49 protein-coding genes and 4 tRNA genes (2 of these 53 cut by a window edge) are annotated in these 57671 nt (G+C 48.0%); 19 read left to right on the plus strand and 34 right to left on the minus strand.

Features of this window, described 5'->3' with window-relative positions; all coding sequences use genetic code 11:
• The 17 genes from IEY09_RS08790 to recG form a co-directional block, all read right to left on the minus strand.
• On the minus strand, positions 1–468 hold the 5' end (the start) of the coding sequence (locus IEY09_RS08790; protein WP_188870688.1) for a beta-ketoacyl-[acyl-carrier-protein] synthase family protein. It extends 750 nt beyond the left edge of the window; 468 of the gene's 1218 nt are visible here — the first part of the coding sequence; the start codon lies at positions 466–468; the stop codon falls past the left edge of the window.
• Between the two features lie 102 nt (positions 469–570).
• A complete protein-coding gene (locus IEY09_RS08795; protein WP_188870690.1) occupies positions 571–1326 on the minus strand; it encodes a DUF3261 domain-containing protein in 756 nt (251 codons plus the stop codon).
• 4 nt (positions 1327–1330) lie between these two features.
• Positions 1331–2656 (minus strand): NAD(P)/FAD-dependent oxidoreductase, encoded by a 1326-nt coding sequence (locus IEY09_RS08800; protein ID WP_188870692.1) that lies wholly within the window; start codon positions 2654–2656, stop codon positions 1331–1333.
• Positions 2657–5161 carry an MMPL family transporter gene (locus IEY09_RS08805; protein WP_188870693.1) on the minus strand — a complete coding sequence of 835 codons (2505 nt, stop codon included), beginning with the start codon at positions 5159–5161 and terminating at the stop codon, positions 2657–2659.
• Between the two features lie 9 nt (positions 5162–5170).
• The gene (locus IEY09_RS08810; RefSeq protein ID WP_188870695.1) at positions 5171–5989 is read right to left on the minus strand and encodes an outer membrane lipoprotein carrier protein LolA; all 819 of its coding nucleotides are present in this window, start codon (positions 5987–5989) and stop codon (positions 5171–5173) included.
• Entirely contained in the window at positions 5986–6420 is a 435-nt protein-coding gene (locus IEY09_RS08815) for an acyl-CoA thioesterase (RefSeq protein WP_011621149.1), read from the minus strand. Before IEY09_RS08815 ends, IEY09_RS08810 begins: the two co-directional genes overlap by 4 nt.
• Positions 6417–7982 carry an HAL/PAL/TAL family ammonia-lyase gene (locus tag IEY09_RS08820; RefSeq protein WP_188870697.1) on the minus strand — a complete coding sequence of 522 codons (1566 nt, stop codon included), beginning with the start codon at positions 7980–7982 and terminating at the stop codon, positions 6417–6419. Before IEY09_RS08820 ends, IEY09_RS08815 begins: the two co-directional genes overlap by 4 nt.
• On the minus strand, positions 7979–9787 hold the full coding sequence (locus IEY09_RS08825) for a glycosyltransferase family 2 protein (RefSeq protein ID WP_188870744.1): 1809 nt from the start codon (positions 9785–9787) through the stop codon (positions 7979–7981). The genes IEY09_RS08820 and IEY09_RS08825 overlap by 4 nt, the downstream gene beginning before the upstream one ends.
• A gap of 20 nt (positions 9788–9807) precedes the next feature.
• Positions 9808–10182 (minus strand): ApeI family dehydratase, encoded by a 375-nt coding sequence (locus IEY09_RS08830; RefSeq protein WP_188870700.1) that lies wholly within the window; start codon positions 10180–10182, stop codon positions 9808–9810.
• Positions 10175–11539 carry an AMP-binding protein gene (locus IEY09_RS08835; RefSeq protein ID WP_188870702.1) on the minus strand — a complete coding sequence of 455 codons (1365 nt, stop codon included), beginning with the start codon at positions 11537–11539 and terminating at the stop codon, positions 10175–10177. Before IEY09_RS08835 ends, IEY09_RS08830 begins: the two co-directional genes overlap by 8 nt.
• The gene (locus IEY09_RS08840; RefSeq protein ID WP_109277615.1) at positions 11536–12084 is read right to left on the minus strand and encodes a COG4648 family protein; all 549 of its coding nucleotides are present in this window, start codon (positions 12082–12084) and stop codon (positions 11536–11538) included. Before IEY09_RS08840 ends, IEY09_RS08835 begins: the two co-directional genes overlap by 4 nt.
• Positions 12084–12332 (minus strand): acyl carrier protein, encoded by a 249-nt coding sequence (locus tag IEY09_RS08845; protein WP_011074023.1) that lies wholly within the window; start codon positions 12330–12332, stop codon positions 12084–12086. The genes IEY09_RS08840 and IEY09_RS08845 overlap by 1 nt, the downstream gene beginning before the upstream one ends.
• Positions 12333–12341: 9 nt before the next feature.
• On the minus strand, positions 12342–12596 hold the full coding sequence (locus tag IEY09_RS08850; protein ID WP_011074022.1) for a phosphopantetheine-binding protein: 255 nt from the start codon (positions 12594–12596) through the stop codon (positions 12342–12344).
• On the minus strand, positions 12574–13431 hold the full coding sequence (locus IEY09_RS08855; protein ID WP_188870704.1) for a lysophospholipid acyltransferase family protein: 858 nt from the start codon (positions 13429–13431) through the stop codon (positions 12574–12576). Before IEY09_RS08855 ends, IEY09_RS08850 begins: the two co-directional genes overlap by 23 nt.
• Positions 13424–14164 (minus strand): beta-ketoacyl synthase chain length factor, encoded by a 741-nt coding sequence (locus IEY09_RS08860; RefSeq protein WP_188870706.1) that lies wholly within the window; start codon positions 14162–14164, stop codon positions 13424–13426. Before IEY09_RS08860 ends, IEY09_RS08855 begins: the two co-directional genes overlap by 8 nt.
• A 366-nt stretch (positions 14165–14530) precedes the next feature.
• Positions 14531–15424, minus strand: a complete 894-nt coding sequence (locus IEY09_RS08865; RefSeq protein WP_188870708.1) for a DUF3014 domain-containing protein — start codon at positions 15422–15424, stop codon at positions 14531–14533.
• Positions 15425–15599: 175 nt separating this feature from the next.
• Positions 15600–17675: an ATP-dependent DNA helicase RecG gene (gene recG / locus IEY09_RS08870; protein ID WP_188870746.1), complete on the minus strand. Its 2076-nt coding sequence runs from the start codon at positions 17673–17675 to the stop codon at positions 15600–15602.
• 669 nt (positions 17676–18344) lie between these two features.
• On the opposite strand from recG, the gene IEY09_RS08875 reads away from it, so the two are divergent.
• From IEY09_RS08875 to IEY09_RS08885, 3 genes are all read left to right on the plus strand, one after another.
• Positions 18345–19370 carry an ABC transporter substrate-binding protein gene (locus tag IEY09_RS08875; protein WP_229777793.1) on the plus strand — a complete coding sequence of 342 codons (1026 nt, stop codon included), beginning with the start codon at positions 18345–18347 and terminating at the stop codon, positions 19368–19370.
• Between the two features lie 13 nt (positions 19371–19383).
• A complete protein-coding gene (locus tag IEY09_RS08880; RefSeq protein ID WP_229777795.1) occupies positions 19384–21222 on the plus strand; it encodes a sensor domain-containing diguanylate cyclase in 1839 nt (612 codons plus the stop codon).
• 103 nt (positions 21223–21325) lie between these two features.
• Complete coding sequence (locus IEY09_RS08885) at positions 21326–21739, plus strand: YkgJ family cysteine cluster protein (RefSeq protein WP_037423422.1); 414 nt, start codon at positions 21326–21328, stop codon at positions 21737–21739.
• Here IEY09_RS08885 and IEY09_RS08890 read toward each other — a convergent pair.
• Complete coding sequence (locus IEY09_RS08890; protein WP_169548246.1) at positions 21702–22541, minus strand: substrate-binding periplasmic protein; 840 nt, start codon at positions 22539–22541, stop codon at positions 21702–21704. The two genes, IEY09_RS08885 and IEY09_RS08890, sit on opposite strands and share 38 nt — an antisense overlap.
• A 167-nt stretch (positions 22542–22708) precedes the next feature.
• Between IEY09_RS08890 and paeA the strand changes: the two genes are divergently transcribed.
• On the plus strand, positions 22709–24025 hold the full coding sequence (gene paeA, locus IEY09_RS08895; RefSeq protein ID WP_037423329.1) for a polyamine export protein PaeA: 1317 nt from the start codon (positions 22709–22711) through the stop codon (positions 24023–24025).
• Positions 24026–24081: 56 nt separating this feature from the next.
• Here the strand turns inward: paeA and ilvY are convergent, their stop codons facing one another.
• Positions 24082–24954, minus strand: a complete 873-nt coding sequence (ilvY, locus tag IEY09_RS08900; RefSeq protein ID WP_069454085.1) for an HTH-type transcriptional activator IlvY — start codon at positions 24952–24954, stop codon at positions 24082–24084.
• Positions 24955–25150: 196 nt separating this feature from the next.
• Between ilvY and ilvC the strand changes: the two genes are divergently transcribed.
• The 7 genes from ilvC (at position 25151) to IEY09_RS08935 (ending at position 34311) form a co-directional block, all read left to right on the plus strand.
• A complete protein-coding gene (gene ilvC, locus IEY09_RS08905) occupies positions 25151–26629 on the plus strand; it encodes a ketol-acid reductoisomerase (protein ID WP_188870713.1) in 1479 nt (492 codons plus the stop codon).
• A gap of 579 nt (positions 26630–27208) precedes the next feature.
• A complete protein-coding gene (ilvG, locus tag IEY09_RS08910) occupies positions 27209–28882 on the plus strand; it encodes an acetolactate synthase 2 catalytic subunit (RefSeq protein WP_188870715.1) in 1674 nt (557 codons plus the stop codon).
• Positions 28879–29139, plus strand: a complete 261-nt coding sequence (gene ilvM / locus IEY09_RS08915; protein ID WP_037423344.1) for an acetolactate synthase 2 small subunit — start codon at positions 28879–28881, stop codon at positions 29137–29139. Before ilvG ends, ilvM begins: the two co-directional genes overlap by 4 nt.
• Positions 29140–29220: 81 nt before the next feature.
• Positions 29221–31080: a dihydroxy-acid dehydratase gene (gene ilvD / locus IEY09_RS08920; RefSeq protein ID WP_188870717.1), complete on the plus strand. Its 1860-nt coding sequence runs from the start codon at positions 29221–29223 to the stop codon at positions 31078–31080.
• 1 nt (position 31081) lies between these two features.
• Positions 31082–32740: a threonine ammonia-lyase, biosynthetic gene (gene ilvA, locus IEY09_RS08925; RefSeq protein WP_188870719.1), complete on the plus strand. Its 1659-nt coding sequence runs from the start codon at positions 31082–31084 to the stop codon at positions 32738–32740.
• Positions 32741–32882: 142 nt separating this feature from the next.
• A complete protein-coding gene (locus IEY09_RS08930; protein WP_188870748.1) occupies positions 32883–34016 on the plus strand; it encodes a pyridoxal-phosphate-dependent aminotransferase family protein in 1134 nt (377 codons plus the stop codon).
• Positions 34017–34050: 34 nt separating this feature from the next.
• The gene (locus IEY09_RS08935; protein WP_229777797.1) at positions 34051–34311 is read left to right on the plus strand and encodes a hypothetical protein; all 261 of its coding nucleotides are present in this window, start codon (positions 34051–34053) and stop codon (positions 34309–34311) included.
• 1 nt (position 34312) lies between these two features.
• Here the strand turns inward: IEY09_RS08935 and IEY09_RS08940 are convergent, their stop codons facing one another.
• Entirely contained in the window at positions 34313–34495 is a 183-nt protein-coding gene (locus IEY09_RS08940) for a hypothetical protein (RefSeq protein WP_088586559.1), read from the minus strand.
• Positions 34496–34882: 387 nt separating this feature from the next.
• On the opposite strand from IEY09_RS08940, the gene IEY09_RS08945 reads away from it, so the two are divergent.
• Positions 34883–35824 (plus strand): hypothetical protein, encoded by a 942-nt coding sequence (locus IEY09_RS08945; protein WP_188870721.1) that lies wholly within the window; start codon positions 34883–34885, stop codon positions 35822–35824.
• 599 nt (positions 35825–36423) lie between these two features.
• The gene (locus tag IEY09_RS08950) at positions 36424–37299 is read left to right on the plus strand and encodes a Tim44 domain-containing protein (RefSeq protein ID WP_188870723.1); all 876 of its coding nucleotides are present in this window, start codon (positions 36424–36426) and stop codon (positions 37297–37299) included.
• 229 nt (positions 37300–37528) lie between these two features.
• Here the strand turns inward: IEY09_RS08950 and IEY09_RS08955 are convergent, their stop codons facing one another.
• From IEY09_RS08955 to IEY09_RS08980, 6 genes are all read right to left on the minus strand, one after another.
• Entirely contained in the window at positions 37529–37867 is a 339-nt protein-coding gene (locus IEY09_RS08955; protein ID WP_037423361.1) for a hypothetical protein, read from the minus strand.
• Between the two features lie 241 nt (positions 37868–38108).
• Entirely contained in the window at positions 38109–39473 is a 1365-nt protein-coding gene (locus IEY09_RS08960) for a sodium-dependent transporter (protein ID WP_188870725.1), read from the minus strand.
• A gap of 336 nt (positions 39474–39809) precedes the next feature.
• Positions 39810–40310 carry an Lrp/AsnC family transcriptional regulator gene (locus tag IEY09_RS08965; protein WP_037427707.1) on the minus strand — a complete coding sequence of 167 codons (501 nt, stop codon included), beginning with the start codon at positions 40308–40310 and terminating at the stop codon, positions 39810–39812.
• A gap of 346 nt (positions 40311–40656) precedes the next feature.
• On the minus strand, positions 40657–41439 hold the full coding sequence (locus IEY09_RS08970) for a phosphatase PAP2 family protein (RefSeq protein WP_047535285.1): 783 nt from the start codon (positions 41437–41439) through the stop codon (positions 40657–40659).
• 116 nt (positions 41440–41555) lie between these two features.
• Positions 41556–43031, minus strand: coding sequence for a cell envelope integrity protein CreD (creD, locus tag IEY09_RS08975; protein WP_188870727.1), 1476 nt, complete (start codon positions 43029–43031; stop codon positions 41556–41558).
• 162 nt (positions 43032–43193) lie between these two features.
• The gene (locus IEY09_RS08980; RefSeq protein ID WP_188870728.1) at positions 43194–43721 is read right to left on the minus strand and encodes a hypothetical protein; all 528 of its coding nucleotides are present in this window, start codon (positions 43719–43721) and stop codon (positions 43194–43196) included.
• Positions 43722–43956: 235 nt separating this feature from the next.
• Here IEY09_RS08980 and IEY09_RS08985 point away from each other — a divergent pair, with 235 nt between their 5' ends.
• Positions 43957–45123 carry a winged helix-turn-helix domain-containing protein gene (locus IEY09_RS08985; RefSeq protein ID WP_188870730.1) on the plus strand — a complete coding sequence of 389 codons (1167 nt, stop codon included), beginning with the start codon at positions 43957–43959 and terminating at the stop codon, positions 45121–45123.
• Here the strand turns inward: IEY09_RS08985 and IEY09_RS08990 are convergent.
• The 6 genes from IEY09_RS08990 to IEY09_RS09015 all read right to left on the minus strand — a co-directional run bounded on the left by IEY09_RS08990 (position 45120) and on the right by IEY09_RS09015 (position 51156).
• Positions 45120–45485, minus strand: a complete 366-nt coding sequence (locus IEY09_RS08990) for a hypothetical protein (RefSeq protein ID WP_188870732.1) — start codon at positions 45483–45485, stop codon at positions 45120–45122. The two genes, IEY09_RS08985 and IEY09_RS08990, sit on opposite strands and share 4 nt — an antisense overlap.
• A 58-nt stretch (positions 45486–45543) precedes the next feature.
• A complete protein-coding gene (locus IEY09_RS08995) occupies positions 45544–45876 on the minus strand; it encodes a hypothetical protein (RefSeq protein WP_188870733.1) in 333 nt (110 codons plus the stop codon).
• A gap of 94 nt (positions 45877–45970) precedes the next feature.
• Positions 45971–46225 (minus strand): ubiquinone biosynthesis accessory factor UbiK, encoded by a 255-nt coding sequence (gene ubiK, locus IEY09_RS09000; RefSeq protein WP_023266071.1) that lies wholly within the window; start codon positions 46223–46225, stop codon positions 45971–45973.
• A gap of 116 nt (positions 46226–46341) precedes the next feature.
• Positions 46342–49431 (minus strand): multidrug efflux RND transporter permease subunit, encoded by a 3090-nt coding sequence (locus IEY09_RS09005; RefSeq protein WP_023266070.1) that lies wholly within the window; start codon positions 49429–49431, stop codon positions 46342–46344.
• Between the two features lie 13 nt (positions 49432–49444).
• The gene (locus IEY09_RS09010; RefSeq protein ID WP_037423385.1) at positions 49445–50563 is read right to left on the minus strand and encodes an efflux RND transporter periplasmic adaptor subunit; all 1119 of its coding nucleotides are present in this window, start codon (positions 50561–50563) and stop codon (positions 49445–49447) included.
• A 20-nt stretch (positions 50564–50583) separates the two neighbouring features.
• Complete coding sequence (locus IEY09_RS09015; RefSeq protein WP_188870735.1) at positions 50584–51156, minus strand: TetR/AcrR family transcriptional regulator; 573 nt, start codon at positions 51154–51156, stop codon at positions 50584–50586.
• A gap of 326 nt (positions 51157–51482) precedes the next feature.
• Between IEY09_RS09015 and rep the strand changes: the two genes are divergently transcribed.
• Positions 51483–53498, plus strand: coding sequence for a DNA helicase Rep (gene rep, locus IEY09_RS09020; RefSeq protein WP_037423389.1), 2016 nt, complete (start codon positions 51483–51485; stop codon positions 53496–53498).
• Positions 53499–53518: 20 nt separating this feature from the next.
• On the opposite strand, the gene IEY09_RS09025 is transcribed toward rep, so the two are convergent.
• Complete coding sequence (locus tag IEY09_RS09025; RefSeq protein ID WP_188870737.1) at positions 53519–56149, minus strand: sensor domain-containing diguanylate cyclase; 2631 nt, start codon at positions 56147–56149, stop codon at positions 53519–53521.
• Between the two features lie 207 nt (positions 56150–56356).
• Here IEY09_RS09025 and IEY09_RS09030 point away from each other — a divergent pair.
• The 4 genes from IEY09_RS09030 to IEY09_RS09045 all read left to right on the plus strand — a co-directional run bounded on the left by IEY09_RS09030 (position 56357) and on the right by IEY09_RS09045 (position 56783).
• A tRNA-Arg gene (locus IEY09_RS09030) sits at positions 56357–56433 on the plus strand.
• A 52-nt stretch (positions 56434–56485) separates the two neighbouring features.
• Positions 56486–56561, plus strand: a tRNA-His gene (locus tag IEY09_RS09035).
• Positions 56562–56576: 15 nt separating this feature from the next.
• Positions 56577–56653 (plus strand) — tRNA-Pro (locus IEY09_RS09040).
• Positions 56654–56706: 53 nt separating this feature from the next.
• Positions 56707–56783: transfer RNA gene (locus tag IEY09_RS09045), tRNA-Pro, on the plus strand.
• 192 nt (positions 56784–56975) lie between these two features.
• Here IEY09_RS09045 and IEY09_RS09050 read toward each other — a convergent pair.
• Positions 56976–57671, minus strand: the final stretch of a protein-coding gene (locus IEY09_RS09050) for a bifunctional diguanylate cyclase/phosphodiesterase (RefSeq protein WP_188870739.1). It continues 1224 nt past the right edge of the window; the window shows 696 of its 1920 coding nt (coding positions 1225–1920); its start codon lies off the right edge, out of view; it ends in the stop codon at positions 56976–56978.

Below are 57671 nucleotides of genomic sequence, written 5' to 3' on the forward strand. Positions count from 1 at the left end.
CGAAATGGTGTAGCAGGGACCTTGGAGCGTAAATAATTGGCGTAAAAAATCGCTGGTGCTGCCAAGTTCCTGCTGGAAGTAATGGTAATCGGCGGGGAAGTGGCCGTGTTGATTGCGATAGGCCAAGGCGGCTTCGCCCTTCGAAATCCCTGAGGTGCTAGTGCCTAACACCACGCCGATGCGGTCGGCGCCATATGTCTGTTTCGCCTGTTCGACCGTGTCGGTAATTTGCTGCGCGGCAGCAAGGAGTAACTGATTATTGCGACAATCGAATTGCGCCAGTGCGGCAGGTATTGTCGGTAATGGCTCAGTGACGGGCGCAACCAGTGTCGACTCCCCAAATAATAGGGTGTCATTGGTTTGCATGGCACTGGTATCGCCTGCAATTAAGCGGGCTAACACCTGCTCGGGCGTTTGCCCTAACGGGGTACACAATCCAATCTGTGTAATGGCGACTCTGTTATTCATTGTTGCTTGCTATACCTATTACCGAATCTGGGTGGTAAATATAAGTGGCTAATATGATTAGTTTTAAGTTTTATCTTTGATTGGCAGCCTATAACTTAACGCTTAAATGGGTTGTATCTCTAACTCAAACTTTGCCTGCGGCATGGTTAAATTAATATGTGCCTGCCAAAGGGAATCGTCGGTTTGGTGCTGATAACGAATTTGTATCACTTGGGTTTGGTTATCGTTGTAACTGATAAGCGTGTCTTGGCTATAAAACTGGCGGCAGGGGATGGCGTCACATAGCCCTGTCACTAAACTTCCACCTTCTAAATGACTACGAATACTCTGTTCTGGCCAATAGATAAGTTGCATCATCGCCATCAGATATTCGGCTTTAAACTCATTCCCGAGTAGCTGACTCTGCTCACTGCTGAGTGTATTTCCATCGTAAACCAAGGTAAACAACGCTTGCCCTAGCGGAGCGAGCCCAACCAGCGTCATGCGTTCCCCTTCAAGTTCAAGCTGGGTGAGCAGCTCATGGGTGTTATCGCCCACTTTTATGCTCACCTTCTGACTAAAAGATTGGGAGGATACCTTTGCTTTGCTGTCGCCTTGCTGACTTTGACTCTGGTTCGCAGAGTTTGTGCCAGCTGGGTTTGCTGCTGGCTGAGTTGTTGGCTTAGTGAGTGGTTTATCCGTTGCAGGGCCAAAATGCTGTGGCAGTGGCGCTAAGCAATAACGCATATCTTTTGTGAATCCGACGCAAGTTTGCCGATAGAGCAGCTCACTACAGCCCATCAAGCCGAGGCTTGAGAGCATTAGGGCAACTGTCACTATCGCTTTTGTGCGACCTTTGGCGTTAGGGCTTAGACGCATCGAATTACACCTCGGCTAATTCGTTGATTGTGAGTTCGCTGATTGCTGGTTCGGCGGTGATGAGTTCAGCATCCTGCCGACATAGCTCGACCACCATGTTTAGACGTCGCTCGGATTCTTTAACAAAGGGATTTTGCACATCCCAAGCATAGCCCGCCAAAATCGAGCAAATCATTTGCTTGATTTTAGGATTCGGATCTTCATAAAAAATCACATCCTGGAAGCGCCCATCGTACCAAGCCTGCACATAGGTGCGGAAGGTGTTCACCCCTTGCATTAACGGCGCTGAGTACTCGGTAGGCCAATCCACTGTGTCACCATTAAGTTGTTTGGTCACGCATTTTGCTGCCATGGATGCCGACTGCATCGCGATAGTTACGCCCGATGAAAACACCGGATCGAGGAACTCGCCGGCATTGCCCAGCAACGCAAACTTATCGGTAGCGAGGCGCGAGACGTTGGCGGAGTAGCCTTTGAGTGTCGCACAGGGCTGGGCGACTTTGGCATTGGCAAGCAGTGCGTTAAGGCCGGGCTCTTCGTTGACTATGGTCATTAACTGCTGCTCTAAATCGCCTTCGAGGCGCGCGAGCAATTGCGGTTCGGCTACCACACCAAGTGAGCAGCGGCCGTTGCTGAAGGGAATTAACCAGTACCAAATATCCTGATGCTGCGGGTGCACGCTAATTAAAATCTTATTCCGGTCAAAGTTGGGATCGCTGATGTTATCTTCCACATGGGTGAAGATGGCGCTGCGAGTCGGCAGTGAGGACGGCGTTTCGAGGTCGAGCAGCCGTGGTAATACGCGGCCAAAACCGCTGGCATCGAGCACATATTTGGCCTCGACTTGGTAAAGTTCGCCCTGCTCGTTACGCACAGTTAAACGAGGTGCGGCAGTTAACTCTATCGCCTCAACGGTTTCACCGTAACGGATCTCCACCCCAAAACTTGCCGCAGTATCGGCGAGTAATTTATCGAAGTTTCCCCGTTGTACTTGGAAGGTTGTTCCCGGCCCTGGGGTAAATTTGTCGGTAAAGTCGAAGGTGGTATACACCCCGTTACGGCGGAAGGCTGCACCGTTTTTATATTGGAATCCCGCGGCATTCAGCGCCTCTAACATGCCCGCTTCTTCAATAAATTGCATACAGCAGGGCAGTAGACTCTCGCCGATAGAAAAACGTGGAAAGTGTTGTTTTTCTAGCACTAATACGCGTTTGCCTTGCTTATGTAGCAGGCTTGCTGCAATCGAGCCGGAAGGGCCTGCGCCGATAATGGCGACATCGACGCAAAGGGAGTGAGACGGTGTGGATCTAGCCGCGGTAGAGGTAGACATTTAAATAACATTCCTTGTAGGTATCGAGACCTTGTTGGTGGTTAAAACCTGGCGAGTGGTCAAAATCAATGGCGAAAGTACAAAGGTAAAGCCTATGCCGAGGGATAGGGTTAATCCAAAGTAATGAATAGCTTGGGTTTGGCTAAAGGCGAGTAAGCCAAAGGCCAATAGGGTCGAGCAGGCGGACATAAACACCGCCATCATCACCGCCCTGCCATGTTGCGCTGCGGCGGCAAAAAACAAGCTGTAATCTATCCCAATCCCGAAGACTAAAATCAGCGCCAGCGCATGGAATAAGCTTAAGGGTGAGCCGACTAAGCCTAAAATGGCTAAGGTAAGTACCGCGGCGAGTGCCGGCACGGCGACAACCACAGTGGCCTTTTTGAGCCCAAAACTTAGGCTAAATAGCAAGAGCGCGATAACCAGTGCTAGCCCCAATAATTTAAGGGTGAGCAGGCGATAATGCCCCATCACGGTGGAGATATCCGCGACTTTATCGATAAGTTGCACTTGCGGATCTTTGGCAAAGCGCGCTTTGAGAGCTGCAATATCTTCAATACCACCGAGCAACACTATAGCGCCATGGCTGTCGCTTCCTCGCTGTGTATTATCTGGATTGGCCGTTGGCTCCGTTGAGTGTTCAAGCGGCGCTAATCCCAGTGGTGCAAGCCAAAGTGGCGCTAGCTGTTTACCAAAGCCCAGTTCGAAAAAATCCGCCGGGGTGATATAGCTATCCTTGGCGCCAAGATAGGCGGCAGAAAGGTTTGGCGCTAGGCTCTCATCAAGGCCAATGTGGCTTAGTACTGTGGTTAATTGCGACTGGTAAATCTCGCTCTGTAATTGATACGCCGCATCTTGCTTTTGCTTGCTCGGCAGGTAACGGCTGAGGCTGACATAATTGCCCAGCTCTTGCTGTTTTATGGCAGCATCGAGCTGTGGGCTAAGGGCTTCGAGCCGTTGCAGTAAGGCTTCTTCACTCGATGCGCGCACCAATAAAAACTGGTTATCCGTACCACCACTGAGGAGTTTTCTGAGCTTATCTTCAGGCTCAGTCACGCTCGCAGGGCTTTGTTGTAAATGGCGAATATCATCATCCACCTTAAGTTGGCTGATACCCAGCAGACAAACACCTACGAACACTAAGGTGAATAGACTCAATCCCCATGGCGACACCAGTTTGTTTGAGAATCCGGTGAGTTTCGTAAGATAGGCCTGTGCAAGATTTAGCGGACGCTCTCCCGAAGGTAACTTGCTGCCCGCTAAGAGTGGGTAAGCCAGCACTAACGTCAGGTAAGCACCGAGTAAGCCAGAGGCGCAGAAAATCGCCACCTGCTGCATGCCGGGAAACGGCGCGAGGCCAATGCCGACATAGGCCAAGGCGCTGGTGATAAAGGCGAGCGACACAGTGGGGAAAATATAGGCCACGGTCGCCTGCGCGCTACGCTGATGATCGCTTAACCGCTCGCAGTAAAAGTGGAAACTGTAGTCGATAGCAATCCCAATCAGGCTGGTGCCAAAGACGAGGGTGAGCAAATGCAGCTCCCCGAACACGCTTAGGGTAAAGGTCACCGCCAGCAGTAAACCACTGGATATTGTCACTATTGCAAGCAATAGCGGCATGACGGAGCGAAACGCCAGCCAAACTAATAACACCACCCCAAGCAGAGAGGCGAGGCCAAGGACAGAGATTTCACTCTTAGCGGTATTCGTTGCTTCTATAGCATGAAATAGCGCGCCCGCCTGTAACACTTGTATGCCGGCATATTGCTCAGTGACTGTAGTAAGTGCTTGTGTTAACGCTGCTTGCTGAATGAGTTGGGCATTAGGATTAAAGGCGCTGTCTTTACCCTTTGCCATCACAATAGCGGCCACGCCCTTACTGTTATCAACACCTTGGTTGGGGTGAGCAAGTAAAATCCCTTGCTTGGCGCTCAGTTTCGAGCTGGGTGCGAGGGCGAGCAAATTGGCGGGAAATAACAGCAAAGGATCTTGAGTGAGCAGTTGGCTATTGGCGTAACTAAAGGCGTTGTAGAGCTGTTGTGTGGCCGAGGCAACTAAGCTATCGAGGCCATTATGGGTTAACGCATCGGCTTGCTCTGAGGTTAATAGCTTAAATCGATGGGGAAAATAATATTGGCCTAGGGCTTCACCCATTTGCATGTCGGCACTGCGAATATCGGTAAAGGCGGTATTTTGAGTCTTAAGCTGCTCCATCAGGAGCGTTGCCGCCGCAATTGCTTGCGTTTCATCCTTGGCAATCAGGGCAAGATACACTTGATCGGCGAGTGTTGACTCCACTTGCTCGAGGGCGCGCGCTGTGAGCGCATCCTGCTGCAGATGGGGCAACATGGCGAGAATATCGCTTTGAACCTTAGCCCCATTTTGCCACAGTTGCAGCGTCCATAGGCTTGCCGCCAGCATCAAACACAGCCAAATAGCGAAGCGCCATTTAGTCGAGGTTTGCATCAGGCTATGGCCAATACGTGTGGCAATCTTGGGCGCCATGATTCTGCCTTACTCCCTTGAACCCGCGTCTTTAGAACTCGTCTGGCTGATGGCATATTGGGCTAACTCAGCCTCACTCAGTGGACCTTGGCGCAGCTCGCTAAAATCGATACGGGTAATATCCTGCGGGCTCACACTCGGATTGGCGCTGAGTAGCACTAAGGCATGTAGAGTATCACTGCCTTCGAGCACCATGTGGGCGATGGCCTTCTTCATCAGCGGATCTTTAGGGGTTAATCCCAACTGCCAGTTTGCGCTGCCTGAACTTGAGCTTTCTTGTGACGACTTGTCTTGCGCCAAGGGTTCTTGGGCTAAAAAGTGCAGTTCGAAGTTTGCACTTAAGCCCGACATATCGCCGCCCAGCATGGCATTCACTAGAGTCGGTAACAAATCCCCCATGGCCGCCGCGCTTGCCGAAGTATCGGCTTGGCTGATTTGCACTCGCCCTTGGCTATCTTTTTGGATCAGTTGCTTATCTTTTAAAATCAGCAAGGACTCAAAGGGGCTAAGTTGTTGCCAGATCAGCCCTTGTGCCTTGTCGAATACAAACTGGCCTTGGCTCTCGAGGGGCTTTTTTAACACTTTAAGTTGGCGCGATTGCACAAAGTGGCCGCGAACCGTCTCGCCAAGATTGAGCTTTTGGCTAAGGGCGAGCAATGCGCCGTTATCTGCGCCTTGGGCAAATAGCGTTTGATATTGGCTCGAACTTGTGAGGTTCGAATCGGCGAGGCTCTGCGCCTGTACCGAGCCAAACAGCAGTGTGCAGATTATTAGTAGGCTTTGGCAGAACCCTTGCCACCACTTAGTTCGTGCGAGGAAGGCAATCATTCGCTATCCGCCTTTGCAAGCAGCGGGGCGATTTTGCTGCGGAATATCTCTGGCGTCACAAAGCACATTTCTTGGCTCGTCATATCCACCGCCGCCTGAATGGTATAGCCCTTGGTAATTCGCTCACCGGTTGCCGTATCACGGATTTGATAATTGATTTTTAGACGATTTTCCCACTCGACCAACTCGGCGCGCACGGTAATGTTTTGCTCGAAGGTGCTGGCTTTAACGTATTTGATCTGCAAATCAATAATCGGCCAAGCGTAGTTCGAGGCCTGCATTTGGCGATAGTTGTAGCCTAACTCGTCGAGTAATTTGCAGCGGGCAATCTCGAAATAACGCAGGTAATTACCATGCCAAGTGATCCCCATAGAATCCACATCGTGGAAGGGGATCTGCATGTCCATTTCTATGCTGAGCAAGGCTTTCATCGGCACACTTCCCATTCGCCCGCTTGGATTTTCGCAACGGTTTGGCGCAGCACGGCTTCGAGCGGTCTGTCTTCGACTAATGGCTCAAAATCGGCGCGCACTTGGGCGAGCGTGGTCGCCAGCGAAGGCGTCAGCGAGGCTTCGTCTAACTCATTCTGTTTGATACGCAGACCAATGCCTTGAGTCATGGCGAGTAGGGCTGCTGCGGCGACTTGCTCTGTTAGTTGCAATACGCGCACACAGTCACGGGCGGCGATAGTGCCCATGCTGACTTTGTCCTGGTTATGACATTCGGTTGAGCGAGAGAAAACACTCGCGGGCATAGTGTGCTTGAGCGCCTCTGCCGTCCAAGCTGAAACGCCGATTTGCACCGCCTTAAAGCCATGGTTGATGGCGCGGCGTGGCCCAGTTGAACCCGAAAGGTTAGCGGGTAAACCGTTGTTAAACTTAGGGTCCATCACTAATGCCATTTGGCGGTCGATGAGATCGGCGATGTTGGCCACAGTGTTTTTCAAGGAGTCCATCGCAAAGGCAATGTGTCCACCGTAGAAATGGCCGCCGTGGAGAATATGCTCGCCTTCACCATCGACTATGGGGTTATCGTTGGCGCTGTTAACTTCGGTTTCGATAAATTGGCGCATAAAGGGCAGCGCATCCTGCAATACGCCAATGATGTGCGGCGCGCAGCGGATGGAATATCTGTCCTGCAGACGATCTGAATTGCGGGGATGAACATGGTGGTTCAAATCTTCCCTGATCCAAGTCGCGATTTGGTTTTGTCCCGGATGGGGTTTGGCGGCAAACAGAATATCGTCGAAATGGTTAGAGTTACCTTTGAGGGTTAACGACGCCATGGCGGTAATGCGGCTGGCTAAACGCGCTAAATATTGTGCGCGATCAAAGGCTAAACAGGCTAATGCCGTCATCACCGCCGTGCCATTCATCAGGGCTAAACCTTCCTTGGGGCGCAGCACATGGGGCGTGATGTTCAGCTCGCGGTAAACCTCTTGGGTGGCTCTGCGCTCACCCTTATAAATCACTTCGCGCTCGCCAACTAGCACGGCGGCCAAGTAAGACAATGGCGTTAAGTCACCGCTGGCACCAACCGAACCTTCCTCTGGGATCACTGGTACTATATTGAGATTAAGCAAGGTTTCGATGCGCTTTAATAACTCATATGTCACGCCGGATTTGCCAATCGCGAGGGAGTTTAAACGGCAAGCCATCACGGCGCGCGCCTGCATTACGCTTAAGACTTCGCCAAGGCCACAACCATGAAAACGGGATAAGTGCAGCGGCAACTCGTGGACTAAGTCAAGACTCACATTTACTGTGCAAGAGTCGCCATAGCCGGTGGTGACGCCATAGACCACACCTTCTTCGTGCAGCAAACTATCGATAAAGCGGGCGCCTTTTTGGATATATTCTTGATAATCGGCATCATCACAAAGTTTGACCTTGGCGCCCTTAGCCACGGCGACGACTTGCTCTAATGTGAGTGACTGACGGCCAAATTCGATTGGCTGCTCAGTGGTTGTCGTGTGAGTAACTGCGTGGCTCATAAATGCTCTGTCCTGTCTGTAGTGCGCTCCTGCTCCGGGAGTGCTGCTGTCGTTTTGTGGGCGGATGTCGCGCGGTTAACCTGGTTATCATTCCGCCAAAAATCAAAAAAGTTAAACCATTGCAAGGGCTCACGCCTTGCGTAGTGTTCGAGGCGTTCGCTGTAGCAATAAACGGCCTGTTGGAGTCGTTCCATTCTGCCCGCTCGTGGGCCTTTAAGTGTCTCGGCGAAGCGCTCTAAATGCACTCGATAACGCCCTTGCTCACGCAGGCAGAACATCAGATAAACCGGGCAATCTAAGAGTCCGGCCAGAATAAAGGGCCCCTGCGGGAAGGCAGCATCTTGACCCATAAATGGCGCGTACACGACTCGCCCTTGGGCGTGGGATGAGGTTCTATCCCCTGCAATCACCACTAACTCGCCGTCTTCAATTTTTTGCTGCAATAGCATGGAGGTGGCGGGATTTAGCTCGGTCACTTGGATCAAATTCAGCGAGCTATCGGGATTTAACTGTTTGAGTACATTATTAAAGTTTTCGGCATGGCTGGTTAACACCATGACATTCACTTTGACCTTACGCTGGTGGATTGAAATCGCGCGGCACAGCTCGAGATTGCCTAAGTGGGACACCAGCAGCACGGCACCTTGGCCGCTTTCTAGCTGATCGGCGAGCACTTGGCGGTCGGGAAAATCGACTTGGCTTAATTGAATGCGATCGCACCAAGCATCGATTCTATCGAGCGCCGCATTACCAAAGGCGATAAAGTGGCTTAAGCTGTCGCGCCAGCCAACGGGCTGATTTAACTGAGGATGCCGTGGCTCGAGGCGCTGCACGCGGCGCAGAAAATCCAATGAGGCTTCGCGGCTGACTTTGCCGGTCAGGAAGAAGTAGCAAATTACGGGATACATAATGGCGCGGCATAGCCAATGGCCACCAAAACGGTAGCTTTCGACTAATAGTTTGATGCCCCAATAACTGCCGCGCTCCTTCATGGCAGACCAATGGGTCGCAGTATGAGCAGATGACGTCGATTTCGCCGCTTGTTTACGGCGCAGCAACTGCGGCAGACGTTTTAGCATACCGAAAAATAGCCGCGTGTGCAGTTTAGTGATACGCACATTGTCGGCCACACCTTGAAAATGGCTGACGCCGTTTTCAGGGTAAATCACTTTGGTGGGGTGAAACAGAATTTCCACCCCTTGCCAGTAGAGTTTTACCAGAATTTCGATATCGAAATCCATCCGCTCTGTTAGTGCTTGTTGGCTGAAGAGACGCTCGGTGGCAGCTAATGGATACACCCTAAATCCGCACATAGAATCTTGAATATCAAAGCTTAAGGTTTCGACCCATACCCAAAAGTGGGTGAGATAACGGCCGTAGAGTCGCCCCTTGGGGACGGACTCATCGTACTCGGGCTTACCCGAGATCAGCGCATCCGGCTTAGCCTGCGCTTTGGCGAGCATCGCGGGGATATCGCTTAAATTATGCTGACCATCGGCATCGACCTGTAGCGCATGGGTAAAGCCATCGCGATAGGCGCGGCGAAGCCCTGTCATCACTGCCGCACCTTTCCCTCGGTTGTAGGGGTGTTGCAGCAAGGTCACCCAATCGTGTTGCTCCGCCAAGGATTGCAGCAGATAGCGGGTCTCATCATTACTGCCATCGTCAATCAAATAGCAGGGCAGATTAAGAGTGGCGAGATCGTCCAAGGTCTGGGCGATCGCGGCGCTGTGATTGTAATTGGGGATCACCAGTGCCAGCTTGATTGGGACTGGGCCCATTAAATCACTTGGCGGGGCTAACATTATGTCGTTCATACCGTCGCTCACTGCGCCGCTCCATCACCTTGCTTGCTGGCAAAGCTGATACGGCCTGAGGCATAGCGGTGGTCGCCATCGCTGTAGGCAAAGGTGAGTTTTTCCTTGGCGGCATTGTGACTGATGACTAAGGTCACTTCCTGCCCTGGTAGAATAAGCTGTTGAAACTTTAGTACTTCTAAATTAGCGACCGCAGCGTTGTAACCAAAATGCTCGCAACCTAAGCGCACGGCCCAATCGAGTTGGGTCACGCCGGGGAGTACGGCTTGCTCGGGGAAATGGCCGTTAAAATATTCGAGATCGGCGGCGACCAGCAGGCGTAATTCAATGCTATCAGGGCCGATCTCTGATGTGAGTATCGGCGGTAAACTCGACTTAATCATGGTCAAATAACTCAACTAGCTGGGCTGCGACACGCTTACCCTGAGTGTTTAACGGTAGGGTGTCGGGGTAACGCCAACGGCGCGGTAAGGTTACTCGTTCAAATTGGGTCAGTAGATGCGCTTTTAAGGCATTGTTGATACTGAGTTTTCCCTGCTCTTGATGCACGCTACGGCCCAATGGTGATAGCGTAATGACGGCTCCTAACTGGGATTTAAACTGGGGCAATACGACCAAGGCGGCCTGCTCGACATAGGCGTGGCTACAGAGCAATGTCTCCATTTGCGCCAGCGACAGGCGTTTTTCTTCAATCTTAACGATGCGATCGAGCCTGCCCTTGAGTCTAAATTGGCCATTGGCTGTCGGTTCGATTTTATCTTCGCAACGTAACCATTGATCGTCGGCCAAGTAGGGTGACTTCAGCAGCAGGGCGCCATCGTCAGCGTCTTGGTCTATGATAATTTGTTCAAACACTTGCCAAGGTTCATCGGCCTCATTTTGACGGCGATAGGCAATACCGCCGGTTTCGGTGCTACCAAAAATCTCTATGGGTAAATGGCCGTAACATTGGGCGACACCCTGGGCGGCGGTGAAACTTAAGGGGCCGCCGGAGCTGAAGACTAAGCTGGGTGAGCGCAGTTGGCGTTCATGCTCCAGCGCCTTAGGCAAACGGGATAATTGTGCCGGGCTACTGATCAAACACAGATTAGGCAACAGCGCAGTGTAGTAGCTTAAGGTCTCTGGATATTCAATTTGCTCGCTTAAAAAGGGGCGACTGGCGGCTAAGGGCCAGAGGATTTTAAACAGCAAGCCATAGATATGCTGATGGGAAACGGTTGAGACCACACTGCAATGGGGCAAATGTTCGGCGAAGGTATGCTCGAGCACAGTCACTTCGGCATCGAGCTGCCTTAAGCTCTTGCGAATGGCCTTAGGCTCGCCACTGCTGCCCGAGGTAAACAGCACCAGTTCACCAAAGGTGTCGCTCTTGGGCCAAGATTTTGTGGGCAGACTCAGCTCTTTATTCAATAGGATAAAGGCGTGACTCTCGCACAATGGCTTGTCGGACAATATGCCTTCAAATTGGTGTGTTAATTCGCTCAAGGTGCCGGTTTGGGTGTTGGGCGGCAAAATAATTTCTTTGCCTGCCAAGAGTGCGGCACATAGGCCAACGGCAAACAGATCGCTGGTATCACTCGCCAGTAGCCATTTTCGCTCAGGCGCTTGGCGCAGCTGCTCATAAAAATGGGCCACCTGATTGGTAAACAAGGTACCTGTGACTATGTCATGGTGGTTAAAGCTGATCAGTTGTTGGGCGAATGGCCCCTGGATTAACCAGTTTTTGAGTAGCTGTGTCATGTTTTCTTCAACCAAAAGCTGCGATATAACCATTCCCCACCGAGGAGCAGTCCCATGAGTACATATGCAATCAAACCGTTGTACAAGGTCCAAGTTGCTAAGCTGGTAAATGCGGCGGTATAGGCCGCCATTGAGCCATTTAGGATAAATAAGCCGCACCAAATTAGGGTGACTTTTTTAAGGTAGCCTATGGCTTCATCCGGCAAGTCGGGTTCTTTTAACCGCGCGAGCCGCTCTATCATGCTTGGGCCTTGGTATAGCGAGTAGCTAAACAGGGCTAACATGGTGAGATTAATCACCACCGGGTAATACAACAGCCAGTCGCTGCGTTTTGCCACAAAACTGCCAGCAGTGAGCGAGATCCCCACAAGCAAAGGCAAGACTAAGGTTTTAACCTTTTGCTTTTGCAGCATTAAACGCACTACTAACAACAGGCAAAGCACTAGGGCGATTGTGCCTGCGGGTAGATAGTTTAGCCCCAAATACACGGCAACTGGGTAGGCGATCAGCGCGAGTGCGGTGAGCACCTGTAGCAGGACGCGCATTAGTCTTTTACTAGGCCTTCAATGGCGTTGACCACATCATTGACGGTACGAACGGATTTAAATTCATCGGGTTGAATTTTTTTGCCTGTCAGTTGTTGCAGCTTAATCACCAGATCGACGGCATCAATACTGTCCAGATCTAACTCTTCGTAAAGATTGGCGTCAGGGGTAATCGCATCGGCATCTATTTCAAACTCATCCACTAAAATCGTGGTCAGCATAGCGAGGATTTGTTCACGGTTTTGCATTTTCCTCTCCTATGGGCGCTGTGATTCGATAAATTTAGCAAGGCTGGCCACACTGTAAAAATGCGCCTTAGTGCTATCCGAGTTGGCTTCGATTTTGACATCAAACTTTTTCTTGATGGCTAAACCTAACTCGAGGGCGTCGATAGAATCGAGTCCGAGTCCGTCACCAAATAGGGGGGCATCGGTTTCAATATCATCAATACTGACATCTTCTAGGTCGAGGCAGTCGATAATTAACTGTTTAATTTCGTTGTGTAAAGTCATAATTATTTTCGAGTTGTTGTTGATAATATTGTTCAAGGTCCCGAGTTAATTGTCGGGCCATTTTCGCATGCTCACCCAAAGGGGCTTGATAGGCTTGGTGAGGAATTGGATTGCCGATTTCGACGGCCATTCCCATGGTTTGCCTTGGGATCTCATACCAAGGCTGTTCCTTTGTCAAACCTCGCACATTGGTGCGCAAAACCACAGGTAAAATATCGGCTTGGGTACGAATAGCAATATTGGCGGCGCCCCGGGCAAATTCATTAATTATTGAGCCAAATACTGTGCGCGTACCTTCAGGGAAGATAATTAAATTAGTGCCTCTGGCGAGCACTTCGCGGCAATCTTCGAGCATCAACTCTGCGCCGCGATTCGGGATATAACCTGCGCAGGAAACCACACCACGTAAAAACGGATTACGCCAAAGGCCTTGTTTAACGATACAACCCGCATTGGGCATGAGGCTGATCAACACCACCACATCGACGAGACTCGGGTGATTGGCGATGACTATCACCCCTTTGGCGCTATGTAACTGCTCGGCATTATGGGTGCTAACGTTGATCACCCCAGCCCACGTCAACATAGCGACAAAGCCTTTAAACATAGTGTGCACCGCTTTTTGCACGCGGATAATCCTCGCCTCAGGTGTGCCGGGCCAAAAACGCAGTAACGGCAATATGGTGAGCGAACTTAACAGTCCACCTAAACCAAAGGCAATATAGCAACTGACGCCACCGAGCCAACGGGGAATATATTTGATTCCCGTGCGGCGTTTTTCGGGCAGCGTATAAGCGACATTGAACTGTGCCCCCTGTGGAGCGGGATTAGCCATGTTCTACGCTCCAGTGCCAATGGGATAAACAGCCAGCAATGTTTTGTGAGGTCGCTAGAGCATGGATCAACATGCCGTAGGACAGCGCAGGAGTAACTTGTTGCTGTGCTTGAGTCAGTTGGCTTAGCGTGAGCTTTACGGACGAGCTAGGACAAGCAGGCGCGAGGGTAAAACCTAAGGCTAAGGGGAGTTCATACTCTTGGGTAAACTCATCGTATACCGGCGGCACAGGATCATCGCCAAAGATCAGTAATAACGGCTCTGCTGATTGATGTAGCTGGGCGAAAGCTTCCACCATGGCTTGGGAAAGGGTTTCAGTGCCTGCGGCAATTGAGGTAGAAGGAGCGGTGTTATTGTGTAAAATGCCAAAAATACCACTGCCAGTGTTATGCACGGATTGACTAAAACCTAAGGGAGAAAGCGGTTGCTTAGCGATAATATCTTCGAGTAAGCCAATAGTGCGATGCAGTTCGCCGTGGCGGGAAGCAAATATCGAGCGGCAGTTTGGTGGCGTATCACATTGAAAACTGACATCCAGCATCATTTTTGTTAAACGGCTAAAGCGTCTACGCTGCATGGCTGGCACTAGGGGAAGTGCCGGAGATATGCTGTCAGTGGGTGAAGCCTCTTTGGTCGTTTCAGCCGAGTGCTTGCACCAAGTTTGCCAGTCATCATGCTGCTGATAGTTTGGAGCCCACGCCCCCCAAGAGAGGATGCTGAATCTGAGTTGCACTACTTTGCCTCGACACTATTTAAAGCTGTCTTAGTTATCCCTAACTAAGCGAAAACATTAATGAATTGACTGGCTTATCGCTATTTGCTCGTTGGATGAACGAACACAATTCCCCCATTTATTGAACGGCACATTCTACACTAAGTCCTTAGTTTTAATGAAGTCATTTGCATATGTAAGGTTAATAAAATGCAATGAGATTTTGCTTTGTCACTGTTGGCTAACATAGTTTTCAGAACGGGATAAAGACAGGGAGTGTAGACTAAGTGGCTTAACCTCAGTTGAACAGGCTCTGATATCAATAATAAACAGACGCTCGAGGCGCCTGTTTATTATTAATAATGCCACTATTGATTGAATATCAATCTATTGTGCGAGTTGGCTTTCCATTTTACGCAGTGCAGTTTTCACTTTACGAGTGTTCTCTGGTCCCATACGAACAAGCAGTTTTTGGGCACTAGGTAAGGCTTCCAAATTGGGATCAACGAAGCGATAGTTGACGCTAATTGAACTCAGCTCAATGGGCTCTTCAATAATTGGCGCTGCGAGCATTACCTTAATTGCTTGTAGCATTCTGTCATTGAATTTGGCGTTGCTATAACCCAGTTCAGCGAAGGCTTCATCAAATAGCGGCGTGAGTTGCTTGTAGGTGTGCATTAAGCTTTGCTCATCCATATTGGCAATGACGGTCGCGTAGGCATCGTATCTGTGGTAACTCTCTGGATTTAAATACACTTTGTTAGTGATTTCCGCCACGGTAAAGAGTTTTTCAGGGCCCTTAATTGGGCTGACTTTGCGGGTCAATTCGCCCTGCGCCAAGTTATCCACGAAGACTACAAACTGACGGATCAAATCTTGTGTGACTAAGGATGAACCTACGACATTATTGCTGATAAGTGCCAGTGCTTTTTGATGCACAAAAGCATCACTCTCAGGCAAGTTTGGCACCGTTTCTACGGGCGCTTGAGGCTCAACGGTGGTGGTTGAGTCAGTTTCCGTCGTGGTCGTTTGTGGTGTTACGTTTTCCACTGGAGTGGCTTCAGGCTCAGGGTTTGTTTCCAGAGTAAGCGGTTCTGACGATGGTGGCTCTGGTAGTACTATCGGTGCATTAGGAATGAGTTTGGGTGAGTCATCTTTACTATAGTAGTAATAACCTGCCGCAGAGAGCAGGATGACGAGCACAATCGCAATCAATGCAAAGCGATTACTGCTAGACGAGGTCTCTTGAGGTGTAATTCTATCATCTTGATTAACTTGCATTTTACATCCTTCGCTTCAGTGTCAAGGTAATGTGGTGAATATCATGCAGCTAACATTAAAGTGCAAGTGCCGCCTTTTAGGTTGCAAGTTCATTTTGCAAGTTTACACGCGCTTGTCCATAGCGGTTAGCTGAACAGGTTGAATTTATTTTACCTTGAAGGGGTTAGCTTAAGGTTTACGCTTGAACATATTGTTGCCTATGCCCAAGCCAACGATGAATAATGGCATCAACCGCATCGGGTGCTTGCGACATCACATGATTCGCAAGCTTTTGGATGTGTGGTATAAGCGCTTGATCTCTAACTAAATCAGCTATCTTAAGTTCGGCTAGCCCAGTCTGTTTAGTGCCTAACACTTCACCGGGACCACGTATCTCTAAGTCTTTCTGTGCGATAACAAAACCATCATTACTCTGCCGCAGGACATTCAACCGCTGACTTGCGGTTTGACTCAGTGGCGCCTTGTAGAGTAACACACAATGACTGGCTACGGCACCGCGCCCTACTCGTCCTCGCAGTTGATGCAACTGTGCAAGTCCCAATCGTTCGGGGTTTTCGATTATCATCAGGCTAGAGTTAGGGACATCGACGCCGACCTCAATTACTGTGGTTGCCACCAATAAGTTGATGGTTCCCGCTTTAAAGTCCGCCATAATTTGTTGCTTTTCAGCACTTTTCATCCTGCCGTGTACTAAACCTATGGTCAGCTCCGGCAGTGCTTGGCGCAATTCTTCAGCGGTATCTTCGGCGGCCTGGCACTCGAGGACTTCGGATTCTTCAATCAAGGTACAGACCCAATAGGCTTGGCGCTTGTCCGTGATCACGCTGTTGCGGACGCGCTCGAGTACTTCATTACGGCGCGAATCGGGTATGGCGACTGTGGTGACGGGTGTGCGCCCTGGGGGTAACTCATCGATAATCGAGGTGTCGAGATCGGCGTAGGCTGTCATGGCTAACGTCCGTGGGATCGGGGTTGCCGTCATAATCAACTGATGGGGATGAAACCCTTGATTGATACCTTTTTCCCTGAGTCCCATTCGCTGGTGGACACCAAATCGGTGCTGCTCGTCGATGATAATTAAGGCGAGCCTATGGAAGATAACCTGTTGCTGAAAAATGGCGTGGGTACCGATCACCATTTGCGCTGCGCCAGATTCAATATCCGCTAAAGATTGCGCCCGCGCCTTGCCTTTAAGCTTACCCGCAAGCCAACCGACTTTTAATCCTAGTGGTTCAAACCACGCGGCAAAGTTAGCTGCATGCTGCTCGGCGAGTAATTCGGTGGGCGCCATCATGGCCACTTGATAGCCGTTTTCAATCGCTTGAAGGGCGGCGAGGGCGGCGACTAAGGTTTTGCCTGAGCCGACATCCCCTTGTACTAAGCGCATCATGGGGTGCGGTTGTGCTAAATCTTTACCTATCTCGGCAACGACACGTTGCTGCGCGCCTGTGGGTTTAAAGGGCAGTGAGGCGAGAAAAGGGTTTAGTAATTGCCCCGTGGCATGCATGGTCACGGCGGCGTCGAGGTTACTGCGTTGTCTTAGGCGTAGCATACTCAGGTTGTGGGCGAGTAATTCTTCCTGCACCAGTCGCTGCTGCGCGGGGTGTTGACCAAGCTCTAAATCAAATTGTGAAATCCCCGCATGGGGGCGATGCAGGGTTTGCAGCGCCTGTTTTAGGCTCATGTTGTTTGGCTGCAAATGGGCGGGTAATAACTCGGTCAAGCCGCCATCTTCTAATAATTCAAGTGCCTGTTCGGTGAGCTTAATCCAACTCGCCTGTTTTAAGCCCTCGGTGGTGGGATAAATCGGCGTAAGTGTATCGCTTAGGTGAATATCCTCACCCGGATAGACGATTTTATATTCGGGATGCACGATTTCCGCTTGATGACTTCCGCGACGAATTTCGCCATAGGCACGGATCATTAATCCATTTTGCATCGCATTGCGCTGCGCCATTGAAAAGTTAAAAAAGCGTAGGCTCATGCTGCCAGTATCGTCACGCACATTGCAGACGAGCATGCGTTTACGGCCTTGAAGGATTTGAGTCGACTGGATTTCGGCCTCAATGGTGCCGTAATTTCCGGGCATGAGTGCGGCGATGGGATAGATTTGAGTGCGGTCTTCGTAGCGCAGGGGCAAGTGAAACAGCAGATCTTGTACTGTTGTGATGCCGAGTTTGGCGAGTTTTTCCGCGACTCTTTTGGCGACGCCCTTGAGTTCGGTGATCGGAACAAGATCCAATTGCTGCAAGTCGTTAGCACTCAATCACTGTTAATTTATACATATACTAACAGAGAATAAACGTAAGGCAATCTTGGGGGATAGACTGTGGTTAAGTGCGCTATGTAAAGAGGCTGAATGATTAGGGCGTGTTGACGTTTCAGGGTTATTTTTGCAGCAATTAGGCTGGCTTTTATGCAAGGCAAAGTCCGTGCCGTGTAGTTATTCTACATAAACGGACGATAACGCGGCAGAAAAGCCAGCCAAATGCTGCCAGAAGGGTTCGTCTGGCAAGCTCTTGCTCTTACTTTCAGTCATAAGAGCCGCTCGTCATTTGAGTAAAATAACTACACATCATTCCTCGTTTCGCGAGCACGAACTTGCCAGAACGAACAAAATCTAATCTCGAAACGTCAACACGGCCTAATATTGGAATTAAAAATGGCCTCTTATCTTATGCGTCGAGTTATCTTATTAATATTAAATGAATATTCTATAATTTCGAGCCTAAAACAGGAGCAAAAATTAATATTCTTTATTATAAAGTACACTTTTTGTTATTTTGTGGTTTAATCGAAGTGTTGGTTGCCATTGAGTTGTTTTGGTAATTATGCGGTAACAAGGTTGTGAATCGATAATAATAAAGTGACCTCTGTGATGGATCACATGCGGGGAAACACGGTCGAGGAGTACTCGCCTTTGCATCTATTATGTTTACGTTGTTTATGGATAGGCATACTGTGTTTTGCTTTGCCTGCGTGGGCTAAATTGGATGTGGTTTTTTTTAATCCAGGCGCGGTTACGGATAGCTTTTGGGGTGATGTCGATAAATTAATGCAGGTGGCTTCATCAAAGCTTGATATTAATTTGCAAATCATACATTCAGATCGCAATCACTTTAAAATGATTGCTCAATTAGAAACGTTATTAAAATCTCAGCCATCACTTCCTACTCATATTATTTTAGTGAATGAGAAGCAGTCTGCGATAAAAATGTTGCAGATGCTTTATCAATATCCCATATATGTTCAATTGATTTTAAATGATATTTCTGTCGCCGAGCGAGAACACTTATTGGCAGATCCACATTGGCAAACTTATTTATTACCAGCGATTATCCCAGATAACTATGCTATTGGTGCTGATACCGCTAAACATTTGCTAAGTCGTTTAGAAAATAAAAAGGCTAAGGTTTTATTAATCTCGGGCGATAAATCTACGCCCGCATCAGTGTTAAGAACTCAAGGCGCTAATGATTATTTCTTTATGCAACCCAATGTTATTGTTACTCAAACGGTATATGGTCAATGGCGTGAAGATATTGCTTATGATCAAACATTAACCTTGCTCAGCCGTTATCCGGATTTAACCTTAATCTGGACGGCGAACGATAAAATGGCTATCGGAGTGGTAAAAGCACTCCGCGAAAAGGGCCTTGAACCTGGACGTGATGTACTGGTCAGTTCGATTAATACTTCCCCTGAGATTTTGTCGCTCTGCCAAGAACGTAAAGTGAGTGCTCTGGGAGGTGGGCATTTTTTAGCGGGTGCTTTAGGGTTAATTCAGCTCAAACAATACCAAGAGACCCAACGTTATTCCTCCTATGAGGATATAGAACTCTTTAGGGTACTTAATCCCGATTCAGCTTTTTATCAGAAGTTAGTTGCAAGGGATTGGGCTGGGATTTTTAAGACACAAATAGTGGATAAGTTATCACAACAGTAATTAATAGGTATTCATGAAGCATCGTAATCATTCCATCAGTCATAGAATGACGCTCACTATTATTGGGGTGAGCTCGTTTTTTGCCGTCCTGACCATGCTGGTGCAGTTAGTCTGGAATTATCAAGAAAGCATTGATAATACAACTGCCGATATTCGTGAATATTCCGAATCGATCTTACCCACTATTGCTAAGTCACTTTGGGATGTGGACCATGGTCTGTTATCTGATTTGCTTTCAGGCTTGGGCATGATGCCGATGGTGTCGAGTGTCAATTTAGAGAGTATCGATGGCGTAGCCATGCAGTTGGGCAAGGCGATTCACGCTAAGGATTACCGACAAACCCTGTTTCGTTACCCGATTATGTATCAGGAACAACAGATTGGTATGCTGACCGTCGGGCTGGATACGGACAAACTCTATTACGAATTATGGCAACAATTGATCATTATTGTCTTAGGCAATGGGCTTAAAACCTTACTGATGATTTATCTTATCCTTACGCTGGTGCGTTTATTGGTGACCAATCGTTTATCGGAATTGGAGCGGTTTGCTAACCAGATAAATTTGAATGCATTACCTAAGTTAACCGTACCCGATAGTGTGGTGAGAAATCCTGATGAAATTGGTCATGTTGCTCAATCGCTTCAGGCTATGTATCAAAGAATTCGCAACGATCTCGCGGTTAATAAACGCCAAAAGCGTGCATTGCAGCAACAGCAAAGTCAGTTAGCACGTTTAGTTGATGAGCGGACTCAAGCGCTCAATTGGCAGTCCCAAGCTAGCCAACTGTTAGCTGAAATATCATTGCAATTTTTAACAGTGGAGACCCTTAACTTAGACAACAATCTCACTGAGGTTTGCCGTAAAATCGGGCGATTATTTGATGTCGAAAGGGTAAGCCTAATAGAGTTTAGCCAACGACAGGTAAATTACCGTTGCGTTTGGTCTAGTGAATCTAATGTATCTGAAATTATTAGTATTTCTGCGGATGTTGTTACTTTGTTGGCACAAAAATTTGAGCAGGAATCGACATTAGTTATCGAGAATGTCGACTCATTGAAGCAAACATCGCCTGAAGAATACGGGTTACTTCGAGGTATTGGTATTTGCTCTATTGCCGCATTTGCCATGAAAAATGCCGATGAAATTGTCGGGTTATTATCGCTCTCAATGGTTTCTCGACCACTAAATTGGACTAAACAAAAAAAAGTGATGTTGACTCAGTTTTCCGCAGCGCTGAACGAGTTATTGCTGCGTGAAGAAAAAGAGCGACAGATGCTTAACTTACAGCAAGCACTGGTAACGGTGAATACGCAACTCAGAGTTATGGCTGAAACCGATGAATTAACTGGGCTGAGCAATCGGCGCCCCTTTACACAAACACTCGACACATTACTCCATGGCAACACAGCAGTCGGTGTGTTGATGTTGGATATTGATTATTTTAAGAGTTACAACGACAACTACGGGCATATTGAAGGCGATGCTGTACTTAGGCGAGTGGCTCAGGATTTAAAAGGCTGTGAAATTTTACCACCCAATGCGCTGCTAGCGCGCATTGGTGGCGAAGAGTTTGCAGTTGTTTTAGCGAAAATCACACCAATCCAATTGGAAGCCATTGCTACCCAACTGTGCAATCAAGTCGATGCATTGAATATTCCGCACTTGGGTGCTCCTACCGGTAAGATTACTCTTAGTATTGGTGGAGTGTATTTACCGCCGGATGCATTAAATGAACTCACCATTTCGAATGTATTACGCCGTGCCGATATCTGCCTTTATCGCGCTAAAGAGCGTGGTCGCAATACAGTGGTGATGGAGTCGCCTCAAACAGCGCTAGCTCATTCTTGAGCTTGTATTAGTCAAGCCTTGGTTCCGTCTGTGACCACAGATTTATTTCTATTTGGGGCCTGTTATAATTGCCGCCCTTTATTGTTTATCTGAAGGTTTTGGTGTGTCAAAACGGAGCAAAAATACGGTAAATTCGGTATCGATTTTTAATATTGATGATTTATCAACTTGGCAAAAATATCGCAAAGGCCTGTGTGATACCTGCCATGCAACCTGTTGTACTTTGCCCGTTGAAGTGACCGTAAGTGACTTAGTGCGCATGGGTTTGGTGGATGACTTTGAAGCCGAAGGCGATCTTAAGGCGATTGCCAAGCGCCTGCAAAAAGCGCGTATTATTGACAACTATAACCATAAAACGGCGATTTTTACCCTTGCCCGTATGGCGAATGATGATTGCCTATATCTAGATGGTAAAACTCGCCGCTGTACTATTTATCACCAACGCCCTGAAACCTGTCGTAACCACCCACAAATTGGCCCTAAAGCGAATTACTGCCCTTATCGTCCCCGTGAGTAAGTTTTTGAATATGAAATTGATAGAGGGTTTCGAGTTGATGACTCTCCTGCATCGTTTTTACCTGCCGATTAAACTCATGAGCAATCAGCTCCTTATGGGCTGAATGTTTAGAAATCAGCATGTAAAACGCTTCTTGCTGAGCATTAGGAGAGATCTTTGATGCTAGTGCTTGAGGGAGTTGTGCAGCATGCGCCAAAGCTAGCGTGCCCGCCAGTATTTCTTTGCGGGCGAGAAAGAACTTACATCTTTGTTTTAGTAGCATTTCCGGTAAATGTCCTAGGGAATGTATTTCGCTAAGGGGAGTCTCTTTACGCCAGCCAAAATTATCGTAGTTGAATCCTTTAATACCGCAAACCTTGCCAAAGTGAGCTAATTGATTGATATCATCGATATGAAACAGCGGGTCCAATTCAGCTTTTAAATAAAAATAACTTGGAGTGAGGTAATAATAAGCGATAGATGGGATATAATCAGTCGCTCTTTGTCGGTTGAGCGATGCGCTCATCGCAGCATCTATGCTGCCATTTTGGACGTCTTTTAAACAGCGGAGCCAAGGCAAAGCCAGTACTTCATAATCAATTCCAATGGGCTTAAAGGTGCGCTCTAGCAGGTCAATGTCGTAGCCGCTAAGCGTGGAAGTCTTAATACCATCTTGTCGAACAAAGTAATTAAACGGTGGATATTCAGTCTCTTCGACACAAAAGCGTAACCTAAATGGGGAAAGCTCATCGGCGCCATAGGTAACAGGCGAGAGCAGAATCACGCATAGTAAAGCGATTAGCGGATATAATGAACGCATCATACTCTTTAAGCTCAATGGCGATTATTAAAGTGTAGCAAAGGGTTATTTGCTGTACTGGCTCTTTATCGCGACATTTCAACCCTGTATCTGGGTAATATTTAACTGGCACGCGAAAATCACTGCGCGGGTTGGTGCAAGTAAGTCAAGTGTGAAATAAAAGGTGTTACATGAGTCTCTTAGATAACGTGATGATTATATTGTGTTTAATTGGTGCAAGTTGTTTCTTTTCCATGTCGGAAATTGCTTTGGCCGCATCACGGAAAATCCGTTTACGTCAGTTAGCCGATGAGGGCGATGCCAGAGCTGAAAAAGTGCTGCATTTACAGTCGTATCCCGGCAGCTTTTTTACTGTGGTTCAAATAGGCTTGAATGCTGTTGCCATCATGGGTGGTATTGTGGGTGAATCAGCATTTCGCCCCTATTTTTATCAATTCCTTTCACCTTGGTTGGCAGATCCTTGGCTGAGTCAGGTGAGCTTTGTGATGTCATTTGTACTTGTTACCAGTGCTTTTATTTTGGTCGCGGATTTAATGCCTAAGCGTATCGCGATGGCGATGCCAGAGCAGGTTGCTTTGGCCGTTGTTGGCCCGATGAGTTTTTGTATTACCGTGTTAAGACCATTAGTTTGGTTTTTTAATGGTATGGCCAGCGCGATTTTTAAGCTGCTACAAATTCCAACGGCTCGAAATGATGAAATCACCTCCGATGATATTTATGCGGTAATGAACGCTGGTGCTGAAGCGGGGGTGCTCGACAAGGGCGAGCAACAAATGATGGAAAATGTGTTTGAAATGCAGACCGTTTCAGTCACTTCAGCCATGACAGCTCGAGAGAGCTTAGTGTATTTCTTGCTGCAAGATAGCGAGGAGGATATCAAGCGTAAAATTGCTGAAGATCCCCATACTAAGTTTTTGGTCTGCGATGGCCAATTGGATATGGTCAAAGGTTTTGTTGACGCAAAGGAGCTGTTGATCCGTGTGATTAACGGCGAAAAAATTACCTTAAAAGACACCAGCCTTGTCCATACTTCGTTGATTATTCCTGACACTTTAAGTCTTTCTGAGGCGATGGAATACTTCAAAAATAGCCGCGCCGATTTCGCCGTGGTGATGAATGAATACGCCCTTGTGGTTGGGATTGTGACCACCAACGATTTACAACGTGCGGTGATGGGCGCTTGGTCGCTACACGAAAGTGAAGAGCAAATTATTGCCCGCGATGGTAATTCTTGGTTAGTGGATGGGGTGACACCGATTACCGACGTCATGCGCGCCTTTGGTATTGAAGAGTTTCCTCACAGCCAAAACTACGAAACCATTGCCGGGTTTATGATGTACATGCTGCGCAAAATTCCTAAGCGCACCGACTTTGTTAATTACGCCGGTTATAAGTTTGAAGTGGTGGATATTGACGCCTACAAGGTCGACCAATTGCTGGTGACGCGTATTGAGGCGAATGATAAATTACAGTCGCCAGATACCTAATCTAGCGTAATAAAGTAGGGAAAACGGGACTCAGTCCCGTTTTATCTCCTGTAAGCTTAAATCGCCTCTAAAAACGCATTGACAATCGGATCGTCCAAGCGTTTGACCTTACAGCAACAGCCTAGTTCGAAGGGAGCAATACTGACTGGCGAAGGTAACAACTGAATACGATCCCGTACAGGACTGTTATTGATCACCACCTCAGGGCTAATGCTCACGCCACAGCCGAGTGCAACCATAGATGCTATGGCTTCCTGTCCCGACACTTGGGCATAAATATTCGGACTAATCCCCATCTGTTTGAACCAATTATCGGCTCGGCGCCGCCCTGGTCCATGGTCAGGAATGATAAAAGGCACTCGTGACCAGTCTATCTGAGCTTGGTTAATCTGTTGCTGCACCGCACAGCGCATAGTGGGAGCGATTAATGAAAGCGGCACATCATCAATCTTGGCAAAATGCAGTGTGGCAGGAAAAGGATCCGGCAGCGCGGCAATGGCAATATCGGCACGATTTTGTTGTACCTCAGCCAGTGCATTAGCCGCATCTCCCGTGGTAAGCGCAATTTCGACAAAGGGATGCTCTTGGCGAAAACGCTCCAATAATTGCGGCAAATGGCTGTAGGCGGCGGTGACTGAGCAATAAAGATTTAAGGTGCCGCGCAGCACGTCCTGCTTAAGATCAATACTATGCCGCAGGTCGCGCCAATGGTGCAGCGTCTGCTCGGCGAACAATTTAAACTCACGTCCCGCATGGGTTAAGGTCACGCTGCGGTTATCCCGCTCAAACAGTTTTGCGTTCACTTCATCTTCGAGCCGCTGCAATGCGCGGCTTAAGGTCGAGGGACTGACATGCATCTGCTCCGCCGTCTTGGCAAAGTGCAAACTGTCACATAAGTGTAGGTACAATTTGAGGGTGCGTATGTCCATAACCTCGTCCTATTGGCCGCTTATCTGGGGTATTGAAACTGAAAATGACATTGCAAAAAACGCAATATGAGGTTTCGAATATATCATTTTAAGCAACGATAGCCATAGGTTATAGTGATTTCAATCACAACCAATCGTTAACAATAGGTTGATATTGGTTGAGTCCCCAATTCCCGACTGAAAGGTGGTATCTCAGATGGCTAACTATTTTAACTCTCTGAATTTGCGTCAACAATTAGCACAACTTGGCCAGTGCCGTTTTATGGACCGCTCCGAGTTTAGTGATGGCTGCAATTACATCAAAGATTGGAATATTGTGATTTTAGGCTGTGGTGCTCAGGGCCTTAACCAAGGTCTGAATATGCGTGACTCTGGGCTGAATATCGCTTACGCCCTGCGCCCTGAAGCCATTGCCCAAAAACGTGCCTCATGGCAAAAAGCTACAGACAACGGCTTTAAAGTCGGCACCTTTGAAGAGCTAATCCCGACCGCCGATTTAGTGCTGAACCTAACACCCGATAAGCAGCATTCCAATGTAGTGAGCGCAGTGATGCCGCTGATGAAGCAAGGCGCGACTCTGTCTTACTCCCATGGTTTCAATATCGTTGAAGAAGGTATGCAGATCCGCCCCGATATCACAGTTGTGATGGTTGCGCCTAAGTGCCCAGGCACCGAAGTGCGTGAAGAATACAAACGCGGTTTTGGTGTGCCGACCTTGATTGCAGTGCACCCCGAAAACGACCCTAATGGCGATGGTTTAGACATTGCGAAAGCCTATGCGAGCGCCACAGGCGGCGACCGTGCTGGCGTGTTGCAATCCTCTTTTATCGCTGAAGTAAAATCGGATCTGATGGGTGAGCAAACGATCCTCTGCGGTATGTTGCAGACGGGTGCCATCCTAGGTTATGAAAAAATGGTGGCCGATGGTGTTGAGCCTGGCTATGCCGCTAAGTTAATCCAACAAGGTTGGGAAACCGTGACCGAGGCGCTTAAGCACGGCGGTATCACCAACATGATGGACAGACTGTCTAACCCTGCCAAGATTAAAGCGTTTGAAATTGCAGAAGATTTAAAAGAAATCCTGCAACCATTATTTGAAAAGCACATGGATGACATCATCAGCGGTGAGTTCTCTCGCACTATGATGCAAGACTGGGCTAACGATGATGCGAACCTGCTGCGTTGGCGCGCCGAAACAGCCGAAACGGGCTTCGAAAATGCGCCTGTTTCGAGCGAACATATCGACGAACAAACTTATTTCGATAAGGGGATTTTCCTGGTTGCGATGATCAAAGCGGGTGTGGAACTGGCGTTCGACACTATGGTGTCTGCGGGGATTGTTGAAGAGTCGGCTTACTATGAGTCACTGCATGAAACACCGCTGATCGCCAACACCATTGCCCGCAAACGTCTGTACGAGATGAACGTGGTGATATCGGATACCGCAGAATACGGTTGTTATCTGTTCAACCATGCCGCCGTGCCACTGCTGCGTGACTATGTGAATGCCATGTCGCCAGAGTATTTAGGTGCGGGTCTGAAGGACAGTTCTAATAGCGTTGATAATCTGCAATTAATCGCGATTAACGATGCGATTCGCCACACACCTGTGGAATATATCGGTGCCGAACTTCGTGGTTATATGACTGATATGAAAAGTATTGTTGGAGCTTAATGGATAAAAGCCGAGCCCCTAAGGACGTGGGGCTTAGCGTGACAAATTGATTCCTGCTTCGTTGGTTGTCGAGCGGGCAAAACTGACATGGGTTAGTCGGCGTTTTTCTCCACTAACGCGATTTTGTTAACGTTTTACTTTGTTGTTTTGCATTGTCTCGGCAGGGAAGCTGAATTTTTTTGACATTAGAAAATTTTTTATTGTGTTTGGCTGTCGCTTTATGGTAAAGCTAATAGCTCGCGGCGGGGTAAGCCTCCTGCCGTAAGCCGTCTCAGTCAGGGACGCAAGAATTAACGCGATACTCATATAGAATACCGATTAGGAATCCATATTGATGTTTAACCAAGCTGCCAAGCTCATTCTCGTGATTATTACCGTCGTGATTATTAAATCACAGCGGGGGCGGCGCATGGCAAACTGGTAGACCTAAAAGGTTAAAAGTTTCGAAAGAACCCCCCGCTCCGAAAGGAACGGGGGGTTCTTCGTTTTCAGGCCCCAGGTTTTGGGACTTACATTTCGAACCAGCACAGATTACGAGTCGATTTTCGACAATTCAGAATTAAGGTAGCGAGAGAAAATATGGAACCAGGGCAGATGATCAGAGGCGCAGACGCGGTTATAAAAGTGTTGGCAGCACATGGTGTTACCACAGTATTTGGTTACCCAGGTGGTGCCATTATGCCAATCTACGATGCCCTCTATGGAAGCCCTGTCGAACATCTCTTAAGCCGCCACGAACAAGGCGCAGCCTTTGCCGCCGTAGGTTACGCCAGAGCCAGTGGTAAAACCGGCGTGTGCTTTGCCACCTCTGGCCCAGGCGCAACTAACTTAATTACTTCGCTTGCCGATGCGCTATTGGATTCAGTGCCTGTGGTGGCGATTACGGGTCAGGTTTCAACCGCCGTGATTGGCACAGATGCGTTTCAAGAGATTGATGTGTTGGGGATGTCGCTAAGCTGTACCAAGCACAGTTTTATGGTGACGGATGTAAACGATCTTATCCCAACCTTGTACCAAGCTTTTGAAATCGCGGCATCGGGTCGCCCTGGCCCAGTGCTAGTGGATATTCCCAAGGATATCCAAATCGCTCACCTTGAATACCGCACACCGTTACTGGCCGTGACCAATGAACCCCAAGCTGAGATGAGTGATATCGACGCTGCCCGTGCGCTGTTGGCGCAAGCAAAGCAACCTATGCTGTACGTGGGCGGCGGCGTCGGGATGGCGGGGGCGGTCGATCAGTTGCGGGATTTTATCAAAGCCACGGGTATGCCATCGGTCGCCACGTTAAAAGGTTTGGGCAGCATCGCCCATGGTACGCCCGGTTATTTAGGCATGTTAGGTATGCACGGCGGTAAGGCGGCCAACCTCGCGGTGCAGGATTGTGATTTATTAGTGGTTGCCGGTGCGCGCTTTGATGACCGAGTAACAGGCCGTTTAGCGACTTTTGCCAACAAGGCCAAAGTCATTCATTTAGATATCGACGCCGCCGAGCTGGGTAAATTACGCCAACCGGATGTGGCTATCGCCGGAGATTTACGCCAGATTTTCCCTGCCCTTGCTATGTCGCTGGATATCACTCCTTGGCTGACTGAAGTGGAACATCTTGCCCGTAAACATCAGTGGGATTATCAACATCCCGGCAGCTTAATCTATGCCCCCGCTATGCTGCGCCGTTTAGCCAATAAACTGCCCGAAGACAGTGTAGTGTGCTGCGATGTGGGCCAGCATCAAATGTGGGTCGCCCAGCATATGTGGTTCCGTCGCCCTGAAGATCATTTATCTAGCGCAGGTTTAGGCACTATGGGCTTTGGTTTACCCGCTGCTATCGGTGCTCAAGTGGCTCGCCCCGATGCAACTGTGGTTACAGTGTCTGGCGATGGCTCTTTCATGATGAACGTGCAGGAGCTGACCACCATCAAGCGCCGCAAATTACCGGTGAAGATCCTACTAATCGACAACCAAAAACTGGGGATGGTGAAACAGTGGCAACAGCTATTCTTTGAAGAGCGCTACAGCGAAACCGATCTGTCAGACAACCCCGATTTTGTACAACTCGCTTCGGCCTTCGATATTCCCGGCCGCACGATTTTCTCTTCCGACGAGGTGGAAGAGGCCTTAACCGAAATGTTAGCGGCTAAGGGCCCCTATTTGTTACACGTAGCAATTGACGATGCTTTTAACGTTTGGCCACTGGTGCCCCCTGGTGCATCAAACAGCGATATGATGGACGAAATGGAGAAACAAACATGATCCACTCCCTAGAATTAACGGTTCAACAACGCCCCGAAGTGCTTGAGCGTGTTTTGCGCGTGACTCGCCATCGTGGTTTTACGGTCACCCAAATGCAGATGCGGATGAACGACGATGCGAGTCTGTCACTGGATATGGAAGTAGATAGCGAGCGCGCCATTGAGCTGCTCAGCAATCAATTGAATAAATTGATTGATGTCACTCAATGCAAGGTCTTGTTACCGCTAAACTTGCAGCAACAAAAAGTACACGCATAAGCATCCAGTGGCTGCGGCGCATCGGCTCCGTAGTAAGGCCCTAAGGGCACGATTTTCGATTTGAGATAAGGGATAGAGTCAATGCCAAAGTTACGTTCAGCTACCAGTACCGAAGGCCGCAATATGGCGGGTGCCCGTGCGCTATGGCGCGCCACAGGGGTGAAAGACAATGATTTTGGTAAGCCGATTATTGCGATTGCCAACTCCTTTACTCAGTTTGTTCCCGGCCATGTGCACTTAAAAGATATGGGCTCTCTGGTGGCGGGCGCCATCGAAGAAGCGGGCGGTATTGCCAAAGAATTCAACACCATCGCCGTCGATGATGGTATCGCCATGGGCCACGGTGGCATGCTCTACAGTTTGCCCTCGCGGGAGCTTATCGCCGATAGTGTGGAATATATGGTCAATGCCCACTGTGCCGATGCGCTGGTTTGTATCTCTAACTGCGACAAAATCACCCCCGGTATGTTGATGGCGGCGCTGCGCCTCAATATTCCCGTGGTATTTGTGTCGGGCGGGCCGATGGAAGCGGGTAAAACTAAGCTGTCGGACAAGCTTATCAAGCTCGATTTAGTCGATGCCATGGTGGCTGCGGCTGACTCGAGTGTGAGCGATGAAGATAGCGCCAAAATTGAACGCAGTGCTTGCCCTACATGTGGTTCCTGCTCGGGCATGTTTACCGCCAACTCGATGAACTGTTTAACCGAAGCCCTAGGTCTGTCGCTGCCGGGCAATGGCTCCATGCTCGCGACCCATAGCGACCGACGCGAACTGTTTTTAGAAGCGGGCCGCCGCGTGATGGCACTGACCAAACGTTACTACGAACAAGACGATGCCTCGGCACTGCCGCGCAACATCGCCAGCTTTAAAGCCTTTGAAAACGCCATGGCGCTAGATATCGCCATGGGCGGTTCGTCTAATACAGTGTTGCACTTATTGGCTGCGGCGCAGGAGGCGGACGTGGCATTCACTATGGACGATATCGACCGTATGTCGCGCCAAGTGCCGCATCTGTGCAAGGTGGCGCCGTCGACCGCTAAATACCATATGGAAGATGTGCACCGAGCTGGTGGCGTGATGGGGATTTTAGGCGAGCTAGACCGCGCCGGACTGCTGCATACCGATGTGCCACATGTTGCTGCCGATGCGGGGGGCAATCTCAAGTCGGTGCTCGCCAAGTACGATGTCATGCAAACCCAAGATGACAACGTAAAACAATTCTTTATGGCGGGACCTGCGGGCATTCCCACCACTAAAGCCTTTAGCCAAGACTGCCGCTGGCCATCGCTGGATGATGACAGGCGTGAAGGTTGTATCCGTAGCCGCGAATTTGCCTTTAGCCAAGAGGGCGGTTTGGCCGTGTTATCGGGCAATCTGGCGGACAACGGCTGTATCGTTAAAACGGCGGGTGTGGATGAATCGAATCTGACCTTTATCGGCAGCGCTCGGGTGTACGAAAGTCAAGACGACGCAGTCGCTGGCATCTTAGGTGGCGAAGTGGTGGCGGGCGATGTGGTGGTGATTCGTTACGAAGGGCCAAAAGGCGGTCCGGGTATGCAAGAAATGTTGTACCCCACCAGTTACTTAAAATCCCGCGGCTTAGGCAAGGCTTGCGCGCTAATTACCGACGGCCGCTTCTCTGGTGGGACATCCGGCTTATCCATCGGCCATGTGTCGCCTGAGGCGGCGGCGGGCGGCACGATTGCCTTGATTGAAAACGGCGATCGCATTGAAATCGATATTCCTAAGCGCAGTATCAAGCTCGCTGTAAGTGATGCCGAATTGGCTGCGCGCCGTGAAACCATGCTCGGCCGTGGTCCAATGGCGTGGAAACCGCTTTCGCGTCAGCGTTATGTGTCGATGGCACTTAAAGCCTACGCCATGCTTGCCACCAGTGCCGATAAGGGCGCGGTGCGCGATCGCAGTAAGTTGGAGGACTGATATGTTATCTCTCGCATCGTCGCAAACGGAGCAGGCTGAAGCCCAGGCTTCTCAAGTTCAGTCCGATAAGGCGCAATCGGTCACTTCTGCCTTAGAAAAGAGTCAGCTTGCGCAAAGCTACCTGCAAAAAATCCTGCTGTCGTCGGTTTATGATGTTGCGAAAGTGACACCACTCTCGAGCCTGAATAAACTCTCGGCGCGTTTGGGCTGCCAAGTGTTTTTAAAGCGCGAAGATATGCAGCCTGTGCATTCCTTTAAGCTGCGCGGCGCCTATAACCGCATCGCCCAGTTGAGCCAAGCTGAATGCCAACGCGGCGTGGTGTGTGCCTCGGCGGGCAATCATGCCCAAGGCGTGGCCATGTCGGCGGCCAGTCGTGGTGTGGATGCGGTGATTGTGATGCCCGAAACCACGCCGGATATTAAAGTCGATGCGGTGCGCCGCTTGGGTGGCAACGTGGTGTTGCACGGCCAAGCTTTCGATCAAGCTAATGGTTTTGCGATGGCAATGGCGCAGCAGGAAGGCCGAGTGTATATCGCCCCCTTCGATGACGAAGCTGTTATCGCTGGTCAAGGCACCATTGCCCAAGAAATGCTGCAACAGCAGCGCGACCTTGAAGTGATTTTTGTGCCCGTGGGCGGTGGCGGTTTAATTGCTGGGATTGCTGCTTATTACAAGGCTGTGATGCCACAGGTTAAAATCGTTGGCGTTGAGCCTGAAGATGCGGCCTGCTTAAAGGCGGCGATGGAAGCGGGCGAGCCGGTGACGCTGGCGCAAGTGGGCCTGTTTGCCGATGGTGTGGCGGTTAAGCGTATCGGCACAGAGCCATTTCGTGTCGCCAAGCTGTGTGTAGATGCCGTGGTGACGGTCACCTCTGACGAAATCTGCGCAGCAGTGAAAGATATTTTTGAGGATACCCGCGCCATTGCCGAACCCGCAGGTGCTTTATCTTTGGCTGGTCTTAAAAAATATGTCAGCACCAATGCTACAGGTGAGAGTGGTCGCGGCGAGAAGGTGGCGGCGATTTTAAGTGGCGCGAATGTGAACTTCCACAGCCTGCGGTATGTGTCGGAGCGCTGCGAGCTGGGTGAGCAAAAAGAAGCGGTGCTGGCGGTTAAAGTGCCCGAGCGTCCAGGGAGCTTCCTGCGTTTTTGTGAGTTGCTCGAAAAGCGGGTGATGACCGAATTTAACTACCGTTTTAGCAGCCGTGATATGGCGGTGGTATTTGCGGGTATTCGTTTGACCAAAGGCCATGGCGAATTAGAGCAAATTATCAATACCTTAGAAGACCATGGCTTTGAGGTGCAGGATTTATCCGCTGATGAAACTGCGAAATTGCATGTGCGTTATATGGTCGGTGGTCATCCGCCAGAGCCGTTAGAGGAGCGCCTATTTAGCTTCGAGTTTCCCGAGCATCCAGGGGCGCTGCTGAAGTTTTTAACCACCTTGCAAAGCAAGTGGAATATCAGTCTATTCCACTATCGTAATCACGGCGCGGCTTTTGGCCGAGTGCTGGCGGGGTTTGAAGTGCCCGCGAGTGATGCCTTGCCGTTTCAGCAGTTTTTAACTGAGCTGGGATTTGTCTATCAAGAAGAAACCCAAAGCCCTGCTTATCAACTGTTTTTGAATGCCGGAAAAGGAAAAAACAACCTGCCTGTGTAGTCACTTAGCGTTAGGTGACAACTTAGGCTAAAGGAGGGACGCACAGGCGTCCCTTTTTGTGGTAGTTTGGTTTAACAAATCAAGAGTGAATGCTCTAATCATATAATAGTCAGACCTCGACCCTACGCATTAAGGAGACATGATGTTACCTGCACCGCATTTTTCTGCCTTTAATCCCCCTCGCCGCATTTTGATGGGCCCAGGTCCATCGGATGTTTATCCTGAAGTGTTAGCCGCACAGGCAAGACCGACCGTCGGCCACCTCGACCCATTGTTTGTCGCTATGATGGATGAGCTTAAAAGCCTGATCCAATATGCGTTTCAGACCAAAAATGAAATGACGATGGCAGTGTCGGCCCCCGGCAGTGCGGGCATGGAAACCTGCTTTGTGAACCTAGTCGAACCCGGCGAAAAGGTGATTGTCTGCCGCAACGGTGTGTTTGGTGAGCGTATGCGCCAAAACGTCGAGCGCGTTGGTGCGATTGCGGTGCTGGTAGATAATGAATGGGGCACACCGGTCGACCCTGCTGCCGTTGAAGCAGCACTTAAGGCCAACCCCGATGCTAAATTCCTTGCTTTTGTGCACGCCGAAACCTCAACAGGCGCGTTAAGTGACGCTAAAACCCTGTGCGCGCTGGCAAAGCAATACGGCTGTTTATCGATTGTTGATGCGGTGACTTCCCTTGGCGGCGTGAAGTTAAAAGTCGATGAATGGGGCATCGATGCCATTTATTCTGGCAGCCAGAAATGTCTCTCCTGTGTACCGGGTTTATCGCCTGTGTCCTTCTCACCCGCTGCGGTCGAAAAACTCAAGAATCGTAAAACCCCAGTGCAAAGCTGGTTCCTCGATCAAAGTCTGGTGATGGCCTATTGGACCAGCGCCGGCGGTAAGCGTAGCTATCATCACACCGCGCCTGTTAATGCGCTTTATGCCCTGCACGAATCGCTGCGTTTATTAGCGGCCGAAGGTTTAGAAAATGCCTGGAAACGTCATCAAGACATGCATTTAGTGTTGCGTGCTGGGCTTGAAAAACTCGGCCTGAAATTTGTGATTGCCGAAGCCTCGCGCTTGCCACAACTCAATGCCATTTATATCCCCGAAGGTGTTGACGATGCCGCTGTGCGTGCGCGTCTCCTTAAGGATTACAACCTTGAAATAGGTGCTGGTCTTGGTGCACTTGCAGGTAAAGCGTGGCGCATCGGTTTAATGGGCTTTGGTGCCCGTCGTGAGAATGTCGCGCTCTGTTTGCGCGCCCTAGAAGAGGTGCTGAACTAATATGTCTGTTTCGCGTATAAGGATGTTACGCAGAGTGAGTTTGCGCTTAGTTAGCTCACGTTTGTTGATTAGCGGTTTGATTCTGATCTTAAGTGGTTGTGCTTCCAGCAATATGAGCAATGCCAGTTGTGATTTTGTGCGAGGTACAGCAGGTAATCAGAGTCAACGCGAGGCCAGCGGTGATGATAGCAATGCCCGGCAGATGGATGTGGGCATCGGGATTTTAACCGCTATCTTCGGCAGCATTAGTCGAGCACTTTCTTCCGATGATAAATCGGATAAGAAGTGTTTGTAACTTAGTTAGTTTTAGCTGTCTTTGATAGTTTATAAATCCCCGTAATGCGGGGATTTTTTATAGAGACAGTACCGTTCTTTAGTGCGGGGGTATATTGATTAAGCACTGCCATTTCAGTGACACGCCGTGAATATGTCCCTATAGGCTCGATGGCGGCATCCATGCCGCCAACGGTCACTTTCATGACAGTGCTTAATCCGGTTAAGGCTTTGCTATACCTGATAGTCTGTTATTTACAACTAGGGCGTTTCAAGAGTTTAACAATGGGCGGCTCGCTTAAATTGCCCCCCTGATATTACTTTCGTGTTTACATTGTGACCGCCATAGGTACGCTAATCTTCTAAAATAAGGTCATCTTTCCAGTGTTGATTACATTAAAAAAATCGATATACTGGCGTCAGGTCATCAGTTCACCTAGTCGCTCTGGCCCTTAACGGGGCAAGCTAAACCTGACGGTTTTAAACATTTTGTAGCCAATACACCCGTTTAATTTAGGTACGTAGGGCGAAAGCAGAGCAATCCTCAGGACAATAGTCTTCTTCGTACCGTTAATTAATTAACGAGACATTATATGGCTAACACCATCCCCTACTCACATCATTCAATATCTGAATTGGCTAAGTCCCTTCGAAAATCTATTCACTCGGCCCACGGCGCTGAAATTGGTCAATCTGAAATGCTTCAGATACTAGCCAAAACTGCCGGATTTCAAAACTATCAAAGTCTGAAAGCAACCGACCCTTCGATTTCAAAAGATGAGCTACTTCACCGCATTACTGTTTCAACAGAACTTCACTGTGTCGGAGAAGTATTTGAAAAAGGGCCAGGCGGCCTTGTTCTGGACAGACGGCATCAACAGGTGAAAACCGTACTGGCGTCAGTTACTTTTACTATTACGACGGTAATATCAAAAGCCTCTTTCAATGCTACTGTCAGGATTCCGATTGACAAGCTACGGGAACGTGAACTCGATAAGCCAGAAAAACATTTGGCTCGTTACGCCCTGAAACACATTGTGCAGAATAAAGACTCTTTCCTGAAAAGTTTGAATATGATGAGCAATGTAGAAATAGTCATTTCTGATACCGTTCTAAAAAGCTATATAAACGTGCCAGAAACGACAACCGGTATGTTATTTACGGACATTGCTGTTAACGACGCAATATTTCTGCATATAGTCGAACAGTCAAATAAAGTTACCAGCGCGACTAATGCTTATAATGACTCTATTTCTTATCTAAAAGATTTGGCTTTTTCCGAAAGCTCATATTTGAGCAGCGAACATCGAGAGCGGGCATTAAGATCGCTCCAGCATATGGAGCGATCCATGGAAATTTCCACGGAAAAAGGAAAGGGCACAATGTACTCCTGGAATCGAGAGAAATTTCCAGGAATAAAAACATTCATTACCAAACTTGCTCATGGTCAGAAATTCAGTGACAGCGAGCAGGAGTATGCCAGAAGAAATCTTTACTCTTGGTCTGCTGGTGATGTGTGGCTTGATGAAGCGTGAGTACGTCAACAGAGACTAGCGATTCAAATTTCTATAGTGAACATCTATTGTTCTTAAAATATTCAGGAATGGAATTGCTTTTAAAAAGATAAGAAGCAGATAGGCCAGTTTGAAACTGGCCTATCTAAATATTAATTCAAAAGACATGCCTACCTATATGATATTTTCGTTCTTCACATAGGCTTTCAGGTCGTTGTCGTTCAGGCTATCGGAATGCACGGAAGTTAACGGGATTAAGCACTGATATGTAAGTGATTGTTGGCGGCATGTTCGCTCATTCACATCCATATGATCGCGACATTCGCACTTCCGTGTGCAGCATATATCACCGTCGAGCACACAGGGATGTGCTTGCTGCGTGTCACTGGAATGACAGTGCTTAATCATTTCTCACATTACATAGTCAGAACTGACGTGTCTTTTGTCGCATTCTTAGTCGAGTCATGTTGAACAATTAGGGACGAAGCCCCACGACTTTGATTTTGATTTAGAAGAACAAACGAAGTTTGTAAGCCTAGACCCCTCTTTTGATAGTTGACATATAATGTCATCCCGCTATGATGCCTGCACCTCTGGTTATACATACAAAGATCTTATAAATGAAAAAGTTATTTATTATGCTGGCGATGATTTTTGCGGTTAGCTTGGCTGCTAGTCCAGTCGCAGAAGCAAAAAAATTCGGCAGTAATAAGTCTATTGGCAAAAGTCATCAAACAGCGCCGGCTCAGCCTGCGGCAACTAATACTCCCACAACCCCGCCTACCGCTACACCAGCACCTGCTGCGGGCAAGAAAGGTATGATGGGCGGCATGTTAGGCGGTTTATTAGCGGGTGGCTTATTGGCTGCGCTATTTATGGGCGAAGGTTTTGAAAATATTCAATTTATGGATATTTTGATTATCGCGCTGTTGGCATTTGTGCTGTTTAAAATTGTCCGTACTCTGATGGCTTCAAAAGCCAGTACCCAGCCAAGACCTGCCTACGCAGGTGCTGGTCAACCTAATCCGAATCTGCAACGCCAGCAAGTGGAACAAACCGGTTTTGCTAGCAGTGCAAACAATGGCAGCAATGGTTTTGCTCAAGCGGCGAGCACAGTGCCTTTCCATTTGCCTGTGGGGTTTGATTTACCTAGCTTTTTAGAAGGCGCGCGTAGTCATTACAAAACCCTGCAAGTAGCATGGAACGAAAACGATTTAAGCAAAATTCAAGAGTATGTTTCGATTGAGCTTTTTAATGAGCTCAGCAACCAACGCCGTGAGCTCGTTGGCGAACAGCATACAGAAGTGATGTTCTTAGATGCTGAACTGGTCCGCGCGACACACAATGCTAATCTGGCGGAAGTGAGTGTTAAATTTAGCGGCCGCTACCGTGATACGGTTGAAGGTGTCGAAGAAGACATTAAGGAAATCTGGCATTTAGAGCGTAACCTTACGCAAGCCAACGCGCCTTGGTTAATCGTGGGTATCGAGCAGTAATCTGTCCGCCTTCAAAAGCAGCCTTTATCTCTTAAGGCTGCTTACATTCCCTTTCGCGTCAATCCAGCCTTCCCTCAGTAGTTCAACGTTATTGATTGAAAAATCGCTTATCATTACTTTGACTATTTTACTAATATGGCTATACAGTCGTTGCGAGACGAGCTGCAATTAAGTTACTCACTACTAGGGCCATTATTTGTAGATTATATTTTATAGTGCTGATTTTTCGTTATGTTGAGGTGCTAATATATGGAGAAATAAGGTGGAGGCCAAAATCAGTTAAACCTTGTACTATTCCTAATTGAATTACAAATACTACTAATGTAAAAGTTAAACCTTTACCAAAGGATAGTTGAAATATTTTGCTGTAAACTACTGATATTGCAATATATGTCACGATTAGTCCAAGCAATCCTTTGATAGCAATAACTATTGTGAATGCTAGTATTGTTCCAATCGTCACGGCTAAACCACAATGTATAATACTTTTATTTTCTGCTTCAAATAACTCAGCTCCAATTTTTACTGGAACAATCGTTATTAATATCAAGATGAGCCACGCTAGCATAATAAAATCCATTTTATAAGAAAGTCTGTTACAAAATTAATCTGTAACGTTTAAAGGAAGTCAATTTAAATTGCTCCATTGTGAGGGATTATACTTATACAAAAATAAAGTGCTATACCTTATGTATTTTTTAAGGTGGTTAGCATTATATATTTAAACATAATAAAATGGTGGGCTTAGTTTTTGATGAGGAGCTAACAATCCCCGAATTCAGTATGGATTGTTAGCGTTTGGAAAGAGGTTACACAAATTGCCTGATCGCGATCGCGATGATTAGTACTGGGCAAACATACTTCACGTACCTTGGCCAAATACGCCAGAAAAGCCCCGTGGCATCGACACCCTCTTGTCCACTTATCGTCTTGAGTAACTGGCTTTGGCGCCAAATCCAACCTAAGTAAATCGCAATACCGAGGGCGACCAGCGGTTGGGCCATTTGCGTGGTTAGCATGATAGTGAAACTAAATAGCGTCTCAAAAAATACCGCCAGTAATAAGGATAATGAGGTCAACAATAGGCCGATGATCAAGGTAGCACGTTGGCGGCTGAATCCACATTTTTGCATCACATAACTCGTTGGCACCTCGGCGATGGAAATGGCTGACGTCAGGCCGGCGATGATCAGCAGCATAAAGAACACTACGCTAATAATGAGGTTGGCCGTGTCGCCTAGGGTTGAGAATAAGGCGGGTAAAACAGTAAAGACCAATGCATCCGAATCGATCAACTTGCCTTCTGCACTAAAAATCTGCACGCCATTATGCTGGGCCACATACATGGCTGGGATGATTAAAAAGGCGGCGAGAAAGGCGATGCCGCTATCGGTAAAGGCAACCCAGATGGTTAATTTGGCAATATTCTCTTTTTGGCTCAAATAGCTGCCATAAACCATCATGGCACCAGTGCCTATGGTGAGTGAGAAAAAGGTCTGTCCGAGTGCGCTCAGCAAGGTATCTGGCGCGATAGCCTTGGCAACGTTAGGCGTTAATAGTGCGGTAATGCCTTCACTCGCGCCATTGAGGGTGAAGATATAGGTCACACCCGCGATCAGCATGATCAACAATAGCGGCATTAAGCGTTTAGACCATTTTTCGATACCTTGCTGCACTCCCTGCAGCAATACCAAAAATACCAGTGCGCTAAAAATTAGCGTGAACACCAGATTGCGCGATAGCGAGAAATCCACTAACCAAGCGGCGGTATCGTGCGAGCCCATAGCCGTGGCAATTGGGGCGATGGCGTAGCTCACAAACCAGCCAGAAAGAATGCTGTAGAAGGTGTAGATCAACCCTGCTGTTACGATAGAAATTAATCCTATTGCCTTGCCTAAATTGCGGCTGAGCGAGTTGAAACCGAGTTTGCCCATGGCATCGGCGGGGTTGGTTTGTCCGTGGCGACCAATCATAAGTTCAGCCATCAGCATGGGAATGCCTAGGATAAAAATCAGTACTAGGTACACCAGCAAAAAGGCACCGCCGCCATGGGTTGCCGCTTGGGTGGGGAATCCCCAAATGTTGCCGACACCAACGGCACTGCCGGCTGCCGCCATAATAAAACCTAAGCGTGAGCTGAAATGGTTAGTCGAATTTGTATTGGCCGATTGCATGGTGCCTCCCGTAAAAAGAAGGCGTATCTTAGGCGGATAAATAAGAAGTTCAACGCAATTTTAGTGCGTTAAATTGATGTTAATCAGCAATTATTGTCCGTATTTTGCTTTAATTTTGGTGTTAAATTTTGATTTGTGGTGATGTTCGAGATTATGTTGCTCGTGGCGGTGGCAGGCAGCCTCGCTTTAGCGATTAATTGCGATGGTAAAAACCTAATAAATTGTGATCTTATCGCTAAAAATACCTTTCGCAGGATGAGCTACTTGGGGTAGCGACGCTGCAACTATAGCTGCATTGGTCTCACGCTATCGCAGAAGCTGCCACTTTTACTGCGCTTAGGGTTCAATGGTGATATGGCTTAAGGGGATGGCCGTGTGCTCTTTGACCTTTTTCAACACGAAGCTGGAATGCACACCTGCGATATGCACATTGGTGGTGAGTTTATCTAACAGAAAAGTACGAAAGTGCGCCATATCTTGGACTAACACTTTGAGTTGATAGTCGGCTTCAGAACCTGTGATCAGCGCGCATTCTTGGACTTCTTCGTAGCCCAGTATATTGGCTTCAAATTGGTTGAGGATTGCAGGCGTGTGTTTTTCCATCCTTACATGGATATACGCAGTCAAATGTAGGTTGAATTTATCCGCTGACAGACGCGTGACATAATCGGCAATATAACCCGCTTCTTCTAGGGCTTTAACGCGGCGTGAGCAAGGGGACGGCGACAGGCCGACTTTCGTTGCCAGTTCAAGATTCGATAACCTGCCGTGGGTTTGTAGTAAACGCAAAATGGTTAAATCGAGTTGGTCGAGTTTATATGGGTGAGTTTCAGTCATGGAAAGTTTAGGGGTAGCGGACTCTACCCCTAGTTTGCCAGTGTTAGCGCTGTTTGCCAAAAATCTTGTGTAATACCAATCACATTAAATATCTAATCAGTTCAGAGCCTCACAGGCATTTCAATCCAAGGCGCATTGACGCAGAAATGGTCATTCCCTTTTAAGTCAATGCAACACCGGAGTGGGATGCCTGTGAGGCTCCCGAAGGGCGGGGTTGAACGTGCTTTATACTGCGTTTAAGGCTTTCGACAGAGCACCACTATGCCTTCAAGCCTTCGCCTTGTCTAAAGCGCGTTTAACTCCCGCTGAATGAACNAGGTCTGATGGCGAATTGTCGGTCTAGGCGTTATTGCGAAGAGGTTTTCGCAAACCTTTGCGTGAATAGACGCATTTTACTGACCAAAAATATGCTTAAGCTGCTGATGATTGCGGCGAGTAGGGTGGAAAAGAGCACATCCTGCGGCCAGTGCATGCCGAGTAGCATACGGCTTAGGCCCATCAATAATCCCCAAACCAATAACGCACTGGTGAATAGAGGTAAACCCGCTAAAAGCAGATAGTAGCTGGCGGTTAGCACTAAGGTTACGGCAAAAATGGTGTGTCCAGACGGGAAGGAATAGCCGATTTCATCTTCCCAATGTTGGTGGATTTTTGGGGACAGTTTTACCGCTGAGGTTCTCGTTTGCAGCTCGGTCAGCGCCTCAGCAATGGCCTGTGAGCGTTCTGGTTTTGCGAGTTGATAGAAGGTTTGCGGAGTTAACTGTGCATCATCTGGGAGTGCTTGCTCAGATAGATACACCAGATTGGGCCTTGGCTCTTTAAAAAAACTTTTAAGGGCATGGCTAGTGCTTAGGCTTAATACTTGGCTTAGGCTGATGGCTAAAAACAAGTTAATAAATAATGCTTTAGGCATATAACAATAGGCAAGCGCCAACACGACTAAAACAGTCGCAACCCCATAGGGCGCTGTGCCGGTTGTGGTGAGCCAGTACAAGGCTCTGGCTAAGGGCGATTGTAGATCGAGCAGCGGAAATAATTGATTTTGCGTAAGTAACAGTAGGCTTGGAATCGCTGCTAGCAGTAACCATACAAGCACCAAACGACGTAGAAGATAGGCTGGATGAGTCAAAATATTCGCCTCCGAGTAAACGCAATAGGCTACATGTCACATGTGGTCTTGCCAATAAAAAAATCCCGACAGCAAAAAGTGCGCTGTCGGGGGCTTCAAGGGTGGAGCGGTAGGTGCTATTGCACTGTGTCCTTGGGTTGATGACGGGTTACGAACATCAAAATCAGTAAAACCACTAATAACAAGCCAGTACCCATCAGTAGGGCGTAATCTTCTAATTGCAGTATTGAGTACAACACCGCATACAAGCTCACCAGCATAGTGCCTACTATCGCGCCACGTTTAACGCTAGCGGTGGCACTGCCCACATAAGCGGATACCGACAGCACAGGAATACAGGCGGCGATCAGATAGGCTTGCAGGAAGGCAAGATGCTCCGAGAGTGACAGTAACAGCAGGTAGAACAGGGCCATCGCACTGCCAACCAGCATATATTGCACTGTGCTTAGGCTGGTCTTTTGACCCAGCTCGAAGATAAATAACATGATAAAAGTCAGTACGATAAACAGCAGGCCGTATTTGACTGAGCGCTCAATCTTGCCGTAATGGGTTACAGGTTCAAATAACATGGCATTGGCTACGACTTCGGTAAGCGTCGACTGATTACTCTTAATAAACTCCTGCGGATAGTTGCGAGTTAAGTGACTGATATTCCAGTTGGCGGTAAATCCGTTGGCAGTGATTTCGCGCTCTGCTGGGAGTAAGCCTTTAAAACTCGGGTGCGGCCAGTCGGCATGGATATTCAGCAGGGTTTGTTCGCCTAATGGCAGGGCACTAATCGACTGAGAGCCGCGCAGTGTCATGGCAAAGTTCACGCTAAAATCACTTGCTTCGCCGACTTGGATCCCTTGGTTAAAACCTTTCTCCAGACCGCCAGTCGTCAAGCCAGTGCCCGACATCAGTGAACCTGAGAGTAAGACTGAATCGCCTGTCACCTCAATCTTTTCTACTTTATCAATTGCTTGGTTTGATGACACACCAAAGACTAAACGGGCATTTTTGTTATCAAAGGCGATAAGGTTAGGAATGTCATAACGATTTAAGCGAAAGTCAGCCTGCCCCGTAAGCGCCGCGTTATACACCAGCGATTGATAAATGCCACGGGTACGGAAATCATGTTTTAGGTCTAAATCGAGAGTGAGCTTTTTCGGCAGAATCACCAGCTCATCTTGATAGGTGCGCTTCACTTCGTGGCGGGTTTTGCCGTCGTTACTGACTTCTTCCTGCATCACAAAATAACTGTAGGGGATTACCAACGCTGGGCCCGAGAGGGTTTGCTGCTCGCCCCATGAGCGGCCGATTTCATCGACCACACTGTTGTAAAGCATTTCGCGATCGGACGTCATATCCATAATGATCCCGAGCGGTAGCAAGGCCACAATCGACAGTATGCCAATGGTTAAGGCCTTTAATAGCGTGGTGTTTTTTGCCGTTCCCTTTGTCGTAGTTGCTGCCCACGGCTCTTGTGTTGACATATCGGTTCCTTGATCACGATTGAGTTTTTTAAGGAGTGCGCGCGCCACTAAATAGATAGCGCCGCCAAACAGCGCCAAACTCAGTAACGTGAGCACCCAGAAAATAATGTTAAACATGGATTTCATTCCCTATGAAATACGCGCGAGTCGCCATTGCATACTATTGAGCTAACTCGATATTACGGCGGGTATTAAAGCAGATTTGCCCACGGAAGTTGCGGGCAAGTTGCTGATCAATAGTGGCAAAATTATGGCAATCGCCTTTAAGTGCGCTAAAACCTATTTTGAACTGGTGCGTTGTTTGCCAAATTTCGGGTGTTTAGCCTCAAAGTCATCTTCCTTGCGGATATGTTTGAGTAGCACCTCAAGACATTCCTTAAAGACATCGATTTCTTCGGAGTATACGGCGGCATGGTGTGAAAACCATTGGTGTTTTTCACGCTCACGATTATTGCAGTCCGGCCAAATACGTAGCTCATACTCATCGCCAATCACGACAATCGCATAGTCGATTGCGCCATTGCTAAAGGTGATGCATTGGGGCAGATACACGGGCTCTTCACCCTTGAATAATTCGTACCAAATGGCATCGCTGCGCCAAGAGACTATGGGTAAAGGCGCTTTAATGGAGCAGCCAATCGATTGATGTTGGTTAAACAGGACTGTCTTAATATCGTCGATGCTGAAAGGTTGTAACTCGCCATTCTTTTCTCCGAGTGAGTACAGCATATTCATTAAAAATGGCAGTTTAGTACCATTGCCGGTTTTACGGCCGCAGAGTTTGGCTTCGCGGTAATAGATATTCATTCATCAATCCTTAATGAGGGGCTAACCTTTGTAAGAGGGAGTTGTTTGACTCGAGGTAAGCGATAGCCCTAAGCGAGGAAATGCCCTATGTTAACTCAAGTTGTACGCGAGCTGACAAATTCACGCTAAGTTTACGAAATATCCGACAAAAGTAAGAGGATTATCCTTTTGATCATCTGTCAGTCATGGCATCAACCTTAGGGCGCAATTGTTTTTGAGCATTTTGGGAGAATTTATGTCGAGTCCTTTTTCACCCCGCGAGTGGTTACAGCTGAATATGCAGCAGCAAGGTTTACTGCAACCTCACTCGTCGGTGAGCGAGCTGATTAGCCGTCTCGGGTATGTGCAAATCGATTCGATTAATGTGGTCGAGCGGGCGCACCACCATGTGTTGCATAGCCGGATGCCACAGTATCAACCGCAGATGTTAGATACTGCGCTGGCGCAGGGCGAGATTTTTGAATATTGGTCCCATGCGGCGGCCTATTTGCCGATTGCCGACTACCGTTTTAGTTTGCAACGTAAACAACAGCTGCAAAATGGCGGCAAACATTGGTTTGAGCCAGACGATAGGGTGATGCAGGAAGTGCGCGCCCGCATTCGCGCCGAAGGGCCGTTGAAGGCCAGTGATTTTGAACATGCCGAAGGCAAAAACGGTGCCTGGTGGGATTGGAAACCCGCTAAAAAGGCATTAGAGCAGTTGTTTATGCGCGGCGAGTTAATGGTGGTGCGCAGGGAGAGATTTCAAAAATGCTATGATTTGACTGAGCGTGTGCTGCCAAGTCATATCAATACCAAAGCACCGAGCGAGAGCGAATTTGCCCGCCACTTGATTGAGCGTTATCTCGATGCCCATGCCTTTGGTTCAGCGGCACAAATCGCTTATCTGCGCAAAGGTATAAAAGCGCACGTGTCTGAGCAATTAGCCGCTATGCAGTCTCAGGGTGAGTTGGCAAGCTTTAAGGCCGAAGGGCAATGGTATTTTTATCGCCCCGAGCTGCACATAACCGCTGCGATGCCCAACCGAGTCTGGTTACTCAATCCCTTCGATAATCTATTAATTCAGCGGCAGCGATTAAAGCAATGGTTTGATTTTGATTACCAAATTGAAGTCTATGTGCCCGCCGAAAAACGCCAATATGGCTATTACTCCCTCGCGATTTTGTGGCGTGACTGCTTTGTTGGCCGCGTGGATGTTAAAGCTGATAGGCAAAGCGGTTTACTGTTATTACAACAGCTGACCTTAGAAGAGGGATTTAGCGGCATGGATAATGACTTCTGTGCAGCATTTGAGGCGGCAGTTGCTGAGTATGCGCGTTTTAATGGTTGCAGCCGCTGGAAACTGGTGAAGGCTAACCATAAGGCATTTAAACAACTATACGGGCGGCAGCAGAAGATCTAATCAGGATCTTTGTCGTTATCTGGGCGTTTGTCTTTAGGCGGTACATCCATCCAGCGAAAGCACAGGTACAGCAATGCCAAAAAGAGCAGCGGCAGGGTGGCATAGGCTAAGGATAATGAACCGTTCTCACCGCGCGCGAGCCAGTAGCAGGGAATGTACACTAAGGGATAGGCAAGAGTTCCCCACAGAAAACTTTTATTCATCAGCCGGTAAAACCAATGCACTTTAATCGTGGTGCGGCTGGCAAGCCCCATCAGGCTGGCGAGGACTACAAAGGGATAGCTGAGCAGTGGCAGGCCGCCAAGGAGCAATAATCCCCAAAGCAGATAGTCCTGATTAAAAGTGGTGCTTGCGATATCCATGGCTTTCTTCCCTGACGATTCGAACTCTGGCGCTAGGTCTTAGCGCCGACGGCTATTCTTACTCGTTAAGCCCTTGCTGCATCTTAAGCCAAAAGCCTTGTTGGCAGAGATTGCTAAAGGACTTTTGCTGCGGCGAAATCGCGATATTGGCGGTGACGACTCGATAACTCAACCAATAATCCTCACAAATCGCGTTTGGCTCATCAGCTTGTTTATCTTGCTCGCTTAACAGACTGACCACAACCCCGTTGTTGAAGTGATATAAGGTCAAAGATTCACACATTTCAGCATTATCGTCTCGATAACTTTGCTGCTCTTGGGTGTGGCTCACCACTGAAACTGGGCTAGGATAGCCTTGAATAGCAAGGATGTAGCTGGCGAGTTGTTGCATTATTTCCCTAAGTGACTCAATGTTTGAAGTGTTAAAAACAAAAAAGCACAGCTGCGCCATCGCTAACTGTGCTCTTTCAAACATGCATTATAAGTTAGTCTGCGGCGTTTAGCTTTTTCTCAAGCTCATTCACTTGTGCTTGCAGGGCTTCTAATTTCTCGCGGGTTTTCAGTAATACATGCTGTTGTACTTCAAACTCCTCACGGGACACCATATCCAACTTGAGCAATTGATTTTGCAGCACTTGCTTGCTGCGCTCTTCAAATTCGCCGGCAAATTGCTTAAGACCGCTGGGCAGGCTATCGCTCAGTTGCTTCGCCATTTCTTCGATTTTCTTTGGATTGATCATCTTCTTGTCCGCCTCTTTACTGAATGGGAGGATTGTAACCTAGTACGTTGGCTTTCAAAAGAAAACCGCCTTGTAAAACCTACGTCTTAAGGGACGTAGGTTTTACTTGGATGCGGTTAGCTGTTGTGGGCTAGCCCGTCGGTATCTTCGTCAAACACGGGCAAAGGCTCGTGTTTTTCAGCAAGATAGGTATAAATCACCGGTAATACAAACAGGGTGAAAATGGTCCCAATTGATAAACCTGCGACAATCACAATACCGATATTAAAGCGTGCTACCGCACCTGCACCGGAAGCAAACAATAGCGGTAACAGACCCGCAATCATCGCTGCTGTGGTCATTAAAATCGGGCGTAAGCGGATGGTTGCCGCCAGTTTAATCGCCTCAAGTTTAGATAGCCCACGGTGGAGTTGTTCCTCTTTGGCCACTTCGCACATCAAGATCCCGTGTTTAGTGATAAGACCCACCAAGGTAATTAATCCCACCTGGGTGTAGATATTGATTTTGGCTAAGCCAAACACATGGGTCCACCCGAGTACAATCAAGGCGCCGCTAATCGCCAGCGGTACAGATACCAAGATGACTAAGGGATCTTTAAGGCTTTCAAATTGGCTGGCGAGTACTAAGAAAATAATCGCAATTGCCAGCAAGAAAGTGGCATAAAGTGCCGATCCTTCAGTGACAAACTGGCGCGCTTCACCGAGGAAGTCGTAGCTATAACCCTTAGGTAACTCATTATCGCCAATATTTTGCAAAAAGCTGATGGCATCACCAATGGCTACGCCTGGCGCGGCTACACCACCCACAGTTAAGGCATTCATTTGGTTAAAGTGGGGTAGTGAGCGAGGCTCGGCCACCATCTCAATATCAACCAAGCTGGATAGCGGAATGGATTTACCATCAGCGGCTTTGACATAGTAATTGGCCAGCGACTCAGGATTGGCGCGCAGTTTACGCTCTACCTGTGGGATCACTTCGTAGGAGCGACCATCCAAGTTAATGCGATTCACATAGCCATCACTCATCATGGTGGCGAGAGTGATCCCAATGTCTTGCATGGTCACGCCGTAGGTACCGGCTAAATCACGCTTGATGTGCAGTTTCATTGTGCCTGAATCAAATTTCAGGTTGATTTCTGAGTACACAAACAAGGGACTCTTTTGCACCTTTTCCAGTACGCTGGTACCGATTTGGAAGAGGCTAGCGAAGGAGTTTGATGTGGTAATCACAAACTGAATCGGTAAACCACTCGACGCCCCAGGCAGCTCAGGCATTTGGAACGTTGTAATCGCCATTCCAGGAATGTGCTTCACTTCTTTAGCAAAAAACTCCTGCATTTGTTTTTGGCTCTTATCCCGTTCACTCCAAGGCACTAATGGCGCGATCCCGAAGGCTTGGCTGGAACTTGGTACTCCGACAAAGGCGAGTGACGCGGCTGATTCAGGCTGTGCCTTAATCATATCAGTGACTAAGCCCATATTGGCTTGGATGTAGTCCAAGTTGGCAGTCGAAGGTGCCGTGCCCATCATCATTACCACGCCTTTATCTTCGTTGGGCGCCAGTTCTGATGGGATAAACTTAAACAACACTGGCAGTGAAGCGAACACGATAATCGCAAAGGCGACGATCACTGGGCGATGTAACATCACCGCATCTAGCATGTTGCTGTAACGGCGAGTCAGCCCCGTGAGGAAGTTTTCGACTCCCATTTCGAAGCGATTAGGTGCGGTATGGGGTTTGAGAATTTTGGCACACATCATGGGTGACAGTGTCAGTGCCACTATGCCCGAGATAAACACAGAACCTGCGAGTGTAAGGGCAAACTCCTTAAATAATGAGCCGGTGATCCCGCCCATTAAGGCAATCGGCGCATAAACCGCGGCGAGGGTAATGGTCATGGAGATCACTGGCACCGCGATTTCGCGGGTACCGATAATCGCGGCTCTAAAGGGTGACTCACCCAGCTTAATATGTCTGTCGACGTTTTCAACCACCACAATCGCATCGTCAACCACCAAACCAATGGCGAGCACCATGGCCAGTAGGGTCATGAGATTGAGCGTAAAACCAAACATCTGCATGATGATGGCAACCCCAATCAGCGAGAGCGGAATGGTCACAATCGGGATCACCACGGCGCGAAGCGAACCTAAGAAGAGAGTGATCACCACGATAACAATAATCGCGGCTTCTCCAATGGTTTTAACCACTTCTTTAATCGATTCATCAATTGCGAGTGAGGAGTCGTACAGAATGCTCGATTCAATGGATGGCGGTAAGTTACGCTCAATTTCAGGTAACAGGGCGCGGGTATCAGCCGCAACGGTAAGCGGGTTAGCCGTTGGCGTGACATCAAGGCCGATGACCACGGCTTCTTTGCCATTGGCTAAGGCGCGGTAGATATCATGACTCTTTTCGAGGCTAACATCGGCAATATCACCGAGACGGACGACTAAACCGTCTTTACTACCGATCACTAAGCGTTTTAACTCTTCGATGGTAGCAACTTGAGTGTCTGCAGTACCGTTAAAAAGGGTGTACACACTATTGGTTTGACCCACTGCTGACTGATAGTTGTTCGCCTGCAATACTTGCATTACATCGCTGGAGGAGAGGTTAAACGCCCCCATTCTGGCCGGATCGAGCCAAATACGCATGGCGTATTTAATACCACCGTATAAATTCACCTTAGCAACGCCGTCAATGGTAAAGAGCTGGGGTTTGACGACGCGCTCAAGGTAATCCGTTAGCTGGCTTGAGTTAATCTGGTCACTAAAAAATGAAATATACAGTACAGAGGTTTGCGAGCCAGTGGACATTTCAACACTGGGATCTTCAGCCTCTTTGGGCAATTGCGATCTCACCGAGTTTACTTTGGCGAGAATATCGGCCAAGGCACCATTGGGATCGGTATTGAGCTTCATATACACCGAAATTTTCGAGGTGCCGAGGAAGCTCTCTGAGGTCATAAAGTCAACGTTATCGGCCTGCGCTAACGCTTGCTCTAACGGTTGAGTAATAAAACCTTGGATTAGATTTGCATCCGCGCCGTAATAACTGGTCGATACCGTGACTACGGTATTCGTCATCTTCGGATATTCACGCACTTGCATGCTATTGAGGGCATTAAAGCCTAACAGCAGCAAGAGAAAGCTGATTGAGGCGGCGAGTACGGGTCGCCTAATAAAGATATCTGTAAAGCGCATTATCTTGCTCCTATTACAGCTTTGGCATAGTGTCGGAGTGGGTCAGGGCTTGGTCTTCAACCACTGTCACTTTACTGTTGTTACTGAGGCGAATTTGCCCTGAGGTGACAATGCGATCTCCCGCTTTTAACGCGCCACTCACTAGCGCGTTATTGCCGTTACGCTCTAATACCGTCAGGTTGATTTGCTCGACTCTAGCCAGCTTTTTACCGTTTTCTTCGACCTCTTTGATGAGGTAAATAGAGTTACCATAAAGGGTAAAGTTGATGGCGGTTTGTGGCAGTACAAACTGATCGTTCAGTTCTGGCAATAGGATGGATACTCGGGCAAACATCCCGCTACGCAGTTTGGCGTTATCGTTAGGAATGCGTGCTTGCACTTGGATCAGACCGCTTTGGTAAAACACGGCGGGTTCAATCGCGGCAATTTCACCTTCGAAGGGTTGCTCAGGATAAGAGTCCACAAACACATGGATTTTTTGACCTACGGCAATACGAGGTAATTGGGTTTGCGGAATAGTGAAGCGGATTTTCATTGTGCTGATATCTTCGAGACGCACAATATCGGTACCAGGCTGAAGATATTCACCTAAGTTAATGTTACGAATACCCACTAAACCACTGAAAGGCGCACTGATTTCACGGCGCTCGATAGTGGCTTTTAAACTTTCAATATCCGCCTGTAAGGCCAGGTATTTAGATTCACTATTGTCTAAATCCTGTTTAGAGACTGACTTTTGCGCATAGAGTTTTGAAAGGCGTTTGAAGTCGGCCTCAGCGGCGGGCAGTTGTACCATTTTGCTTTTAAGGTTGGCTCTTTCCACTTTGGCATCGAGTTCGGCCAGTAGTTGGCCTTTTTCCACTCGGCTACCGTTTTCAAAATTAATGCTGGTGACGCGTCCTGCTAATTCGTTGGAGATGGTTACCCCTTGATGCGGCTCAACAAAGCCAATCGCATCAATTGTGGGTTGCCACTTTTGCATATCTAATGTCATGGCTGTTACAGGAAACTCAGCCTCTGGCATATTGGCGATCGCCTCGGCGATTTTATTTTTTACCATCAGGTTAAAGCCGATCACTGAGCCAAAGGCAAGTACAGCGATCGCTAGCATACTTAGAGTCCATTTTTTCATGGTGCTAAAGATTCCTAGAGTTAAAGTTGAAGATTGATTGAAATGGCCTTTAGGCATAATTCACATGCCCGCCGGATTTCATTTTCTGTACATTCCAAATGGCCTCGCCGTAGGCGTTTGCCTATGGCAATAGCCGGCTCAAAGGCGATAGAAAACAACAAGGTATTATCAAGCTTTTGAATCATTCCTTGGTTTTTTGCCTGCTCAAATAATTGGTGTAGCGGTTGAAATATTTCTCTTTCAAATGCTTGGTGCTCAGGTGCATCTACCCCTGGGAGGTGGGAATACTGAGCAAAACTCAAATTTGTATGGGATTGTTCACGACCCAGTTCAACAATCTTGAACCATAGGCGGCGAAATTTTTCGTCAAAGCTGCCTTCATTAATGTTTTCAAGCAACTTGCTGGCAATTTGTTGTAATACGTCTTTACGCAGTTCAATGATCAAATCTTCTTTATCTTTGAAGTAGCGGTAGATCGTACCTGCGGCAACGCCTGCATCTACTGCGAGTTTTTGCATTGAAAGGTTATGTAAGCCTGCTGTCGCAATGATTTTTTCGGCGGAGCGAAGTATCAAGTCGCGTTTGCTATCCATTCTATTTCCACGTGTTTATAGATGTGAATGAACGTTCATTCACGTGGAATTTTACTGTGACTTATCAAGATTAGCAACAAGTTAGCTTAAAAAATGGCTAAAGTGTGAGTTGATATCTTAATTTTGTGCCGAGCTTGCCTGCATGCTGATTGCAGCATGTTCAGATGGTTTTGGGGAGTAGCGCCTTCAAAGGTTTGCTCATTTGAAGAAGCTATGAATTCTCATTGCTTGCTCAATTGATATCTGGGGATTTATTGGCCTTAAAACCTTCGCTTCTGCTATGATCCGATCCCCCTTCTGAAGACTTGTTTGGATATTGCGCGACGATGAAACTCAATCCTGCCCAAAATGATGCCGTTCATTATGTTTCTGGGCCTTGCTTAGTATTAGCGGGCGCGGGCAGTGGCAAAACGCGGGTAATTATCAACAAGATTGCCTATCTAGTGCAAAAGTGTGGCTACAATGCCCGCAATATCGCCGCGGTGACCTTTACCAATAAAGCGGCGCGTGAGATGAAGGAGCGGGTCGCACAGTCTATGGGGCGTAAAGAGGCTAGAGGTTTATGGATTTCGACCTTCCATACCTTAGGTCTTGAGATTGTAAAACGTGAGCATAAAGTGCTGGGTTTAAAGCCTGGGTTCTCGTTATTCGATGACCAAGATACGCTTGCGCTCCTTAAAGAGCTGACTCAAAAAGAATTACAGGAAGATAAAGATTTACTCAAAGCCTTGGCAAGCAGCATCTCCAATTGGAAGGGCGGGCTGATTATTCCCGACCAAGCGCGCAAGCTGGCAAAGGATGAACAGCAGCAGTTGTTCGCCCTGTTGTATCAGCGTTATGCCCAGCATATGAAAGCCTACAATGCTTTGGATTTTGATGACTTAATTCTGCTGCCAACCCTATTGTTACGCCATCATGAAGAAGTGCGTACGCGCTGGCAAACCAAGATCCAATACCTGCTGGTGGACGAATATCAGGATACCAACACTTCCCAATATGAAATGGTCAAGCTACTGGTGGGCGAGCGCGCGCGTTTTACCGTGGTGGGGGACGATGACCAATCCATCTATTCGTGGCGTGGTGCTAAGCCGCAGAACTTAGTGCTGTTGGGCAAAGACTTCCCAAAGCTTAAGTTGATTAAACTTGAGCAAAATTATCGTTCTAGCCAACGCATTTTGCGGGCGGCTAACATCCTTATCGCCAACAATCCCCATGTGTATGATAAGTCACTATTTAGTGAATTAGCCTACGGCGAGCCGATGCGGGTGCTGTTTGCTGCCAATGAGGAACAAGAAGCCGAGCGCGTGGTCGCCGAAATCATTCGCCACAAATTTGTCGGCCGTACCCAATTTGGTGATTACGCAATTCTGTATCGCGGTAACCACCAGTCTCGCCTACTTGAGCGGGCGTTGATGACGAACCGTATCCCTTACAAGCTAAGCGGCGGCACTTCGTTTTTCGCCCGTGCCGAGATTAAAGACATCATGGGCTACCTTAAACTGGTGGTAAATCCTGACGATGATAACGCCTTTTTGCGGGTGGTTAACTTACCTAAACGGGGTATTGGTCCATCCACCTTGGAGCGTTTGGGTAACTTTGCCAACGAGAAACATATCTCCATGTTCGAGGCGATTTTTGATCCTGAGCTGAATCATCATTTACCACCTAATGCCATGTCAGCCTTGTATCAATTTGGCCGCTTTATTGTCGATACGGGCGAGCATGCCGAGCGGGGAGAACCGGTTGAAGCCGTAAAACAATTGATCCGTAAGATTAATTACGAAGACTATTTATACGAGACCAGTACCAGTGCGAAGGCCGCCGAAATGCGGATGAAAAACATCTCCGAGTTGTATCGCTGGGTGACGGAAATGCTCTCTGGGGATGAGTTAGATGAACCTATGACCTTGCCCGAAGTGGTTAACCGCCTAACGCTTAGAGATATGATGGAGCGTAACAGCGAAGATGAAGGCGGCGATCAGGTGCAATTAATGACGCTGCATGCCTCTAAAGGGCTGGAATTCCCCTTCGTGTTTATGGTGGGGGTTGAGGAGCGCATTCTGCCGCATCAAACCAGCATAGATGAAGATAATGTTGATGAAGAACGTCGTCTTGCCTATGTGGGGATAACGCGGGCACAACGTGAGCTATGGTTCACCCTCTGCCGTGAGCGTCGCCAGTTTGGTGAAACTATGCGCTGCGAGCCGAGCCGCTTTCTGCATGAGTTACCGCAGGATGACCTTATTTGGGAAAACCGTAAGCCACAGCAAACAGAGCAAGAGCGAATGCAGACCGGGCGCAGCCATATCTCGAATTTAAGAGATATGTTTAAGAAGTCTTAATTAATCATGTAATTGCAGTTTTAGGCGCAAACCTGATGCAGGGTTTCCACTAAGGTAAAAGGGTGGGCTATGGCACTACCCTGGCCGAAGCGATAACCTAGTGCATTGAATATATTGATTTGCTCAGGGTGATGAAGTCCGTCAACAAAGGTTTGTAAGTTTAAGGTTGAGGCCGCCTTTTGATAGGCAGACATCAGCTTTATGTGTTGTTCATCTTGCAGTTGTTTCGTGATATTCGCATCCAGCTTTAAGCCTTTTACAGGGAGGAATAACAAACTGTTTAACGCACTGTGGCCGCTTCCGTAGTGGCTAATCCCTAAGTTAACCCCCTGCTTATTTAATAATTCAAAGCCGCTTATGTGGTTCTCTGTTTCTTGAACTAAGGCTTTTTCATTAAAAAATAACCATAGCTGCGGGAGAGGAAGCTGAGTTTGTTTGAGCGCATTTTTAAGACCACGAAGTACATGCTTGTGTTTAAGATGTTGACTGGAAAGCATAAGGTGTAAATCAAGGTTATCTCCATGGCTCACAACGAGCTGGTGATAATGCTTATTCAGTAAGTTAATTGCATACTTATCCAACTCAACCATGAGGTTAGCTTGCTCAGCTAATTGGCTTAAAACTTCGTGCGGAATACTTCCCCATACGGGATGCTCCCAAATTAATCGACACTCAAAAGCATGGGGTTGTAGAGTCTGTAAATCAACTATTGGGAGAAGATTGAGTTGTAACTCCTCTGCTTGCAGCGCCTGTTTAAAATCATTCTCGAAGGCAATATCCTGGATTTTTTGCTGTGACGCGCTATCGTCAAAAATGACATAACAACCTTTGCCATTCGCCTTGGCTTGGTACATTGCGGTGTCGGCATTACGCAGCATGGACTCACTAGTATCCAGCTTATTACCGCTAATGGTGATCCCAATACTGGCTCCTGAATGGAATTCAACAGCACCTAATTTGTAGGATTGTGAGATTTTTTGAATGACCCGTTCGGCCACATCACGGGCATCGTTGATGCCGTTGATGGTATCGAGCAGGATAACAAACTCATCGCCACCGAGTCTTGCCAAGGTATCGTTGCTACGGATGCAGCCGCGTAAGCGAGTGGCGGTTTCAATTAAGAATCTATCGCCCTCCAAATGCCCCATAGTATCGTTAATCTGCTTAAAGCGGTCGAGGTCGATAAACAGCAGGGCAAACTGTTCTAGGCTATGGCGGCGAACATGTTTGATAGCCTGATTGAGACGTTCCATAAACATCGCACGATTGGGCAATCCTGTGAGCGCATCGTGTTTGGCATCATGAACGAGTTTAGCTTCCATATTACGGCGCTGACGGATCTCTTTCTCTAGGTCCTTATTGAGCTCAGCGAGTGCAGTTGTACGAGCTGCAACCTTTTCCTCTAGTTCTTCATAGCTGCGGCGTAATGACTCTGCAGCGAGTTTTTTCTCGATAGCAGCACCGATATGTTGTGACACAAAGGTGAGTAACTCCAAGTCTTTCGTTTGGTAGTTTTGGGTCATGCTAAAGCTATAAATGGTTAGCGCACCTCGTACTACATCATGGATAAACAGTGGGATACCTATCCATTGATGCATTGTTTGCGTGTGATTAAGTGCGGGGGCCTTAGCGTAAATTTCTTTTGAGGCAATCAAACCATGAATATCATTCTGGTCTAGCAGTAGTGGACGTTTGTGTTTGAGCACATACTCCGTAAGCCCATCCTGTAATGGCCGAGTCCCAGGGTGTTGGTTACCTAATTGGGAAACGTAAAACGGGAAGGTTAAGTGGGTACCTTGTTCATTTAGCAGTGCGATGTAACAGTTATTGGCAGGAATAAGGTGCCGAATCACATTATGTAGCTGTGCATAAAATTCAGGATTATCTGAACTAGAGCTTGCTAGTTCTGCTATTTCAAATAAGGATTTTTGCAGCCGCTCGGCTCTGCGTCTTTCATACACTTCTTGCTTGAGCTTGTCATAGGCTTGGCTAAGCTCTTTAGTTCGTTGTTGTATTGCTTGCTCTAGCTGTTCTTGGTGCTTAAGTCTTTCCATCACGCCAGCAATATGGTGACAAATAAAGGTCATTAACTCGACCTCGATATCGCCATAACTGACATTAGTATCATAGGTTTGTACTACCAGTACGGCAGTGACTATGCCTTCATGCTTGATGGGCACTCCAAGCCAAAGGTGGCAAGGAGAACCTAAATTGACGATTTCCTCTGCTTCGACCAGCTCTTCAACCTTGGATTCATCGCATAGTAGGGTTTTTCCTGTGCGAAAAACGTAACCAGTTAATCCTTGTTGCAACAGCGTTGATAGGGATTGCTCGGGATAAAGCTGGGCAGGATGGGCATCTTTTTCATCGGCAAAGAAGGGAACCGAAATAGTGTTGGTATTGATATCGAGAGTAGCGATAAAAAAATTATCAGCAGAAATAAGCTTTTTTAGGTGGTGGTGAACCCCTAAATAGAATTCTTCGAGGGAAGGAACCTGAGTGGCAATATGGGATAATTCGAGTAACGCATTTTGAACGATCTCCGCCCGCTTGTACTTATGCGCCAAATATTTAAGGCGATTAAGTCTTTTTTTTAAGCGTTCAAGCTCAGGAGCTCGAGGTTGGGTAGTTTCATCTTCATCCCTAAACATGATACTCACTAATCAGTTCTGCGTTAATTGTTGCCAAACGTTATAATTAGCACGAAATACCGTAACATCCAAGTCATATTTTAACTGTGTTTTCGCTGAAAAAGCATGCTAATGTATCAAAACTTGAGCAGTCAGTAAAAAAAGTGCAAAACAGCTATAGACTCAAAGGCTATTTGTCCATACTATATGCGGCGCTAACCAAGGCGAGCGCCCATAGCTCAGCTGGATAGAGCGCACCCCTCCGGAGGGTGAGGCCGAAGGTTCGAATCCTTTTGGGCGCACCATCTCTCCGAATGAGTTGTGAGCTTGAGGTTAGCAGTAAAGTGAAATTCAGTGGTGATTGTAGCTCAGTTGGTAGAGTCCCGGATTGTGATTCCGGTTGTCGTGGGTTCGAGCCCCATCAGTCACCCCATTTCATTTAACATCTCGGTGATTAGCGCAGTCCGGTAGCGCATCTGGTTTGGGACCAGAGGGTCAGAGGTTCGAATCCTCTATCACCGACCACATTCTTCGCATAACTAGCGCGTTTGAGTTTTCAAGCAAATAGTTAACAGTTACGGTGATTAGCGCAGTCCGGTAGCGCATCTGGTTTGGGACCAGAGGGTCAGAGGTTCGAATCCTCTATCACCGACCAATTACACTGAAGCCTCAGAATTTCGAAAGAAGTACTGAGGCTTTTTTGTATTTGTCTCTTGGTACTGTTTTGCTATTCGTATCTTGCTGGCTCGTTGTGATTGCATGACATGGTGCTGCGAGGATTCAAGGCCGTTAGCAACATCTCAAATAATTAAGGCTCCCGAAGGAGCCTTAATCAATGGTATTCGATTTAGTCGATATTTTCTGGCGGGACAATGAAGCCCTGATAGGCATCCGTTTTTAGCTCATTGAAGCGCTCTAGCTGAGCCTTTTCTTGAATTCCTGTCACTATCACCTGAATATCTAATCCTCTAGCTACATTGATAATCGCACGGCAGAGCTCGCTATTATGTGATGCTTCGTCATAGTAAGAGAAAGATTGGTCAAGTTTAACGTAACTTGGTCTTAGCTCTTGGAGGTAAGACATGGAGCCAAATTGTCTACCAAAATGGTCAATACCAAATTTAGCACCATTGTCCCTAATAATATTGCAAAGGCGAGTACAGGATTCTAAGTCGCTATAAACCCCCGCTTCAGGGATCTCAAAGCAAATCCGTTCAACCTGTTGAGCCGTGCGGAGGAAGTGATTAAGCCAGTCGTGGAACTGTGTATCACTAATACTTTGATGCGTTAAGTTTATCGCTAAAGGCTCGTAATGACGCTCAAGCAGTTTTTGCTCGTAGACAGTCTCAATGAGGCATTTATCGAGTAATGAGCCGAGTGACAGCAGCTCTATGTAAGGCATAAACTGGCCAGCATGAGCGAGCTTATCACCCAGCTCGAGTTGGCAATAGAGCTCTCTTTGGCTCACGCCATCGCCATTACAAAATTGGATAGGTTGCCAACGGAACTTGAACTTTTTGTTGCTAATGGCGTGGCTAAGATT

The sequence above is a fragment of the Shewanella xiamenensis genome (genome assembly GCF_014647135.1).
GTDB classification, from domain to species: Bacteria; Pseudomonadota; Gammaproteobacteria; order Enterobacterales; family Shewanellaceae; genus Shewanella; species Shewanella xiamenensis.

Bases quoted from the DNA above. Each gene is read 5' to 3' on its own strand.
- IEY09_RS08795 (WP_188870690.1), bottom strand. From the start codon at position 1,326: ATGCGTCTAAGCCCTAACGCCAAAGGTCGCACAAAAGCGATAGTGACA.
- IEY09_RS08800 (WP_188870692.1), bottom strand. From the start codon at position 2,656: ATGTCTACCTCTACCGCGGCTAGATCCACACCGTCTCACTCCCTTTGC.
- IEY09_RS08805 (WP_188870693.1), bottom strand. From the start codon at position 5,161: ATGGCGCCCAAGATTGCCACACGTATTGGCCATAGCCTGATGCAAACC.
- IEY09_RS08810 (WP_188870695.1), bottom strand. From the start codon at position 5,989: ATGATTGCCTTCCTCGCACGAACTAAGTGGTGGCAAGGGTTCTGCCAA.
- IEY09_RS08815 (WP_011621149.1), bottom strand. From the start codon at position 6,420: ATGAAAGCCTTGCTCAGCATAGAAATGGACATGCAGATCCCCTTCCAC.
- IEY09_RS08820 (WP_188870697.1), bottom strand. From the start codon at position 7,982: ATGAGCCACGCAGTTACTCACACGACAACCACTGAGCAGCCAATCGAA.
- IEY09_RS08825 (WP_188870744.1), bottom strand. From the start codon at position 9,787: ATGTTAGCCCCGCCAAGTGATTTAATGGGCCCAGTCCCAATCAAGCTG.
- IEY09_RS08830 (WP_188870700.1), bottom strand. From the start codon at position 10,182: ATGATTAAGTCGAGTTTACCGCCGATACTCACATCAGAGATCGGCCCT.
- IEY09_RS08835 (WP_188870702.1), bottom strand. From the start codon at position 11,539: ATGACACAGCTACTCAAAAACTGGTTAATCCAGGGGCCATTCGCCCAA.
- IEY09_RS08840 (WP_109277615.1), bottom strand. From the start codon at position 12,084: ATGCGCGTCCTGCTACAGGTGCTCACCGCACTCGCGCTGATCGCCTAC.
- IEY09_RS08845 (WP_011074023.1), bottom strand. From the start codon at position 12,332: ATGCAAAACCGTGAACAAATCCTCGCTATGCTGACCACGATTTTAGTG.
- IEY09_RS08850 (WP_011074022.1), bottom strand. From the start codon at position 12,596: ATGACTTTACACAACGAAATTAAACAGTTAATTATCGACTGCCTCGAC.
- IEY09_RS08855 (WP_188870704.1), bottom strand. From the start codon at position 13,431: ATGGCTAATCCCGCTCCACAGGGGGCACAGTTCAATGTCGCTTATACG.
- IEY09_RS08865 (WP_188870708.1), bottom strand. From the start codon at position 15,424: ATGCAAGTTAATCAAGATGATAGAATTACACCTCAAGAGACCTCGTCT.
- IEY09_RS08880 (WP_229777795.1), top strand. From the start codon at position 19,384: ATGAAGCATCGTAATCATTCCATCAGTCATAGAATGACGCTCACTATT.
- IEY09_RS08890 (WP_169548246.1), bottom strand. From the start codon at position 22,541: ATGATGCGTTCATTATATCCGCTAATCGCTTTACTATGCGTGATTCTG.
- paeA (WP_037423329.1), top strand. From the start codon at position 22,709: ATGAGTCTCTTAGATAACGTGATGATTATATTGTGTTTAATTGGTGCA.
- ilvY (WP_069454085.1), bottom strand. From the start codon at position 24,954: ATGGACATACGCACCCTCAAATTGTACCTACACTTATGTGACAGTTTG.
- ilvC (WP_188870713.1), top strand. From the start codon at position 25,151: ATGGCTAACTATTTTAACTCTCTGAATTTGCGTCAACAATTAGCACAA.
- ilvG (WP_188870715.1), top strand. From the start codon at position 27,209: ATGGAACCAGGGCAGATGATCAGAGGCGCAGACGCGGTTATAAAAGTG.
- ilvM (WP_037423344.1), top strand. From the start codon at position 28,879: ATGATCCACTCCCTAGAATTAACGGTTCAACAACGCCCCGAAGTGCTT.
- ilvD (WP_188870717.1), top strand. From the start codon at position 29,221: ATGCCAAAGTTACGTTCAGCTACCAGTACCGAAGGCCGCAATATGGCG.
- ilvA (WP_188870719.1), top strand. From the start codon at position 31,082: ATGTTATCTCTCGCATCGTCGCAAACGGAGCAGGCTGAAGCCCAGGCT.
- IEY09_RS08930 (WP_188870748.1), top strand. From the start codon at position 32,883: ATGTTACCTGCACCGCATTTTTCTGCCTTTAATCCCCCTCGCCGCATT.
- IEY09_RS08940 (WP_088586559.1), bottom strand. From the start codon at position 34,495: ATGAAAGTGACCGTTGGCGGCATGGATGCCGCCATCGAGCCTATAGGG.
- IEY09_RS08945 (WP_188870721.1), top strand. From the start codon at position 34,883: ATGGCTAACACCATCCCCTACTCACATCATTCAATATCTGAATTGGCT.
- IEY09_RS08950 (WP_188870723.1), top strand. From the start codon at position 36,424: ATGAAAAAGTTATTTATTATGCTGGCGATGATTTTTGCGGTTAGCTTG.
- IEY09_RS08955 (WP_037423361.1), bottom strand. From the start codon at position 37,867: ATGCTAGCGTGGCTCATCTTGATATTAATAACGATTGTTCCAGTAAAA.
- IEY09_RS08960 (WP_188870725.1), bottom strand. From the start codon at position 39,473: ATGCAATCGGCCAATACAAATTCGACTAACCATTTCAGCTCACGCTTA.
- IEY09_RS08965 (WP_037427707.1), bottom strand. From the start codon at position 40,310: ATGACTGAAACTCACCCATATAAACTCGACCAACTCGATTTAACCATT.
- creD (WP_188870727.1), bottom strand. From the start codon at position 43,031: ATGTTTAACATTATTTTCTGGGTGCTCACGTTACTGAGTTTGGCGCTG.
- IEY09_RS08980 (WP_188870728.1), bottom strand. From the start codon at position 43,721: ATGAATATCTATTACCGCGAAGCCAAACTCTGCGGCCGTAAAACCGGC.
- IEY09_RS08985 (WP_188870730.1), top strand. From the start codon at position 43,957: ATGTCGAGTCCTTTTTCACCCCGCGAGTGGTTACAGCTGAATATGCAG.
- IEY09_RS08990 (WP_188870732.1), bottom strand. From the start codon at position 45,485: ATGGATATCGCAAGCACCACTTTTAATCAGGACTATCTGCTTTGGGGA.
- IEY09_RS08995 (WP_188870733.1), bottom strand. From the start codon at position 45,876: ATGCAACAACTCGCCAGCTACATCCTTGCTATTCAAGGCTATCCTAGC.
- ubiK (WP_023266071.1), bottom strand. From the start codon at position 46,225: ATGATCAATCCAAAGAAAATCGAAGAAATGGCGAAGCAACTGAGCGAT.
- IEY09_RS09005 (WP_023266070.1), bottom strand. From the start codon at position 49,431: ATGCGCTTTACAGATATCTTTATTAGGCGACCCGTACTCGCCGCCTCA.
- IEY09_RS09010 (WP_037423385.1), bottom strand. From the start codon at position 50,563: ATGAAAAAATGGACTCTAAGTATGCTAGCGATCGCTGTACTTGCCTTT.
- IEY09_RS09015 (WP_188870735.1), bottom strand. From the start codon at position 51,156: ATGGATAGCAAACGCGACTTGATACTTCGCTCCGCCGAAAAAATCATT.
- rep (WP_037423389.1), top strand. From the start codon at position 51,483: ATGAAACTCAATCCTGCCCAAAATGATGCCGTTCATTATGTTTCTGGG.
- IEY09_RS09025 (WP_188870737.1), bottom strand. From the start codon at position 56,149: ATGTTTAGGGATGAAGATGAAACTACCCAACCTCGAGCTCCTGAGCTT.